The organism is Cryobacterium sp. TMT1-62, from assembly GCF_004403145.1.
Taxonomy (GTDB): domain Bacteria; phylum Actinomycetota; class Actinomycetes; order Actinomycetales; family Microbacteriaceae; genus Cryobacterium; species Cryobacterium sandaracinum.
This window is the reverse complement of sequence record NZ_SOGZ01000018.1, coordinates 1-44,351: the sequence shown is the minus strand read 5'-3', so window position 1 is coordinate 44,351 and position 44,351 is coordinate 1. Positions and strand designations below refer to the sequence as shown.

General features: G+C 67.1%; 38 protein-coding genes and 1 pseudogene. 11 read left to right on the top strand and 28 right to left on the bottom strand.

What is annotated here, in order from left to right:
• Positions 1–137 precede the first annotated feature (137 nt).
• The gene (locus tag E3T34_RS04415; RefSeq protein ID WP_134342282.1) at positions 138–794 is read right to left on the bottom strand and encodes a TrkA family potassium uptake protein; all 657 of its coding nucleotides are present in this window, start codon (positions 792–794) and stop codon (positions 138–140) included.
• Positions 795–828: 34 nt separating this feature from the next.
• Positions 829–2,196: a TrkH family potassium uptake protein gene (locus E3T34_RS04410; protein ID WP_241976768.1), complete on the bottom strand. Its 1,368-nt coding sequence runs from the start codon at positions 2,194–2,196 to the stop codon at positions 829–831.
• Between the two features lie 154 nt (positions 2,197–2,350).
• Here E3T34_RS04410 and E3T34_RS04405 point away from each other — a divergent pair, with 154 nt between their 5' ends.
• Positions 2,351–2,884 (top strand): hypothetical protein, encoded by a 534-nt coding sequence (locus E3T34_RS04405; protein WP_134401156.1) that lies wholly within the window; start codon positions 2,351–2,353, stop codon positions 2,882–2,884.
• 36 nt (positions 2,885–2,920) lie between these two features.
• Here the strand turns inward: E3T34_RS04405 and E3T34_RS04400 are convergent, their stop codons facing one another.
• Genes E3T34_RS04400 through E3T34_RS04390 form a run of 3 tightly spaced genes read right to left on the bottom strand, consistent with a single transcriptional unit; the run spans position 2,921 to position 4,684 of the window.
• Complete coding sequence (locus E3T34_RS04400) at positions 2,921–3,889, bottom strand: permease prefix domain 1-containing protein (RefSeq protein WP_134342281.1); 969 nt, start codon at positions 3,887–3,889, stop codon at positions 2,921–2,923.
• The gene (locus E3T34_RS04395) at positions 3,886–4,221 is read right to left on the bottom strand and encodes a PadR family transcriptional regulator (protein WP_104099223.1); all 336 of its coding nucleotides are present in this window, start codon (positions 4,219–4,221) and stop codon (positions 3,886–3,888) included. Before E3T34_RS04395 ends, E3T34_RS04400 begins: the two co-directional genes overlap by 4 nt.
• Before the next feature lie 19 nt (positions 4,222–4,240).
• Positions 4,241–4,684: a DUF6326 family protein gene (locus E3T34_RS04390; RefSeq protein WP_174720193.1), complete on the bottom strand. Its 444-nt coding sequence runs from the start codon at positions 4,682–4,684 to the stop codon at positions 4,241–4,243.
• Between the two features lie 117 nt (positions 4,685–4,801).
• On the opposite strand from E3T34_RS04390, the gene E3T34_RS04385 reads away from it, so the two are divergent.
• On the top strand, positions 4,802–5,797 hold the full coding sequence (locus tag E3T34_RS04385) for an NAD(P)-dependent alcohol dehydrogenase (RefSeq protein ID WP_134342280.1): 996 nt from the start codon (positions 4,802–4,804) through the stop codon (positions 5,795–5,797).
• Positions 5,798–6,054: 257 nt separating this feature from the next.
• On the opposite strand, the gene E3T34_RS04380 is transcribed toward E3T34_RS04385, so the two are convergent.
• From E3T34_RS04380 to E3T34_RS04310, 16 genes and pseudogenes are all read right to left on the bottom strand, one after another.
• Positions 6,055–6,858, bottom strand: coding sequence for a GNAT family N-acetyltransferase (locus E3T34_RS04380; RefSeq protein WP_104099225.1), 804 nt, complete (start codon positions 6,856–6,858; stop codon positions 6,055–6,057).
• A 190-nt stretch (positions 6,859–7,048) separates the two neighbouring features.
• Complete coding sequence (locus E3T34_RS04375; protein ID WP_134342279.1) at positions 7,049–8,422, bottom strand: FAD-binding oxidoreductase; 1,374 nt, start codon at positions 8,420–8,422, stop codon at positions 7,049–7,051.
• 181 nt (positions 8,423–8,603) lie between these two features.
• Positions 8,604–9,935 carry a saccharopine dehydrogenase NADP-binding domain-containing protein gene (locus tag E3T34_RS04370; protein ID WP_370327206.1) on the bottom strand — a complete coding sequence of 444 codons (1,332 nt, stop codon included), beginning with the start codon at positions 9,933–9,935 and terminating at the stop codon, positions 8,604–8,606.
• Positions 9,936–10,093: 158 nt separating this feature from the next.
• Complete coding sequence (locus E3T34_RS04365) at positions 10,094–10,807, bottom strand: phosphatase PAP2 family protein (RefSeq protein ID WP_233191097.1); 714 nt, start codon at positions 10,805–10,807, stop codon at positions 10,094–10,096.
• A 259-nt stretch (positions 10,808–11,066) separates the two neighbouring features.
• The gene (locus tag E3T34_RS04360; protein WP_241972961.1) at positions 11,067–12,344 is read right to left on the bottom strand and encodes a multidrug effflux MFS transporter; all 1,278 of its coding nucleotides are present in this window, start codon (positions 12,342–12,344) and stop codon (positions 11,067–11,069) included.
• A 236-nt stretch (positions 12,345–12,580) separates the two neighbouring features.
• Positions 12,581–13,753: an ROK family transcriptional regulator gene (locus tag E3T34_RS04355; protein ID WP_134342278.1), complete on the bottom strand. Its 1,173-nt coding sequence runs from the start codon at positions 13,751–13,753 to the stop codon at positions 12,581–12,583.
• Positions 13,754–13,819: 66 nt separating this feature from the next.
• Positions 13,820–14,464: a sugar O-acetyltransferase gene (locus tag E3T34_RS04350; RefSeq protein ID WP_198410547.1), complete on the bottom strand. Its 645-nt coding sequence runs from the start codon at positions 14,462–14,464 to the stop codon at positions 13,820–13,822.
• Between the two features lie 70 nt (positions 14,465–14,534).
• The gene (locus tag E3T34_RS16890; protein ID WP_370327202.1) at positions 14,535–14,837 is read right to left on the bottom strand and encodes a hypothetical protein; all 303 of its coding nucleotides are present in this window, start codon (positions 14,835–14,837) and stop codon (positions 14,535–14,537) included.
• Positions 14,830–15,642 carry a Gfo/Idh/MocA family protein gene (locus tag E3T34_RS04345; RefSeq protein ID WP_370327200.1) on the bottom strand — a complete coding sequence of 271 codons (813 nt, stop codon included), beginning with the start codon at positions 15,640–15,642 and terminating at the stop codon, positions 14,830–14,832. The genes E3T34_RS16890 and E3T34_RS04345 overlap by 8 nt, the downstream gene beginning before the upstream one ends.
• A pseudogene (locus E3T34_RS04340) lies at positions 15,627–16,345 on the bottom strand (ThuA domain-containing protein). The gene E3T34_RS04345 and the pseudogene E3T34_RS04340 overlap by 16 nt, the downstream one beginning before the upstream one ends.
• A gap of 17 nt (positions 16,346–16,362) precedes the next feature.
• The gene (locus E3T34_RS04335; RefSeq protein ID WP_134342277.1) at positions 16,363–17,421 is read right to left on the bottom strand and encodes an NAD-dependent epimerase/dehydratase family protein; all 1,059 of its coding nucleotides are present in this window, start codon (positions 17,419–17,421) and stop codon (positions 16,363–16,365) included.
• Positions 17,418–18,923 (bottom strand): alpha-N-arabinofuranosidase, encoded by a 1,506-nt coding sequence (locus E3T34_RS04330; protein WP_134342276.1) that lies wholly within the window; start codon positions 18,921–18,923, stop codon positions 17,418–17,420. Before E3T34_RS04330 ends, E3T34_RS04335 begins: the two co-directional genes overlap by 4 nt.
• A 72-nt stretch (positions 18,924–18,995) precedes the next feature.
• Positions 18,996–21,416 (bottom strand): glycoside hydrolase family 3 N-terminal domain-containing protein, encoded by a 2,421-nt coding sequence (locus E3T34_RS04325; RefSeq protein ID WP_134342284.1) that lies wholly within the window; start codon positions 21,414–21,416, stop codon positions 18,996–18,998.
• 108 nt (positions 21,417–21,524) lie between these two features.
• Positions 21,525–22,412, bottom strand: coding sequence for a carbohydrate ABC transporter permease (locus E3T34_RS04320; RefSeq protein WP_198411520.1), 888 nt, complete (start codon positions 22,410–22,412; stop codon positions 21,525–21,527).
• On the bottom strand, positions 22,412–23,440 hold the full coding sequence (locus E3T34_RS04315) for a carbohydrate ABC transporter permease (RefSeq protein WP_134342274.1): 1,029 nt from the start codon (positions 23,438–23,440) through the stop codon (positions 22,412–22,414). Before E3T34_RS04315 ends, E3T34_RS04320 begins: the two co-directional genes overlap by 1 nt.
• Positions 23,441–23,449: 9 nt before the next feature.
• Positions 23,450–24,742: an ABC transporter substrate-binding protein gene (locus E3T34_RS04310; RefSeq protein WP_134342273.1), complete on the bottom strand. Its 1,293-nt coding sequence runs from the start codon at positions 24,740–24,742 to the stop codon at positions 23,450–23,452.
• 198 nt (positions 24,743–24,940) lie between these two features.
• Between E3T34_RS04310 and E3T34_RS04305 the strand changes: the two genes are divergently transcribed.
• Complete coding sequence (locus E3T34_RS04305) at positions 24,941–25,936, top strand: LacI family DNA-binding transcriptional regulator (RefSeq protein ID WP_134342272.1); 996 nt, start codon at positions 24,941–24,943, stop codon at positions 25,934–25,936.
• Between the two features lie 68 nt (positions 25,937–26,004).
• Positions 26,005–27,279 (top strand): endo-1,4-beta-xylanase, encoded by a 1,275-nt coding sequence (locus E3T34_RS04300; protein ID WP_134342271.1) that lies wholly within the window; start codon positions 26,005–26,007, stop codon positions 27,277–27,279.
• Between the two features lie 28 nt (positions 27,280–27,307).
• Here the strand turns inward: E3T34_RS04300 and E3T34_RS04295 are convergent, their stop codons facing one another.
• From E3T34_RS04295 to E3T34_RS04280, 4 genes are all read right to left on the bottom strand, one after another.
• The gene (locus E3T34_RS04295) at positions 27,308–28,525 is read right to left on the bottom strand and encodes an ROK family transcriptional regulator (protein ID WP_241972960.1); all 1,218 of its coding nucleotides are present in this window, start codon (positions 28,523–28,525) and stop codon (positions 27,308–27,310) included.
• A gap of 59 nt (positions 28,526–28,584) precedes the next feature.
• Positions 28,585–29,772, bottom strand: a complete 1,188-nt coding sequence (mmsB, locus tag E3T34_RS04290; RefSeq protein WP_134342270.1) for a multiple monosaccharide ABC transporter permease — start codon at positions 29,770–29,772, stop codon at positions 28,585–28,587.
• Between the two features lie 5 nt (positions 29,773–29,777).
• Positions 29,778–31,286, bottom strand: a complete 1,509-nt coding sequence (gene mmsA / locus E3T34_RS04285; protein ID WP_104169414.1) for a multiple monosaccharide ABC transporter ATP-binding protein — start codon at positions 31,284–31,286, stop codon at positions 29,778–29,780.
• 127 nt (positions 31,287–31,413) lie between these two features.
• A complete protein-coding gene (locus tag E3T34_RS04280; RefSeq protein WP_134342269.1) occupies positions 31,414–32,532 on the bottom strand; it encodes a sugar-binding protein in 1,119 nt (372 codons plus the stop codon).
• A 491-nt stretch (positions 32,533–33,023) separates the two neighbouring features.
• On the opposite strand from E3T34_RS04280, the gene xylA reads away from it, so the two are divergent.
• The 4 genes from xylA (at position 33,024) to E3T34_RS04260 (ending at position 37,448) form a co-directional block, all read left to right on the top strand.
• Positions 33,024–34,229, top strand: a complete 1,206-nt coding sequence (gene xylA, locus E3T34_RS04275) for a xylose isomerase (RefSeq protein WP_134342268.1) — start codon at positions 33,024–33,026, stop codon at positions 34,227–34,229.
• Positions 34,230–34,548: 319 nt separating this feature from the next.
• Positions 34,549–35,973 carry a xylulokinase gene (gene xylB / locus E3T34_RS04270; protein ID WP_134342267.1) on the top strand — a complete coding sequence of 475 codons (1,425 nt, stop codon included), beginning with the start codon at positions 34,549–34,551 and terminating at the stop codon, positions 35,971–35,973.
• A gap of 187 nt (positions 35,974–36,160) precedes the next feature.
• A complete protein-coding gene (locus E3T34_RS04265; RefSeq protein WP_134342266.1) occupies positions 36,161–36,982 on the top strand; it encodes a thioredoxin domain-containing protein in 822 nt (273 codons plus the stop codon).
• 139 nt (positions 36,983–37,121) lie between these two features.
• Positions 37,122–37,448 carry a CHY zinc finger protein gene (locus E3T34_RS04260; RefSeq protein WP_134342265.1) on the top strand — a complete coding sequence of 109 codons (327 nt, stop codon included), beginning with the start codon at positions 37,122–37,124 and terminating at the stop codon, positions 37,446–37,448.
• 417 nt (positions 37,449–37,865) lie between these two features.
• Here E3T34_RS04260 and E3T34_RS04255 read toward each other — a convergent pair whose 3' ends face one another.
• Together E3T34_RS04255 and E3T34_RS04250 are read right to left on the bottom strand one after the other, a co-directional pair.
• The gene (locus tag E3T34_RS04255; RefSeq protein ID WP_241976766.1) at positions 37,866–38,705 is read right to left on the bottom strand and encodes a M23 family metallopeptidase; all 840 of its coding nucleotides are present in this window, start codon (positions 38,703–38,705) and stop codon (positions 37,866–37,868) included.
• A 513-nt stretch (positions 38,706–39,218) separates the two neighbouring features.
• Positions 39,219–39,596, bottom strand: coding sequence for a metalloregulator ArsR/SmtB family transcription factor (locus tag E3T34_RS04250; protein WP_233191100.1), 378 nt, complete (start codon positions 39,594–39,596; stop codon positions 39,219–39,221).
• A 180-nt stretch (positions 39,597–39,776) separates the two neighbouring features.
• On the opposite strand from E3T34_RS04250, the gene arsB reads away from it, so the two are divergent.
• Genes arsB through E3T34_RS16680 form a run of 3 tightly spaced genes read left to right on the top strand, consistent with a single transcriptional unit; the run spans position 39,777 to position 42,163 of the window.
• Positions 39,777–41,009: an ACR3 family arsenite efflux transporter gene (gene arsB / locus E3T34_RS04245; RefSeq protein ID WP_134342263.1), complete on the top strand. Its 1,233-nt coding sequence runs from the start codon at positions 39,777–39,779 to the stop codon at positions 41,007–41,009.
• A 56-nt stretch (positions 41,010–41,065) separates the two neighbouring features.
• The gene (locus E3T34_RS04240) at positions 41,066–41,476 is read left to right on the top strand and encodes an arsenate reductase ArsC (RefSeq protein ID WP_134342262.1); all 411 of its coding nucleotides are present in this window, start codon (positions 41,066–41,068) and stop codon (positions 41,474–41,476) included.
• A gap of 12 nt (positions 41,477–41,488) precedes the next feature.
• The gene (locus E3T34_RS16680) at positions 41,489–42,163 is read left to right on the top strand and encodes a three-helix bundle dimerization domain-containing protein (protein ID WP_134342261.1); all 675 of its coding nucleotides are present in this window, start codon (positions 41,489–41,491) and stop codon (positions 42,161–42,163) included.
• A 173-nt stretch (positions 42,164–42,336) separates the two neighbouring features.
• On the opposite strand, the gene E3T34_RS15715 is transcribed toward E3T34_RS16680, so the two are convergent.
• The coding region (locus tag E3T34_RS15715) for a hypothetical protein (protein WP_166785833.1) at positions 42,337–44,351 on the bottom strand (2,015 nt) is incomplete at its 5' end.

The window sequence follows — 44,351 nt, the reverse complement described above, 5'->3', positions numbered from 1 at the left end:
GCAGCCCGGCCCAGCCGCACCCAGCCGCGCCGCGCCGCACGCAGCCCGGCCCAGCCGCACCGCGCCGCACCCAACCCAACCCAACCCAGCCCCGCCGCACCCAGCTCCTCGCCGACCGGGAAGGCCGACGGCATCCGCTACCTGAGGCGGCTGAAGGACTCCACCTTGCGCACGTCGCCGGCGATCAGAATGACGTCGTCGGCCTCCAACGTCGTGTCAAGGGTCGTGTAGCTCCAGCCCTTGCCGGGGCGGTTGAATGCCGTGACGGTGACCCCGTGGATGGTGCGCACGCTCGATTTTCCGAGCGGCACGCCGATGATCTCCTGCGGCGGGTTCGTCTTCACGAGGGCGAAGTTCTCGTCGATCTCGATGTAGTCCTGCATCACCCCGCGCACGAGGTGGGCCACCCTTTTGCCCATGTCCTTCTCGGGGTAGATGACGTGCTTGACGCCGATCTGGCGCAGGATCTCACCGTGTGGGTCGCTGACCGCCTTGGCCCAGATATTCGGGATGCCCAGCTTGAGCAACAGGCTCGCGGTGAGGATGTTCGCCTGGATATCGCCGCCGATCGCGACGACCGCGCTGCTGAAGTCCGGCACCGAGAGTTGGCGGAGCGTCTCCTCTTTGGTCGAGTCGGCGCGCACGACGTGGGTGAGCAGGCCGTTGTGCGCCTGCACGATCTCCTCGTCTCCGTCGATGCCGAGCACCTCGCTGCCGCTGGCCATCAGCTCGAGTGCAAGGGCGCTGCCGAACCGACCCAGGCCGATCACGACGATCGCATCCTCTTCGGCCATACGCGCAGGCTGCTGGTGCCCGAACAGGGAAAATTTAGCCAATGATGGGCCTCTCTTTCGGTAATTCATACCCGGTGGGGCGGTCCCGCAGGGCGAGCGCCGAGGCGAAGGCGATGGGACCCAGACGACCGATGAACATGAGCAGCATCAGGATGATATGACCGGCCGGGGGCAGACCCGCGGTGATCCCGGTGGAGAGCCCCACCGTGCCGAACGCGGAGATCGCTTCGAACAGAAGGGCATCGAGGCCGATATCGGTGATCAGCATCAGGGCGACCGTGGAGACCGTGATCACCGCAACCGCCAGGAGCACGATGGTGATCGCCTGACGGTGCACGGCCCGGGAGAGGCGCTTGCCGAAGACGTTCACGGCCACCTCGCCACGGATTTCGGTCAGCAGGATGAAGAACAGCACAGCGAAGGTGGTGATCTTGATGCCGCCGGCGGTGCCGGCCGGGCCTCCGCCGATCAGCATGAGCACGTCCATGCCGAGCAGGCTCGCGGAATCCATCGCCCCGATGTCGAGGCTGTTGAACCCGGCTGTGCGCGTCTGCACCGATTGGAAGAATCCCACCAGGAGTTTGCTCGGCCAGTCCAGCGGTCCGAGCGTGCCCGGGTTGTTCCACTCCACGCTGGTGATGTAGACAGTGCCCGCGACCAGAAGTGTGATCGTTCCGGCCAGCACGATGCGGGTGTTCATCGACCACTTCAGCGGGTTCCGGAGGTGCTTGCGCAGCTGCATGATCACCGGGAAGCCCAGGCCGCCGAGGATCACGGCGGCGGCGATGGGCAGGCAGATGAACGGGTCCGTCGCATAGGAGATGAGGTTGTCGCTGAACAGGGCGAAGCCCGCGTTGTTGAACGAGGACACGGAGTGGAACACGCCGAGCCAGATGGCCCTGCCCGGCGCTTCGCCGTACCCGATCCAAAACCGCAGGCTCAGCAGCACCGCCACGATGGACTCCACGATCAGGGAGATGCGCACGACGCCGAGAACCAGCCCGCGGACATCCTCGAGCCCGAAGCTCTTAACCTCGGCGGCCGCCGTCATGCGGGACCGAAGGGACATCTTGCGGATCACGGCGAGCCCGATGACCGAGGCGAACGTCATGATCCCGAAGCCGCCGACCTGGATCAGGGCCAGGATGATGACCTGGCCGAACGGCGTCCAGAACGTCGCGGTATCGACGACGGTCAGCCCGGTCACGCAAACGGCCGACGTGGCCGTGAAAGCCGCGATCAGGAGCGGGGTGCCGCCGGGGCCGGGCGTCGCGATCGGGATCATCAGCAGCACCGTGCCGATCAGGATGGCGGCGGCGAATCCGGCGACCACGACTTGCGCCGGATGCAGCCGGGCGCGCGGCACGCGCGGACCGCTTCTTCGGAGAGACAAGGATGGCACCCGCTCACTATACGGTTCACGGGCATCCGTCGTCTGTTCCGGTTTCGACACGGCACCCCCCCTATCGGTGACTGCCGCACTCACGCAAAATCCGAGATAATCTGTGTACACCGGCGAGGGGGAACCAAGGGTGAGATTCAACGGGGGTGTGCGTATGCACACGCACGCATTGCGGCCCCACGGCCGGTTGCTGGTGCAGTCGGGGCTTTCCGTCCTGGCCCTTGTCGCACCCATCTCCGCCGTGCTCTTCTGGCTCAGCATCCCCAACGGCACCTGGCGTCCGGTTGCCATCGCCCAGGTTGTGCTCCTGAGCATCTGCGGCCTTGCCTATCTCGCCTACACTCGCACCATCATCCGTGTCGATGCCGAGGGTATCTCGGAGCGCGGCTTCATGGGCCTGGTCAAGGACTTCTCCTCGGACGAGATCGGCAGTGTCGTGCTGCTCGACCTCTACCGGAGCGGGGCGCTCGACACGCAGCCGCAGCTCTTCGTCACCGGCACCGACGGCCGACTGCTGGTGCGCATGCGCGGGCAGTACTACTCGCGCGGCGCCATGGACACGGTGGTCGATCAGCTCGGCGTACCCATGGTGCGGGTGCCCGAACCGATGACCCTGCAGGACCTGAACCGGGTGCGCCCCGAACTGCTCTACTGGTTCGAGCGACGCTTCACCCGGCGCGGGGAGTAGCGCGGCATCCGTTCTTCGCGCTCTGCGAATCACGGCTCAGCGAGTGCGCCGTTTCCGGGTCGCGCGCACGATTGCGTCAATGGAGTCCAGGGCGGAGAACAGCAGCACGACGACCACCACGATGGCCGTGACGACCCCGACGCCCTGCGGCCAGCCGACGGCATCGAAATAGTCCGGGTTGAGCAGCCGGCCGCTCGCCGTGAGCCAGACCGCTGGAACGACGAAGAGAACGTCCAGCACGATGGTCGCCATCGCATTCGACACCGACCATCCCGTGTAATACGCGAACAGGTGAAAACTGATGCTGACCGCGGCATAGAAAAGCGCGATATAGAACGCCCCGGATGTCCACAATTCCGTCGCAATCGGACCGATGAGTGCGCTGTCCCGCCCCTCGACCGCACCCACCGTCTGCAGCCAGATCAGCACGCTGGCGATGATCACGAGAAAACTGATTCCGCCGACGAGCTCCGTGAAATAGCCGCGCTTGTCCAGGACCTCGGGCAGGGATGCCGGATCCCAGACCACTGTGCGCCTTGACCGCATCGCCGATGTGCGCTCGATGATCGCGAAGATCACCGTCGTGAAGAACGCGATCGACATGGCCGTCTCGATTGCGCCGGTGACGGCGACGCCCACCGTTTCACCAGCCGACGAGCCGGCGACAAAAGTGACGATGCCGCTGAACAGAAACCAGATCGGCACCACGGTCGAGAGCAGCACCGTGAGCACGCGCACGTAGTCGAAGTAGAGATCCGGTCCCACGAGGTAGGTGGGCTTCTCCGAGTACCGGGCGGCCAGCCGGCGCGGTGCGCCCAACTCGGCGAGCACGGTGTGTTCGGCGGCCACGGCATCCGTTCCCGCCTCCAGGCGATCCTCGATTGCGTCGGCGATCAGGGTGCGCAGTTCGGCTTCAATGTCAGCACGCTGCCGCGCAGGCAGGCCGCGCAGCGCTTCGGTGACGAAGCGGTCGGTGAGGGTGGACGGGGTGAACGGGGTGGTCATGATGTCTCCGTGAGGGATCGGAATGCCATGTTCAATTCGTTCCAGTCGGTGGTGAGGGTGGCGGCGAGACCCACCCCCTCCTCACTCGTGACGTAGAACTTGCGCGGTCGGGACTCGTCGGTGTTCCACTCGCTCGTGAGGAGACCCTGCTTCTCCAGGCGCCGCAGCAGAGGGTACAGGGTGTTGGCATCCACCGCGAACCCCTGGGATTCGAGGGCCGTAAGCAGGGCGTAGCCGTAGTTGGGCTGCATGAGCAGCACCAGGCAGGCGAGCACGATGGTGCCGCGCCGCAACTCCTGCCGGTGGGTGGCGAGTTCTTCTTCGTTGAGCACTTGTACACATTAGTGTGCGTCACACACCCGCAAGGGCCCGGTCGTGCGCCGCCCGCTCCCTGGAGCGTCTCCAGGATGCCGCGAGGACGACAATGGCCAGCAGCAGCGTGATCTCGATCGCGGAGAAGAACAGGTAGACCGGCGTGGGCGGTGTGCCGAGGAACAGCGTGGAGACCTGAACCGCGGCCATAACAGATGCGGCGCCCACATTGATCCAGCGGTTCAGTCCGTGCCGCACCACGCGAGCGAGAAGAACCATCGCGATGGGGATCTGCATCAGCACCCCGGCCGCGACCAGCTTGCCGGGTGTGAAGGGCCCGCCGCCGAGGGTGCCGGTCTCGAGGTCGACGAGGTGTGCCGGGTCGTAGAGCCCGAGCACGTCGCAGTAGAGGTAGTTGAACAGCAGAACGATCCAGAGCGTGGAGAGCAGCACGGGCCGCGGGAGTGGAGTGAGCAGCATCATGGGATCGGATCCTTTCCGAGGGTTGGTGTGTGGGGATTTGGTGTTGTCGGGTTTCGGTTTTGCGGGTCGCACTGTACTGTGTATCACACACTATAGTGTTACACCAGAAAGGGTGCCATGAAAGCGATCATCCAGCGGGCCTACGGCGGGCCCGAGACCCTCGAGTACACCGATGTCCCCATGCCGGTGCCCCGTGCCGACGAAGTGCTGATCCGCGTCCACGCGGCATCCGTGAATGCGGCCGACTGGCTGCTGATGCACGGCGAGCCCTATCTCGTGCGGCTCGCGTTCGGTTTGCGGGCACCCCGCATCGCGGTCCGGGGACGGGATGCCGCGGGAGTGGTCGTGGCCGTCGGCAGCGCCGTGCGACGCGTCGCCGTGAATGATGAGGTCTACGCGGAGGTCAATGCGGGCAGCTTCGCGGAATTCACGGTGGCGACCGAGAAGGTGGTTGCCCACAAGCCTGCCACGCTCACCTTCGAGCAGGCGGCGACGGTGCCGATCGCCGCGACCACGGCGCTGCAGGGACTCCGCGATGCCGCGAACCTGCAGCCGCGCGATCGGATTCTGGTCAACGGCGCATCCGGCGGGGTCGGATCGTTTGCCGTGCAGCTTGCGAAAGCCTTCGGGGCTGAGGTGACGGCCGTCTGCAGCACTCGGAACGCCGAGCTGGCCCGCGGCCTGGGCGCCGACCACGTGATCGACTACACCTCCGAGGATTTCACGGCCAAGGGTCGGCAGTACGAGGTGATTTTCGATCTCATCGGCAATCGCTCCCTGTCCGACTGCCGCCGCGCGCTCACCCCACGCGGAACGCTGGTGCTGTCCTCCGCCGCCGGCGGTCGTCTGCTCGGCCCGATCGGGCGCATCCTCGCCGCATCGGCCCTGGGAATCTTTTCGCGCCAGAGCCTCCGCCCGCTCGTGGCGTCGGCCAGCGCCACCGATCTCGATGTGATTCGCGAGCTGATCGACTCGGACAAGGTCGCCCCCCGGATCGAGACGACCTACCCACTGAGCCGGACCGCCGACGCCCTGCACCACTTCGGCGAGGAACACACCCGAGGCAAGATCGCCATCTCGATCTGGGACGGAGTGACGGCTGGCACGGGGTGACGGCTGGCGCGGAGTGCGCCGCCTCGTCTGGCCCGGAGTGACGGCTGGCGCGGAGTGCGCCGCCTCGTCTGGCGCGGAGTGACGGCTGGCGCGGAGTGCGCCGCCTTGTCTGGCGCGGGGGCTGCGCTCCCGAACCAATTCGACGGAGATTTTGGCCGAAACGGATGTTTTGGGTCGGAAAACCGGGTTTACGGGCAAAATCTCCGTCGAATTCGCACGGCGCGCAGGGCGGGCAGGGCGGGCAGGGCCGACGAGGCTCAGTCGGGGGCCGGCCGGCGATCGGGGACATCCGGTGTGAAGATGTAATCGTTGTTCTCAGTGAGCTCGGGGCGCATCCCGCGAGACAGGTTGTTCTGGAACAGTGTCCGGGACTCGTCCCGGCGCCGGACGGCCTCGGCCGGGTCGTCGGCGCGCAGCCGCTCGAAGTCCACGTCAAGAGACAGCGAGTCGCTGCCCGACCAGACTGGGGGGAGTTCGCCGGCCAGTGCCCGGAGGGTGCGCGGAGAATCGAGTCGCCACCGCACCTCGAACCGGTCACTCCGGTCGCTGCCGGTGATGACGTCGTCGAGCCGGCCGTAGAAATCCGGCAGGAAGCGCACCACCTCGGCGCCCAGCTTGACCAGGTTGAAGTGCGCGTTGCGGCGGATCAGCGGGTCGAAAGTCCAGCGCATGTCTGCGACGCCGTGCTGCAGACAGAGTGCCCGCTGGAACAATTTGAGCGCGTAGCCGACCCCACTGCCGCGCTGCCACGGCACGACCGCTGCCATGTGCGAGTGCAGGTGGATGCCGTCGGTCCAGCCGAGGAAGCCGAGCGTAGCGCCGACCGGTTTGCCGGCCTTGGTCGCCACCATCACGGTGTTGCCGGCGAAGTCGAGCGCCAGGAGCATCGACCTGTCGGGGCTGTGGCCCACGCCCCAGGTGCGCTCGAACAGGCCGATCACCGCGGCCAGGTCGCGGGGTTCAGCCTGCCGCACGGTCACCCCGGCAGCCTCGGCGGCTGCATCCGCGGCGGCCTCCGCCTGCCGCACGGCTTGCTGCGAAACCCCCGGCTCAACGCTCATGCGTCGAGTAGACCACACCAGGCCCGGTCCCCGGCAGCCGGCCACCGTGCTAATTCGACGGAGATTTTGCCCGGAAGACAGGTTTTCGGCCCCAAACCAGCTGTTATCGGCAAAATCTCCGTCGAATCGGTTCACGCACCGGGCACGCACCGGGCCGCACCGAGACAGCCGCGCGGCACGAGCGCCCGCGCTAGTGTCCTCGACCCGAGACCACGTCCGCGACCGACGCGATCGGCGATGTCGTCCGCCGCCGGGTCAGCTCGGCATGGTCGGCCAGCGAGTAGGCGCGGTAGAGCGCGTGCACGGCGAGCCAGCGCAGCGGCTCCGGCTCCCAGTTACGCACCCGGTGGTTCACCCACGGCAGCCGGGTGCGGCCTGTGTCGTTGCCGAGGATCAGGTCGGTCAGCGTGCGCCCGGCGAGGTTCGTCGTCGCCACCCCGGTGCCCACATAGCCACCGGCCCAGGCCAGCCCGGTCGCCGGGTCCAGCCCCACGGTCGCCGCCCAGTCGCGCGGCACGCCGAGCACCCCCGACCAGGCGTGGTCGATCTGCGCGCCAGCCGTCACTGGGAAGAACCGGGTCAGGATGCCTCGCAGCGCCTCCACCGTGCTCGCCGGAGTCCGCCCGTCGGAATCCGTCTGCGACCCGAACCGGTACGGCACGCCCCTACCGCCGATCGCGATGCGGTCGTCAATGGTGCGCTGCGCGTACATATAGGCGTGCGCCATGTCACCGAGGGTCTCCCGGCCCGCCCAGCCGATGCTCTGCCAGACGTCCGAGCTGAGCGGCGCGGTCGCGATCAGCGACGAGTTCATCGGCAGCCACGCCCGGTGCAGTCCCTTCAGGCCCGCCGTGAACCCCTCCGTCGCGCGCACCACGAACTCCGCCTCCACGGCGCCGCGGTCGGTGATCGCTCGGTGCGGCGTGATCTCGCTGACCCGGGTATTCTCGAAGATCTCCACGCCGAGGCCCTCCACCACCCGGGCAAGCCCGGCCGCGAGTTTGGCGGGGTTGATGCGCGCGCAGTGCGGGTGCCACATCGCCCCGGTGGCACCGGCCACGTCGATACGGGCGCGCGCAGCCGCCGGGGAGAGGAGTTCGACATCCGTCATGTCCCAGGCCTGCTCCGACCGAGCGGATGCCTCCAGCCTTCGTTGCTGCGGCTGGTCGTAGGCCACGGTGAACTCGCCGCCCTTGACGATGTCGGCGTCGACGCCCTCGTCCTTGGCGACCCGAATCACCTCGTCCACGGTCTCGTTCATGCCGGTCTGGAACCGGGCCGCCGCGTCCCGGCCGTGCGACTTCACGTACTGCTCGCGGCCGCCGGTGACCGAGTTGGTCAGCCAGCCGCCGTTCCGCCCTGACGCTCCGTAGCCGGCGAAGCGCTGCTCCACAATCACGATCCGAAGCGCCGGGGCCGCCTTCTTCAGGTAATAGGCCGTCCACAGCCCGGTATAGCCGGCACCCACGATGCACACATCGGCCGTCGTCGGCCCGGGCAGCGGGTCGCGGTTGGCCGGCCGGCCGAGCTGGTTCCACCAGAAGGAGACATCACCATTGATCATTCCCGCACCGCTTTCGTTCCGACGGATGTTTCGCGCTCAGTCACAGCATCATCTCGCATCCGGCTCGATCGGGCGGCAATCCTGATCCCCCCTGCCGGGATTCGCGTCGCGAGGATGGTACGCCGTTGCGCGGATGGCACGCCACGCGCGTAGCGGCGCACCACCCGCGCCGCGGCCGCAGCTATGCGCTCGGGCATCCGCCTGGCACGTCGGAAGGTCGAGTGCTTCTCAGGACGCCAGCCGGTCCTCCATCCCCCAGGGCTGGCCGTAGCCGCCCTCGGTTTCGGGCGCGCTCATCAGGTCGAGGAACACCTTCGCATCGAAGGCCTCCGGGCCGAGCACGCCGATGCCGGTCCAGGTGCCAGCGGCCAGCGGCCAGCAGTTCCAGGGCGATCACCGGGTTCAGGGCGGTCTGCCAAACCACGCACTGGGTGTCGTATTCGCGCATCGTCCACTCGTTTTCGGCGACGTGGTAGAGGTAGACCTCGCGCGGCAGGCCGCCCGGACCCGTGCCGGTGACCCACACTCCCGCGCAGGTTTTGCCGGTCATCCGCGGGCCGATCGTGGCCGGGTCAGGCAGGCAGGCGGCCACCACATCGCGTGGGGCGACCAGCGCCGGGCCGGACGCGCTGCGCACCCGCACCGGGTCGACCCGGTCGAGGCCGAGCAGGTGCAGGGTCTTCAACACGCCGATGAATTCCTCACCGAGGCCGTACTTGAAGGTGACCCGATTCGCATCGAGCCAGCGCGGCATCAGCACCACCTCCTCGTGCTCCACGTTCACGCATTCGACCCGGCCGATGCCCTCCGGAAAGTCGAACATCTCCGGTTCACTGAACGGCTCGGTGGTGAACCAGCCGCGGTCCTTCTCGAAGATCAACGGCGGGTTCAGGCACTCCTCGATCGTGGTCCAGATGCTGAATGATGGCGCGAAGATCTCGTTACCGGCGTCGTCGTGCACGACCAGGTTGGCACCGTCGCGCGTGCCGAGCTCCTCGATCTGCCGAAACAGGTGGTCCGAGGCGTAGCGGGCGAAGACATCCGAGAGCCCCGGCTCGACGCCCATGCCCACCAGGGCAAGGCGGCCGGCGGTCTCCCAGTCGGCGGCCTGCGCGAACTGGTCGTCGCCGAGCATGACCCCGGTCTGGCGGTAGGGGTCCGTGGGGTGCGGTTCGGACAGGCTCACGGCCATGTCGAGGTAGTCACAGCCGGCAGCGAGCGCCCCGGCGAACACCGTGGGCACGAACTTCGGCTCGACCGCGTTCATCACGTGGGTGGCGCCGTGCCTGAGCGCAACGGCGGCGACCATGTCCGGGTCGCCGGCGTCGATCTGCTCGGCGGAGAACCGGGCTGCCGCCGCGTGCCCGTGCTTCAGGCCGATTGCGACGATGGTGCGTTCCGCCCGGGCCAGGTCGTAGTCGCACACGATGACGTGCTCGAAGAACGTGCGCCTGGCGATGATCTTCGCGAACGCGTCTCCTACGCCGCCCGCCCCGACAAGGAGGATTCTCATGCGTCGACGCTACTCCGGGGCATCCGTTACCGATGCGGCTGCCGATGCGGCTGCCGACGCGCCCGTGCGCACGCGCGTCCGTGCGCCCGTGCGCTCCGCCCGAACCAATTCGACGGAGATTTTGCCCAAAACGCGCGATTTTGCCCCGATTAAGGGCTCTACGCGGAATTTCTCCGTCGAATTCGCAAGGGCGACGGATGCTGCGCCGCCAACTCGCGCTCTCCCTGGAGCTTCGCGGCGACCGGGGCCCAGAGCAGCACGGCGACGGACGCACCGAGCAGCAGCCCGCCGATCGTATCCGTGAGCCAGTGTGCGCCCAGATAGGTGCGGCTGACCATCATCAGAACCGTGTAGAGGGTGCCGGCCAGCCAAACCCAGACGCGCGGGAAGAGGATGCCGAGACAAACCGCCATGGTCGCCGCATTGGCGACATGGCCGGACGGAAAGGATCCGAAATCTGACATGACCAGCATGTCTTCCGGCCTATCCCGACCGAACAGTGATTTGAGTACCTGCACCAGTCCCGAGCTCACGATCGTGGCAACCACGAAGTAGCCGGCCGCCCACGGCCGTTTGAGCAGCAGCAGCGCCACCAGAATCAGCACCGGGATCACGATCACGCCGGCGATTCCGGCACCGAGGTAGTTCATCGTGAGCGAGAGATACTCCCAGACGGGCGCCCGGTGCTCGAGGATCTCATCCATCCACTCGGCGTCGATCTCCAGCGGGCGGCCGTTGCCGCGCAGCACGATCAGGGCGCCGAGCCCCACGGCCAGCAACAGCGCTGCGGACCCGCTGACCAGAGGCCACCGGCGGGCGATGCGTCGGGTGGCGGAGGTGGCTGCGGTCTCGGGGGCGCGCTCGCTCATCATCTGTCCATGCTAGATCGGTGCGGGCGTGCGGCTTCCCGCCCTGGCCATTTGCCGCGCATCTCCGGGGGCTTACTCAGGAGATCTGCGAAGCCGGTGGCGACGGATGCCGGAATCATGCGGCATCCGTCGCCACCTCGGCCACACCATCGGAAATCTCCTGAGTTAGCCACCGGCGGCAACTGACGACTGACGACTAACCACTGACCACTGACCACTGACCGGAGGCTGGAGGATGCCGTTACCCGGCGCCCATCTGGCCTCAATGCTCCAGCGCGGGCACCGACCGGGGGCGCACGATGAGCCACAGGGCGAAGATCGACACGATGGCGGTGACGCCCATCACGGCGCCCATCGGAACCGCTGTCCCGACGCCGAGCACGCCGACGATCGGGGAGATCAGTCCGGCGACGCCGAAGTTCGCGGCGCCGAGCAGCGACGCGGCGGTTCCGGCCTCATGCGCGTGCGCGTTCAGGGCGATGACCTGCACGCTGGGGAGGGTGAAACCGCAAGCCGCGATGAAGAACCACAGCGGCACCAGGGTGCCCCAGAGTCCCGCGCCGGCGAGGTCGAGCAGCACGATGGCCGCGGCCGTGATCAGGAGCACCACGGTGGACACCGAGATGATCCACTGCGGGCCGATGTTGAAGCGGTGCATGAGTCGGGAGCTGAGCTGCACACCCATCACGATGCCGAGCGAGTTGACGGCGAAGAGCACGCCGTACTGCTGCGGGCTGAAATCGTAGACCTGCTGGAACAGGAACGACGACGCCGAGAGGTAGGAGAAAAGACCCGTAAAGGTCATCGCCCCGATGATCGCGACGCCGACGAAGATCCGGTCGCTGAGCACCGCACGGTAGCGCTGACCGAGGGAACTGTGCCCCTTGGTGTGGCGCTCAGCATCCGGCAGAGTCTCGACGATCCAGAACGCGACGGCCAGGATCACGACCGCACCGTAGGCGGCGAGCACCCAGAAGATGCCGCGCCAGCTCATCACCAGCAGCAGCTGCGAGCCGATGACCGGGGCCAGCACGGGGGCCAGGCCGCTGATCAGCGCGAGGCGGGAAAGCATCTTCACGAGCGGCTTGCCGCCGAACAGGTCGCGCACCATCGCCAGGGCGACGACCGCGCCGGCCGCGGCGCCGAAGCCCTGCAGCAGACGGAAGACCCCGAGCCAGACGATGTCCTGGGAGAGGGCGGCGCCGACACTCGCCAGAATGTGGAAGCCGGTCGCGAGCATCAGCGGCAGTCGGCGCCCGACCTTGTCACTCCACGGGCCGACCACAAGCTGGCCGAACCCGAACCCGATCATGGTGCCGGTGAGGGTCAGCTGGATGGCGGCCGCCGAGACACCGAACTCACCCTCCAGGGTGGGGAACGCGGGCAGGTACAGGTCGATCGTGAACGGGCCGAGAGCGGTGAGCGCACCGAGCACGAGGATGTAGACCAAGCGCTGGCCGCGGGAGAGAGCGTCGCCGGGATGCTTCGCGGCCGACCTCAGGTCGGCGGCGGTGATGACGGTGATGGCGGCGGTAGTCACGTGGTGTTGATCCTCGTATCGATGGGGCCGGCCCGATGGGGCGCAGGCGTGCTGGTCTGAAAAGGTGTTCGAGGCACCGCATCACGGGCGTCAGTACCAGCAGCGGAATACGGAACCGCTCTTGGAGACAAGGCAACCACGCCGGCGCCTATTCCCCCATTCGGGGAACACCGCGGAAGTTGCAGATATCGGCCCGATCGTGCACCGGGTGCCCGCCGCTTCGGCGCCCTCGGCGTTCAGCCCACGGCGGGCAATCCGCTCGGGTCGTCGAGCAGCTGCTCGAAGGCAAGCTCGGCAGCGCCGATCATCAGCAGGTTCGAGCCGAGTTCGGCCGCGCTGACCCGCACGAGGTCGAAGGAGGAGCTCAGGGTCATCGAGGCCACGGCTAGCCTCAGGCGCTCCGGGTCGACCGAGAACAGGGCCGCCAGGAATCCGCCGAGCACGACCAGCTGCGGGTTCAGGATGTTGATCGCCCCGGCCAGGGCCACCGCCAGGAAGTCGACCTGACGGTTGACCTCGGCCCGCACGGCGGGCGCGTCGGAGGCGAGCAGTGCCTGCTCGAGTTCGTCGGCATCCGCGCCGGCCAGGCCGAGGGGTTCGAGGAGTTCCTCGCGGGTGACCTCGGCTTCGAGGGTTCCGGCGATCCCGGCCGTGTCCGTGCGGGCGCTGTCGCTGACCCGGATGTGGCCGAACTCCCCCGCGTAGCCGGCGATGCCGTCCACCACGGTGCCGCCGATGATCATGCCGCCGCCGATGCCGCTGGCGCCGCCGTTGAGGTAGATCAGGTCGGTGAAGCCCTTCCCCGCACCGAAATGGTGCTCGGCCATCGCGCCGAGGATCGCATCGTTGGCGGCGGCCACGGGATAGCCCGTGGCCTGCTCGAGCATGTCCTTGAACGGCTCGTCAACCCAGCCGAGGTGGGGGGCCTGGCGCACCAGGCCGTCGGGGGCGCGCACGAGTCCCGGAACAGCGACGCCGATTCCGACCACGCGGAAGCGGGTCTCGAGTTCGCCTCGCATCCCCTCGATCACGGCGGCGGAGATGTTCACGGCCTCGCTGGCGGTCGGCGGCCGTTCGGTCGGGTAACGGATGCGGCGGTGCACGGTGCCGTCGAGCCCGACGATCCCGATCGTGACGGCGTCGATCTCGGGGTTCACCGCGAGGGCGACCACCCGTTCGGAGCAGAAGACGACCGGACTGGGCCGGCCCACCTGGTTGGTGGATTCCGGGTCGCGTTCCCCGACGAGCCCGAGCGACTCGAGTTCGGCGACGAGAGCGGCGATGGTCGACCGGTTCAGGCCGGTCCGACGCGTCAGCGCCGCGCGCGGCGTCGGTCCGTCCCGGTGCACCAGGCGGAGGACGACCGACAGGTTGTGCCGTCGCACGTCGTCGTTGTTGGTTCCCTGCATCAGTGCCTTCCCATCAGGTAATCAATCCAAGGCTACCGCCGCCCGGCTGTGCCCGTTCCGGACGTGCTACAGCGACGGGCCGGTCGGTGACGACTGGCCCTCGGCCGCGGTCTCACCCTCGTCGAGCGTGCGGACGACGCGAGCCGGGTTGCCGACGGCGATCACTCCCGGCGGCACATCGCGGGTGACGACGGAGCCGGCGCCGATCACGCTGCCAGCACCGATCGTGACGCCGGGGCAGACCACGACGTTGCCGCCGAGCCACACATCGTCGCCGATGTTGATCGGCGACACCCTCTCGTAGCCGGCCCGTCGCTCGTCGATGTCGAGGGCGTGGACCGGTGTGTACAGTCGAACGCTCGGGCCGATCAGGACGTTCCGCCCGATCGTGATCTCCCCGCCGCCGAGGGCCAGGAGGTCGGCATTGATGAAGGTGTGGGCACCCACGTGCAGCCTTGAACCGTAGTCCAGGTACAGGGGCGGCCGGAAGTCCAGGCCCTCTCCGGCCGTGCCGAGCATGCCGACGAACAGCTCCTGGGCTGCGTCCCGGTCCTCATCGAAGAGAGCGGTGATGCGCCGGCAGGTGCGTTGGGTGGCGATCGTCATCTCGGCGAGCTCTGGGCCGGAGCGGTATCGGTACCAGTCCCCGGCGACCATCTTGTCGTACTCCGTGGGCTCGGGATCCGGTAACGGGCTATTTGTTTGAAGCATAAACATAATCCTATTCCCTAGTCGGCCTGTGACCCTGCAGCACTGCGACCGGCCCTGCGGGACCTTCCTGCTACCAGCGGCTCGGCAGGGCGCCCTCGGGCACGATGGCCGGCCGTTCCACGGTGCTGGTCAGTTCCATGACAGAGCGATCATGGGCGGCGCGCAGGATGGCGTCCATGATCTCCAACACGTGGAAGGCCAATTCTGCGGAGGCCCGGTGCGGGCGATCGGTTTCAATGGCCCTCGCCATGTCGGCCAGGCCGTAGCCGCGCCCGGCATCCGCATACCCGGCCTCGGGCTCCACCTCGCGCCAACGACGGTCGTCACTCGTGTAGAGCTCAGTCGCATCGCTGAAACGGTTCGGGTCAGGCACCGCGATCGTTCCGAGAGTGCCGTAGATCTCGATGCGCGGCAACCGGGCCGCCCACACATCGAAGCTCATCATGACCGTCGAGGTGACGCCCGATGCATGCTCCAGCAAAGCGGAAACGTGTGTGTCGATCTCGACCCTGAGGCTCGTTCCCTCGAGCGGCCCGGTCGCCACCGTGCGCTCCCGTGCGCTCCCGCCCCGAGCGTCCGACGCTGCCCGATACGCGCACGACCGGTCCGAGCAGCGTGACGAGGGCGCTCAGGTAGTACGGGCCCATGTCGAACAGCGGCCCGCCACCCTCCGAATAGTAGAGCTGCGGGGCAGGGTGCCAGAGTTCGTGCCCCGGCGCCGTCCAGAAAGCGGATGCCGCCACCGGCGTTCCGATGCGGCCGTCATCGAGCAGCGCACGGGCAGTCTGCACCCCCGTACCCAGCACAGTGTCCGGAGCGGACCCCACCCGCAGACCGCAATCGACGGCCAACCTGAGAACAGGTGTCGCCTCGTCCGGATTCAATGCGAGGGGCTTCTCCCCGTAAACGTGTTTACCGGCTGCCAGCGCGCGCAGCGCCACCTCGGCGTGGGCTGCCGGAATGGTGAGATTCAGCACCGCGTCCACGTCGGGCGAGGCGATCAGCTCGTCGACGGTCAGTGCCGGCACACCCTGCTCCGCCGCCACGGCGACCGCGCGAGAAGCATCCAGATCGGCGACCGCCACGAGCTTGAGTCCGGGGAGCTTGGGAAACTCGGCGAAATACTGCTCGCTGATCTTTCCGACGCCGACTACTCCTATTCTCAACGGGCTGCCCATAGCAGTCCCCTTTCGATCATGGTGCGCACGCTGGCGTTCTGCAGAATGTCGACCCGATGCCCGGGGGTGGACACGAAGATGCGCCCCTGTCCCCACTGCCGGGTCCAGATGGCCGGCGAGGTGACCGGGCGGTGCCACGGGTCCCAGGGGCGAACAGCCTGTGTGGTCGTGGCCAGCACATCGTTGTAGTCGTCGTGGAGCACCCAGTACTGCTCGCTGACCAGATCGAAATCGTCGATGCCCCGGGTGATCGGGTGATCCGCGGCGGCGGGAAGCATGTTGATGCGGTGGGGAACGTAGTTGTCAGATTGTTCCCCGGTGTGGTCGGCGGGTTCCTTGCCGGGGTGAGCCGCGAATTGACCACCGATGAGTTGCAGGTAGTCAACGTTGGTGCGGTACGAATCGGCGATGCCGCCGTGCCAGCCGCCGAGCCCCGTGCCGCTTTCGATGGCCGCCTTCAGCCCCGTGAATTCGTCCTTTTCGATCGAGGCCATGGTGTTGGTCTGCAGGACGAGATCGACCAGGGCCATGTACTCGGAATCGGCATACGGCGCCGGTGAGCCATGATGCGCACCGTGAAACCGTTCTCCTCCAGAAATGGAATGAACAGATCCGTCGTCTCGACAAGCTGGTGGCCGTCCCATCCGCCACGCACGACGAGTGCGTGACGGGGGGCGGATGCCTGGGGTGGTGCGGTGGTCATGAATAACCCTTCGAAACTCAAATAGGGACCTGAATGTCAGGCGCGAGTCGTTCGAAGATCGTCCGCGCTTCGTGATACCCCAGCGCCATGCGGTCGATCACGGCTTCGGCAGTCGGATCCCCTGCCGCTTCAGCCGGATGCCCGCTTCGCCAGCGCGCCATCTCCACGACCGTTTCGACGAACGTCCGGCTGGGCGCATATCCCGGAACATACCGGCGAATCTTGGAAGTATCGAAGATCGCACTGTGGCCCAGGTCTCCGACGAACAATTCGGACCAGCCCCAATCGGGTGCAGCAACGGGGAAGAACTCCGACGGAACATGGACCAGTTTCGCCGGCACGCCCAGCGAGGCACCGACGAGCGAGTAGATCTGATCCCAGGTGTAGACGTCATCTGACGTGATGTGGAACGCCTCGCCGATCGCCCGCTGATTCCCGAGCAGCCCCACCAGGCCCTGCGCCAGGTCGGCCGCGTGGGTCAGAGTCCACAACGACGTGCCGTCACCGTGGACGACGATTTCGGCTCCACGCTCGATTCGATCGAAGACCGTCCAACCGCCGGCGAGAGGTGGGTTCGCCTCGTCGTAGGTGTGAGACGGTCGCACGATGGTGACCGGGAACCCGTCATCCACATGCGCACGCATCAGGGTGTCCTCGGCGGCGATCTTCTCCCGCGCGTACCGCAGAAAGCCATTCTGACGCAGGTTCGATTCCACGATCGGAACCTGAAGGATCGGCTTGCGATACATCGAGGCGGTGCTGATGTGGACGTAGTGGCGGGTGCGATCGCGGAATATCTCGATCGCCTGTGCCGCGTCGGCGGCGTTGAAACAGAGAAAATTGACGACAACGTCGAACCGCAAGTCGCCGAGCGCCGCAGTGACGGAATCACGATCCGTGATGTCACCGGTCAACCAGGTGACCGAGCCGGGCAGCTGTCGCCCCCTGGCGTTGTGTCCACGGTTGAGCACGAACACCTGCATACCCTGGGCGACAGACAAATGAACGGACGACGTGCTGATCGTGCCGGTACCACCGATGTACAGAACTTTTCGCGGCGTGGCAGTCATCGTCATCGCAGGGCAATCGCTGACCAGGAGACCGGAGGCAGCGTCACGGTGAGCACGCCGTCGGTGAGCACTGCGTGGGCGAGCGACTTCAATGCCACCCGCGTCTGATCTGCCAGCGTGTTCTGCGCGTAGACATCGGAATCGTGCACGCTGACAGCCTCGTCGATGACGGATGCGCCCAGATCGGCCACATCGATGGTCACGTCCAACGACTCGGTTTGGCTGCGGTTCACCAGGAACACCGCAGACACTCGGCTCTCCGGGTCGTGGGTCGCCACCGAATCCACCAGAGGCGCGGCGCCGTAGACGGCCGTCTCATAGGTGCCGACGTCGATTCGCGGTCGCAACACCTCGCCGCGAGCTAGCCGCGATGTCACCGAGAACGGGAAGAATGTCGTCTGACGCCAGGACGCCTCACCCGGCTCCGTCATGATGGGCGCGATCACATTCACCAGCTGGGCCAGTGACGCCGACCCCACCCGGTCGTGATTCTTCAACAGGGTGATCAGCAGATTGCCCAGCACCACGGCATCCGCCACAGAATAGGTGTCCTCCAGCTGACGCGGTGCCACGCACCACTGCTCATTGACCTCCTCTGACGCCCGGTGCTCGTCGAGGTACCAGATGTTCCACTCGTCGAACGAGATCTTGATCGTCTTCTTGCTGTGCAATTTGTTCTTCACGTGATCGGCCGTCGAGACGACGGTGTCGATGAAGTACTGCATGTCCAGCGACGACGCGAGATACGATCCCAAATCCCCTTTGCGCTCCTGGTAGTACGCGTGGGCGGAAATGTAGTCGACGTGCTCATAGCTGTGCTCGAGGACGGTGCGCTCCCAATCGCCGAACGTCGGCATCGACGAACCCGAGGACCCGCAGACGACCAGCTCCAGATTCTTGTCGGCGGCCTTCAACGCCTGCGCCGTTCGAGCGGCCAGCTTGCCGTAATCATCGGCCGACATGTAGCCGGTCTGCCACGGACCATCCATCTCATTGCCCAGGCACCACATCCGAATGTCGTGAGGTGCGGCCGTGCCGTTGGCAATGCGTTGGTCGCTGAGCGCCGTGCCAGACGGGTGATTGGCATACTCCAGCAGATCGAGAGCGTTTTCGATGCCCCGCGTGCCGAGATTCACCGCCATCATCAATTCGGAGCCCGTCAGATCACACCACCGCGCGAACTCGTCCAGGCCGATCTGATTGGTCTCGAGTGAATGCCACGCCAGGTCGCGGCGCACCGGGCGTTGCTCCTTGGGACCGACCCCGTCTTCCCAGCGATATCCGGAGACGAAATTGCCGCCGGAATAGCGGATGGTCGACGAGCCCAATTCCCTGACCAGGTCGACGACATCCAGCCGAAAACCGTCCTCGTCGGCCGTCGCGTGTCCCGGCTCGTAGATGCCGTCGTAGACACACCGACCCAGATGTTCCACGAAGGAGCCGAAGATACGACGGTTGACGGGGGCAACGACCGCCGTGCGGTCGATGGCAATGCACGCGTTTGTCACTGGTGCGTATTCCTTTGGTTCTTGATGTGCAGGGAAGCGGGAGGGAGGCTGTTCGGCTTAGGTGTGGCGCGTTCAGGCGGACACCTGTGCCCGGACCAGCGCGTCCTGTCGAACGGCCACCGTGCGAAGATCCGCCGCGGTGATTTCATGGACGTCGCCGGTGATCGAAACGATTGCGCGGGCGGTCGACACACCGGATATCCGTCTCACCGGTATGAGCTTCTCGCTGACGATGGCACTGATGGCGGCCTCCTCGGCAGGCACGCCGTCTGAGACGGCCACGTGGGAGGCGAACCACACCTCGACGTTGCCGGGCTCGACGATCTTGACCATGCGTCGGTCGCTGAAGGCGAATCGGCTCGCCGGCACCGAGAAGGTCAGCCGGCGGGACTCGCCCGCATCGAGTTCGACCCGGGAATAGCCGAGCAGTTGCGCCACCGGCCGGGCTACCGTGCCGTGCACGTCGTGGCCGTAGAGCTGCACGATGTCGGTTCCGCGAACGGCGCCCGTGTTGGTCACCGTCACCGTGGCGGTGAAGCCGCCAGTGGCAGGCGCGGCGGGATCGACTACGTAGTCGGAGTAGTCGAAGGAGGTGTAGGACAGACCGAACCCGAAGGGGAACACCGGTGTCGAATCGGTGGCGGTGACGTCGGACGGCCCGCCGAGAACCGGGTGCAGGTACGAATACGGCTGCGCACCGGCCGACCGCGGCATGGAGACGGGAAGGCGTCCGGATGGATTGACCCGGCCCGTGAGGATGTCGGCAATCGCGAGGCCGCCGCCCTCTCCGGGAAAGAATGCCAAGAGTACGGCAGCCGGGGCTGCGCTCCCGCCCTCGACGGCCCACCCGATCGAGTACGGCCGCCCGGTCAACAGCACCATGATGACGGGCGTTCCGGTCGCGATCACGGCCTTGACGAGTCGGCGTTGCAGACCTGGCAGCTCAAGAGATTCGGAGTCATTGCCCTCGCCGACGGTGCCGCGACCGAAGAGGCCCGCTTGGTCGCCCACGACGACAATAGCCAGTTCGCTCGCCGACGCAGCGTCCACGGCGGCGGCGAAGCCGGACTCGTCGTCGCCTTCGACGGCGCACCCCTCGGCGTACACGAACGCCGGCATGGCGAGACCGGCCGTGTGGAAGGCACCGGGGAGCGACTCGAGTACCGTCGGGATCTCGAAGCCGAGCGTGAGATCGGGATAGCCGGCGAGAACATGGTTCGCGAAGGAGTAGCACCCCTGAAGCGCCGTGGCACGGTGAGCGTTGGGGCCGATGACCGCCACCGTCGAGAGCGGCCGCGCCCTTCGCTCCAGCGGCAGCACCCCGTCATTCGACAACAGCACGATGGATTCCTCGGCCAGTCGGCGGGCCAGCTCCCGGTGGCGCGGCGAGTCGAGGTCGATGTCCGTCGGCGGCTCATCCTCGTAGGCGTCCTCGTCGAGAAGCCCCAGCTCCTCCTTCTGCGCGAGAGCGCGCAAGACCGCACGGTCGACATAGGCCTCGTCGAACAGACCGGCGCGGATGCGGTCGGCCAGGGGCTGCAGGTAGGCGTCGCCGGTGGGCAGTTCGATGTCGATGCCCGCTTCCAGCGCGAGCGCCGCCGCCTCGCCCCGGTCGGCCGCGACGGCGTGCATGACTTCGAGGAACGCCACAGCGAAGTAGTCGGCGACGACGACACCGTCGAAGCCGAGTTTCTGCCGCAGGACACCGGTCAGGTAGTCGGCGTTGGCGGCCATCGGGATTCCGTCGATGTCGGTGTACGAGTTCATCACTGACTTCGCACCGCCGTCGAGGATCGCCATCTCGAACGGTGGCAGGAAGACATCGGCCATCTCCCTCGGACCCGCGTGCACCGGTGCGTGGTTGCGTCCGGCGCGCGACGCGGAGTATCCGAGGAAGTGTTTCAGCGTCGCGTGCACCCCCGCGCCCTGGAGCCCGCGCACGTAGGCCGTGCCGACGGTGGCGACCAGATAGGGGTCCTCGCCGATGCACTCATCCACCCGGCCCCAGCGCGGGTCCCGGATGACGTCGAGCACCGGGGCGAGCCCCTGGTGGATGCCCAGCTGCTTCATCGAGTCGCCGATGACGCCGGCCATCTCCTCGACCAGCACCGGGTCGAAGGAGGCGCCCCACGCGAGCGGAGTCGGGAACGCGGCCGCCTTCCAGGCGGCGAGTCCGGTCAGGCACTCTTCGTGCACGAGCGCGGGGATTCCGAGGCGCGTCTCCCGCTTGAGGCGGCGCTGCTCGCCCCACAGCCACGCGGCGCGTTCCGCCGGATCCACCGGCCGCGTGCCGTAGACACGGGTGTAGTGCCCGAGGCCGTGGCGGGTCACCTCGGACAGGTCGCCAGGAGCCTTCTGACCTGCCGCCATCTCGCCCTGCATGGGCGCGACGACGCCGCTCTGATCGAGCCAGTAGCCGACAATCTGGGCGAGCTTCTCCTCGAGGGTCATTCGGGCATGGAGCGCCAGTACGCGCTCCGAGACCTCCGGCATGGCTGAGATGGCATGGGTCACGGGTTCAACACTTTCCTTCAGAGGATCAGATATGCAGTTGGGACAGCGCGCGGTGCGACGGCTCACGGCCGCGCACCGCGTGAACGCCTATCCCTTGACGGCGCCGGTCAATCCGCCGACGATGCGGCGCTCGAACAGCGTGAAGAAGATGAGCGCCGGAATCATCGACAGGGAGGTGAAGGCCAGAACCTGTGCCGTGTCCACCGAATACTGCGACGCGAATGCCTGCACGCCCAGTGGCAGCGTGTACATCGCCTGATCGCTCAGGATGAACAGCGGCAGCAGGTAGCTGTTCCAGCTGGCGACGAAGGCCAGGATGCCGGTGGTCACCACGCCAGGAACCGACAACGGCACCACCATGCGGAAGAAGAACCCGAGTCGGCTCGCCCCGTCGATCGACGCGGCTTCCTCGATCTCCTTGGGAATCGCCTTGAGGAACGGCACCAGGATGATGACGGTCACCGGCAGGCCGAAGGCGATCTGCGGCAGGATCACGCCCGCCAGGCTGTTCATCAGGCCCAGTTGCTTGACCAGGATGTAGAGCGGCGTGATCGCAACGGTCATCGGGAACATGAGTCCGGCTGCGAACAGGGCATACATCAGCCCCCGCCCGTGGAAGTCATAGCGGGCCAGGACGAAGCTCACCATCACCCCGAGCACGACGACACCGATCGTGGTGAAGCCGCTGACGATTGCCGAGTTGCCGATCTGCTGCCAGAAAGTCGGAGCGGTCAGGACGTCGAGATAGTTGTCGAAGCGCCACGGACCCGGGAGCCCGGCAGGCGACGAGGTGATCTGGGAATTGTCGCGGAAGCCCCCGACGATGATGTAGAGGACCGGACCGAGGCACAGGGCGATGAACAGGAATGCGATGAAGTACGTGACGGGGCTGCCCCACTTGTCACGACCTTTCGAGCCACGCTGAACCCGTGGGGCCTCCGTGCGTGAGGCCCTCTCACTGGTCAGAACCGACATCATTTCTTCCCCTCTGTGAGCGCGCCGGCCGTGTCGCGTCGCAAGACGAAGCGCTGGTAGGTCAGCGCGATGACAAGCGAGATCAGGAACATGACAACCGCGACGGCGCTGCCGTAGCCGAAGTTGCCCGAGGTGCGCCCGTTCGCGACCATGTAGGTCGCCATGGTCGAGGTACCCGCCGTCGAGGCGACGTACTGGCCCCAGATGATGAAGACAAGGTCGAACAATTGAAGTGACCCGATGATGGACAGGAACGCCCAGGTGCGCAGGGTCGGGCCGAGCAGCGGCAGCGTGATGCTGCGCTGCACCTGCCAGTAACTCGCGCCGTCGATCGACGCCGCCTCGAAGAGCTCCTCCGGGATTCCCTGAAGCCCGGCGAGGAAGAGGATGACGGCGAAGCCGATGTACTTCCAGGAGATGATCAGCATCAGCGACCAGATGGCGATCTTGGGATCTGAGAGCCAGTCGGCCTGGAACGCGCCCAGACCGACACTCTCCAGCAGGTCGTTCACCGCGCCATTGGTCTGGAGCATCAGACCCCAGCCGATGCCGACGATGACCTCGGAAATGATGTACGGAACGAAAATCAGAACGCGGATGAGGGAGCGTCCCCGGATCTTCTGGTTGATGAGCAGAGCCAGAATGAGTGCGATCGGCAGCTGGATGACCAGCGACAGCACGAGGATGATGCCGTTGTGCATCAGCACCTCGTGGAACGCGCTGTCCGCGAAGATGATCACGTAGTTGCCCCAGCCGACGAAATCGGTTGCCGGCCCGTAACCCTTCCAACGGAAGAAGCCGTAGTAGGCGGCCAGAATGACCGGGAGGATCACGAAGCCGACGAAGACAAGGATCGCCGGTCCGGAGAGGACCGCTATCTCCAGGCGCTTCCGCCAGTCTGCAGTTCTCCGGGTGGGGCGCGCCCTGGCCGGGGACGATGCACGAGGTGCACCGTCCCCAGCTTTCTGCGTGCCCGGCAGCGGCCGCGCGTCGGTCAACGACGTAGCGCCTGCGGACTCTTTTCTCATGGTTGCGAGCTAACCCTTAGCCGCTGCCGCGTTGACGCCCGCGACGAGGTCCGCTGCGCCGCTCTTGCCGGCCAGCATGTCGACGACGCCGGTGTTCAGCGCGTTGCCGACGTTCTGGCCGAATAGGGTGTCCAGCCAGACGGTCACGTACGGTGCCTCGTTGTAGGCCTCCAGGATGGATTTCAGTGCATCATCGGTCACGACGTCCTGAGCCTCCGTATTGGCCGGAAGCGTGTGGAACGCGTTCGCGTACCCTTCCTGCTGCTCCTTCTGCATGAAGAAGTTGAGGAAGTCGGTGCACTCCTCCTGCGGCGCCTGAGCCGAGCAGGTGAAGCCGTCCACGCCGCCCATCATTGCGCCGGCCGCACCTTCGCCGCCGTCGATCTCCGGGAAGGGGAACCAGCCGAGGTCAGCCAGCGGCTTCTCGTCGGGGGTCAGCGATGCGATCACGCCGGGGTTCCACGCACCCATGAGTTCCATGGCCGCCTGGTGGTTCGCCAGAAGGCCGGCCGAACTGCCTGCTCCCTGCTGTGCGGACGTGGTGAGGAAGCCATCGTTGAACGGCTCGGTCTCAATGAACTCTTCCATCTGCTCGCTCGCGTTCAGCCAGCAGGCGTCGTCGAACGTCTTGGACTCGGCTGCCTTGTCCATGGCGTCCTGCGAGCAGGCCCGCTGAGCGAAGAAGTAGTACCAGTGCGCGGCGGGCCAGGCATCCTTGGCACCCACGGCGATCGGCGCGATACCGGCGGCCTTGAGCTTGTCCACCGCGGTGCCCAGCTCGGCCATCGTCGCCGGCACGGTGTCGATGCCGGCCTCCGCGAAGAGGTCCTTGCTGTAGTAGATGCCGCCAGGAAGCACTGCGGTCGGCATTCCGTAGATCTTGCCCTCGACCGCGAAGGCACTGAGCACGCCCTTGGGCACCGCCGCACTCGTAGCCTCGTCGATGAAGTCTGTGATGTCCATGGCCTGTCCGGCCGCCACGACATCCACCAGCTTGCCGCCGCCCCGTGCCATGAAGATGTCTGGTGCATCGCCGGAGTTCAGCGCGGTCTGAAGCTTTCCGTCCATCTCCTCGTTCTGGATGGACTGCATTTCGATTGTGACCTTCGGGTTGGCCGCCTCGAACTCGGCGACCGTCTTCTCCCAGTAGGCCTTGCCTTCTCCTGTCGTTGAGTTCTGCCAGAAGGTCAGGGCGACCGTGTCGCTCGAACCGCTGTCGCCGCCACTGGCGCACCCGGAGACGAGCATGGCGGTGCTAACGGCCAGCGCGAGAATTCCCGCGGTTCGGTTTTTCCTCTTCATTGTGGAAGCTCCTTGGTAGTCATCGGTGACACACGACATTCGTCCGCCACAGCCAGAGCTTCCCAGCACGGCATCCATCTTGTCAATCGATATCGATAACGATTTCTAACGGGGTGATTCGGCTCTTGATCTGTCGCCCGGCGCTGTACTGTGAGCAGTGTGACCCCTGATGTCAACCCATCCCCCCCGCTTGGGCGAGTGACGATCGCCGACGTCGCGCGCGAAGCCGGCGTTTCAGTGCCGACGGTGTCGAAGGTCGTCAATCTGCGTTACGGCGTCGCTCCGGCGACCTTCAAGCGAGTGACGGAAGTCGTCGCCGCACTCGGCTATGAGCCCTCGCTTGTGGCTTCGAGTCTGCGTCGACAGCGCAGCAATGTGATCGGCATCCTCGTCTCTGAATTCGAGTCGTTCTCGGTCGAGCTGCTCAAGGGCATATCCACCGCTGCCACCGGAACCGGTTATGAGTTGCTCGCGTATTCGGCCCTCGCGCCGGGCGGCATCAGCGCGGGCTGGGAACGCCGATCCCTCTCGCGCCTGGCCGGCACGCTCATCGACGGCGCCATCATCGTCACGCCCACGTTGCTCATGCCGACGACTTCGATCCCCGTCGTCGCGATCGACCCGCACACGGGGCCGGGCGGACCCGCGACAATCGACTCGGACAACATCGGCGGCGCCCGGGTGGCGACCCGGCACCTCATCGAACTGGGACACTGCCGCATCGCACATATCCGTGGGCGCAGCGACCTGGCTTCGGCCCAGTTGCGTGAGGCCGGTTACCGTGAATCGCTCGAGAACGCCGGCATCCCATTCGACCCGACCCTCGTTCGCGACGGTGGATACCAGGCCGCCCTGACGGCCGACGCGGCTCGTGAACTGCTGACGCGGCCGGATCGACCGACCGCGGTGTTCGCCGCAAACGACATGTCCGCGCTCGGCGTCCTGAAAGTCGCCCGCGAACTCGGACTGCGGGTGCCGGAAGACGTTTCCGTCATCGGATTCGACGACATCCCCGAGGCCGCGAGCTCGACACCGCCGTTGACGACCATGGCCCAGCCACTGCACGACCTGGGGGCACAGGCCCTGCAGATGCTGGTGAAGCTGCTCGACGGGGAAGACGTCCCTCACCATGTCCAACTCCCTGCCAAGCTCGTGGTCCGGGCGAGCACCGGCCCCGTGCCGGTCGAATCCTGACTTCCCATTCGCCCAGCACCCCGATTCGTCGGCTGGATCAACACTCCAGTCTGGAAAGTGACTCTGCAATGATGCACTCCGCGGCCCTCTCCTCCGCCTCGGCACCCGCCCATCGGCTCTGTACCACCGTCGTGACCGTGACGGATGCGTCCGGTGAGGTCCTGCCAAACACGGAGATCGTCGTCGCCCAGCTGGACCACGCCTTCGGCTTCGGCAACATCGGCTTCGATTTCCTCGGCCTCGCGAACGGCGAGCCTGTCGAGATCGGCACCGAGAGCCTCGCCACGCTCTACGCTGACGTCTTCAACACGGCAACGCTGCCGTTCTATTGGGGCCGCTTCGAGCCCACCCGCGGCGCACCGGACACGGCCCGGCTGCAACAGGCCGCAAGGTGGTTCCGCGGCCGCGGCGTGAAGCTTAAGGGTCATCCGCTCGTCTGGCACACCGTGCAGCCCGATTGGCTGCTCGGCCTGCCCGTCGACGAGGTCGAACGGCTGCAGCGCGAACGGATCCGCCGCGACGTTGCCGACTTTGAGGGGCTCGTCGACACCTGGGACGCCATCAACGAAGCCGTCATCATGCCGGTATTCGAAAACGGGGACAACGGCATCACCCCGCTGGCTCGCGCCAGGGGGCGCATCCCGATGATCCGCCTGGCGTTCGAAGAGGCCCGCGCGGTGAATCCTCGCGCCACGTTGCTGCTCAATGACTTCGATCTCTCGAGCGCCTTCGAGTGCCTCATCGAAGGGGTCCTCGAGTCCGGCGTCGAGATCGATGCCCTCGGGCTGCAAACCCACATGCACCAGGGGTACTGGGGTGAGGACGCCATGCTCGGGATGGTCGACCGGTTCGCCCGATACGGCCTGCCGTTGCACCTGACCGAGTCATCTCTCGTTTCCGGCGACCTCATGCCGGCCGACATCGTGGACCTGAACGACTTCCGCGTCTCCGAGTGGCCGTCGACTCCGGAAGGAGAGGCCCGCCAGGCGGACGACCTCGAGCGACACTACCGCTCACTCATGGCGCATCCCTCGGTCGAGGCCGTCACCTACTGGGGCATCACCGACGCACGCGCCTGGCTCGGCGCACCGATCGGGCTGGTGCGCGCCGACGGCACTCCGAAGCCGTCCTACGACGCGTTGCGCGGGCTCGTGAAGGGCGAATGGTGGCTTGCACCGACGACCGTGCTCACCGACGCGCGGGGCAGGGTCTCGGTCGAAGGATTCGCCGGCGAATACCAGCTCGGCACCAGCGCCAGGTTCGCCGCGAGTGAACAGTCAACCCGATTCACGCTGAGTCCTGAGGATCGGCACGCTCGCGTCACCCTCCCATCGATCACCTGACCCGGCAGACGCGAAGTCCGGTCACGCGTCAGACACCGATGCGTCCGCGCACAAACCCGGCAGGGTCGTCGAGCAGCCCGGCGAAGGCCAGCTCGGCCGCCCCGACAATCATCAGCCGGGAGCGCAGCTGCGCCCGTTCGATTAGCACGGCGTGCCCGAGGCTTCCGATTGAACTCACGCTCACCGCCTCGGCCAGGCGCTCTCGGCCCACCGACAGCAGCGAACCGAGAAATCCGCCGAGCACCACCATCTTCGGGTCGAACATGTTCACGAAGTCTGAGATCGCCACCGAGAGAAAGTCGATCTGCCTCATTACCTCCCGGAGCACCTGAGGGTCGCGCGAGACGCCGAGGGCGATGTCGAGGTCGTCCAGATCCGCGCGCGGCAGGCCCAGCACCCGGAGCAGGCGCGACATGCTCACCTCGGTCTCCAGGCATCCGATGCGGCCGCAGTGGCATCGCACCCCGTTCGAGTTGACCAGTGTGTGTCCGAGCTCACCCGCGTAGCCACTCGTACCGCGCAACGGGCTGCCGCCGATGATGAGGCCGCCCCCGATGCCGCTCGCACTGCCGTTGAGGTAGACGAGGTCCTTCGCGCCACAGGCCGCTCCGAACAGACTCTCGGCGATGGCGGCCAGGCTTGCGTCGTTGCCGGCGTACACCGGGAAGTGCAGCACCCTGGCGAGGGTGCTGGTGAGGGCGCAGTCCCGCCAGCCGAGGTGCGGGGCGATCAGCACGCGGCCGTCGACCGTGTCGACCAGGCCGGGAACGGCCACGCCGACCCCGGCGATGCGATAGTTCTGCTCGATCTCGCCGCGCATACCGTCGACGATGGCCTTGACCGCGTTCACGGTTTCGGACACGGTGGGAATACGGGTCGTGTCGAAGCGGATGCGGCGAATCACCTCGCCGCCGAGCCCCACCAGCCCCACGGTGATCGCATCGACATCGGGGCTCACGGCGATCGCGGCGATCTTCGGGCTCGGAAACACCTGCAGGCTCGGGCGCCCCACCCGGCCGGGCACATCTTCGGGCTCGCCCTCGAACGCCATTCCGAGCTCGACCAGTTCGGCCACGAGCGCCGAAATGGTGGACCGGTTCAGGCCGGTGCGTCTGGTCAGTTCAGCCCGAGAGCATCCGCTCGAATGATGAATCATGGTGAGAATCATCGACAGGTTGAACCGGCGCAACTGGTCGTTGCTCGAACCACCGCGTGCGGAGAGGGTGGTCGTGGTCAGCCGGGTCACGACACACCACCTCTACGGTTGGAAGACACCTGACAGGGCCCTGCAGGCGCGGGGCGAAGCTAGCGGCCGCCGCGGCTCTTGTTGAAGATGTCGAACGCGACCGCGAGCAGGAGCACGACGCCCTTGATGGTCATCTGCCAGGCCGCGTCGACCGTGAGGATGGACAGGCCCATGTTGAGCACGCCCATCACCAATGCGCCGATGACGGCGCCGATGACCGTGCCGACGCCACCCGTCACGGCCGCGCCACCGATGAAGACGGCCGCGATGGCATCGAGCTCGTAGTTCTGGCCGGCCGAGGCGACGGCGCCCCCGGCCCGAGCCGTGGAGACCACGCCGGCCAGGCCGGCGAGCACTCCCATGTTGACGAAGATGAAGAAGTCGACCCAGCGGGTCTTGACGCCGCTCATCTTGGCGGCGAACAGGTTGCCACCCATCGCGTACACGTGGCGGCCGAACACGGTCTGGTTGAGCAGGAAGGTGTAGCCGAGAATGAGGGCGGCGAGCACGATCAGGATGAGCGGTGTGCCGCTGTAGCCGGAGAGCAACCAGGCGAAGGCGATGATGGCCACGCCGGCGATGCCGCTCTTGATCCACAGGGTGGCGATCGGCTCGCGGGGCAGGTCGAGCTTGCGCAGGGTGGCGCGGGTACGCAGCTGCTGCACGATCAGGGCGAGCGCGGTGAGCACACCGAGGGCGATGGTGAGCACGTCCCGGCCGCCGACCTCGCCGAGCCAGGCGGGCAGCCAGCCCGCACCGATGGCGGTGAACTCGGACGGCAGGCCGCCAATGGTGCCGCCGGTGAGCAGCACCAGGGTGAGCCCGCGGAAGATCAGCATGCCGGCCAGGGTGACGATGAATGCCGGGATGCCGACGAAGGCCACCCAGTAGCCCTGCCACGCGCCGACGACGGCGCCGACCACCAGGGCGAGAATGACGGCGGCCCACCAGGAGAAGCCCCAGGAATTCATACTGATCGCGGCGACGGCACCGACCATGGCCACCACGGACCCGGCCGAGAGGTCGATGTGGCCCGCGATGATGACGATCACCATGCCGATGGCGAGGATCAGAACATAGGCGTTCTGCTGGATCAGGTTGTTGACGTTGCCGGGAAGAAGCAGGCGACCGTCGGTGAGAATCTGGAACAGCATGATGATGATCACCAGTGCGGCGAGGATTCCATACTGTCTGAGGCTGACAGCGAACTTGGGTTTCGTGCGCCTCATAGGGGTGGTGGTGCTCATCGGGGTCAGTCCTTTCCCGCGGTCATGTAGTGCATGAGTGTTTCCTGGGAGGCTTCCGCCGCGGTGACTTCACCGGTGAGCTTGCCCTCGGAGATGACGTAGATCCGGTCGGAGAGCCCGATGAGTTCGGGCAGCTCCGAGGAGATCACCACAACGGCTTTGCCCTGGGCGGCGAGCTCGTTGATGATTCCGTAGATCTCATACTTGGCGCCCACGTCGATGCCGCGGGTCGGTTCGTCGAGAATGAGAATGTCGGGGCCGGCGAAGATCCACTTCGAGAGCACGACCTTCTGCTGGTTGCCGCCGGAGAGCTTGCCGGTGATCGATGTGACGCTCGGCGCCTTGATGTTCATCTTCTCGCGATAGGAGTTGGCGACCTTGTATTCGCGGTGCCGGTCGATGACGCCCCACTTGGCGAGTTTGCCGAGGGCCGCCGCCGAAACGTTCACCGTGATGTCACCGATGAGGTTGAGGCCGTAGAGCTTCCGGTCTTCGGTGGCGTAGGCGAAGCCGTGGCGGATTGCCTCGTCGACGGTGCGCATCTGAATCTCGTCGCCGTTCTTGAAGACGCTGCCGGTAATCTTGGTACCGTACGAGCGGCCGAAGATGCTCATGGCCAGTTCGGTTCGGCCGGCGCCCATCAGCCCGGCGAACCCGACGATCTCGCCGGCGCGCACGCTGAAGGACGCCCCGTCGACGACCTTGCGCGCGGTATCGACCGGGTGGTACACGGTCCAGTCTTCGACGCGCAGCAGTTCGGCGCCGATCTTGGGTTCACGCGGCGGAAACAGGTTGTTGAGTTCCCGGCCGACCATCGAACGGATGATGCGCGCCTCGGTGGCGTCCGGTCCGTCCATCGAGATGGTTTCGATGGTCTTGCCGTCCCGGATGACGGTGACCTTGTCGGCGATCCGCTTGATCTCTTTGAGCTTGTGGCTGATGATGATGCAGGTGATGCCCTGCCCGCGCAGGTGTTCGATCAGGCCGAGCAGGTGCGCCGAGTCCTCATCGTTGAGGGCGGCGGTCGGCTCATCGAGGATGAGCAGTTTCACCTGTTTGGAGAGCGCCTTGGCGATCTCCACGAGCTGCTGCTTGCCGACGCCGAGTTCGAGCACCCGGGTGGCCGGGCTTTCAGCGAGGCCGACCCGGCTGAGCAGCAGGGACGCTTCGCGGTTGGTCTTGTTCCAGTCGATGATGCCCCGGTTGGAATTCTCGTTTCCGAGGAAGATGTTCTCGGCGATCGACAGGTAGGGGCTGAGGGCCAGTTCCTGGTGGATGATGACGATGCCGTCGGCTTCGCTGTCATTGATCGTCTTGTAGGAGACCGGCTTGTTCTCGAACTCGATGGTGCCCTCGAAACTGCCGGCGGGATACACACCGCTGAGCACCTTCATGAGCGTTGACTTGCCGGCGCCGTTCTCGCCGCAGATCGCGTGCACCTCCCCGCGAACGACGTCGATGGACACCCCGTCGAGTGCCTTCACTCCGCTGAAATCCTTCACGATGTTGTGCATCCTGAGGATGGTCGTGTGCTCCAAGGGCAGCCTCCTGATCGATAGCGCGTGTGTAGATCTGCCGGCCCCGGTGAGGGCCGAGGTGGTCGGCCCCGCTCGCGCGGGGCCGACCGGGGTGTGGGACCGGTTACAGTCCTACGTCGGATGCCTTGATGAAGCCGGAGTCGATCAGCTTGACCTGGATGTCCTCCTTGACGACGACCTCGGGGTCGAGCAGGAACGACGGCACGATCTTCTTGCCGTTGTCGTAGGTCTCGGTGTCGTTGACGGTCACTTCTTCGTTCGCGGCGATCTGCAGAACCATGTTGTAGACCTGCTCGCCGAGCGTGCGGGTGTCCTTCCACACGCTCATGGACTGCTCGTCTTTGAGAATCGCCTTGATGTTGGCCTTGTCGGCGTCCTGCCCGCTGATGATCGGGTAGTCCTCACCGGGTGCGTAGCCCGCCGACTTCAGGGACGCCAGGATGCCGATGGCGAGGCTGTCATTGGGCGAGAGCACAACGTCGACCTTCTCGGATCCGGAGTAGAAGGACGACAGGCGGTTGTCCATCTCGGCCTGGGAGAGGGTGGAAGCCCAGCCCTGGATGCCGATCGAGGCCCAGTCCGCGTTGGACTCGGGCGAGCGACCGCTGGGAACGATGAGCTGACCGTTCTCGACGTAGGGCAGCAGAACGTCCCAGGCGCCGGAGAAGAAGAATTTCGCGTTGTTGTCGTCGGGGCTGCCGGCGAAGGGCTCGAGGTTGAACGGGCCGGCGCCGTCGGCCAGGCCGAGCTGGTCGACGATGTACTCCCCCTGCAGGGTACCGACCTCGTAGTTGTCGAAGGTCGCGTAGTAATCGACGTTTTCGGTGCCGACGATCAGGCGGTCGTAGGCGATGACCGTGGCGTCCTGCGTCTTGGCCTCTTCCAGCGCCGGGCCCAGCAGGAGGCCGTCGATGGCAGCGACGACGAGGATGTTGGCCCCGCCGGCAATCTGGTTCTGGATCTGGCTGATCTGCTGGTCGGTCTTGTTGTCGGCGTATTGCAGGTCGGCGGTGCAGCCGGCCTTTTCGAGCAGCGTCTTGAGCTGCTCACCATCGTTGATCCAGCGCTCAAGGGCGCGGGTCGGCATGGAAATGCCGACGTTGCAGTCGGCAATGGCCTCCACGCCGTCGCCGGCCGGTGCGCCCGTGCCGGAACATGCCGCGAGCGACAAGGCCACGGCTACGGTCGCCGCTACGGCGATGATCCTCTTGGTCAGGGACATTGGTGCTTTCCTCTCTGAATGCTGCCAGGCGCAGGGGCGGAGATTCCGACTTCTGCTGCAACGAGGTGCACTTCGACCGACCATTTTGCGTAACGCGAAACGGGGACGAACGGTTACCTCGTTGTAAAGCGTGATGCGATGTGGACTCACACGGTCAGGTGTGAAATCCGGTGCAGGGCCAAGCTGTGCGGACCACTCTGCGGGTGAGCCTGCACTCAGTCGCGGACGACTTTGTTTGTGAACAGAACATATCTAATTTGAGAGCCAATTGCCAACTGTCGTCCCGAGATTCCGCTGTTTGTCCGCAATCGAGGTGGATTCACTATCCAGGCCACACCCTTCTGCCCGGATCGAGCGCCGCGATACAGGCTAATAGTTCCCGCCGGAGGCAAATTCGGATCATTTCCGGCAAACCGTCCCGTTCTGGTCACGATTGATATATGTTTGGGTAATCAACAAATCATCGACGCAGCTGAATCGGAAGTAGTGAAATGACATTGAGTGATGTGAGCCTGACCCCCACCCGCGACGACAAGTTCTCCTTCGGGCTCTGGACCGTCGGCTACAACGGCAGCGACCCGTTCGGCGGCCCCACCCGGCCGCCACTCGACGTCGTCGACGCGGTCGAGAACCTCGCCCGTCTCGGCGCATACGGCCTGACCTTCCACGATGACGACCTGTTCGCCTTTGGCTCCACGGATGCCGAGCGCCAGTCCCAGATCGACCGGGTCAAGCAGGTCTGCGCCGACACCGGCCTGATCATCCCGATGATCACCACCAATCTTTTCAGCGCCCCGGTCTTCAAGGACGGCGGCTTCACCTCGAACGACCGCAGCGTGCGCCGCTTCGCGCTGCGCAAGGTGTTGCGCAACATCGACCTCGCCGCCGAGCTCGGCGCGAAGACGTTCGTGATGTGGGGCGGCCGCGAGGGCGCCGAGTACGACTCGGCCAAGGACATCCGTGCGGCCCTGGATCGCTACCGCGAGGCCGTCAACCTGCTCGGCGACTACGTCACCGACAAGGGCTACGACATCCGTTTCGCGATCGAGCCGAAGCCGAACGAACCGCGTGGCGACATCCTGCTGCCCACGGTCGGTCACGCGATGGCATTCATCACCACTCTCGACCGGCCCGAGCTGGTCGGCGTGAACCCCGAGGTCGGCCACGAGCAGATGGCCGGGCTCAACTTCGCCGCCGGCATCGCCCAGGCGCTGTACCAGGGCAAGCTGTTCCACATCGACCTGAACGGCCAGCGCGGCATCAAGTACGACCAGGACCTGGTCTTCGGCCACGGCGACCTGCACAACGCGTTCGCGCTCGTCGACCTGCTCGAGAACGGCGGCCTGAACGGCGGCCCGTCCTACGAAGGCCCCCGCCACTTCGACTACAAGCCCAGCCGCACCGAGGACATCACCGGCGTGTGGGACTCGGCCGCCGCGAACATGCGCACCTACCTCCTGCTCAAGGAGCGCACCCAGGCCTTCCGCGCCGACCCCGAGGTGCAGCAGATGCTCGAAGCGGCACGCGTGCCGGAGCTCTCCGCGCCCACCCTGGCAGCCGGCGAAAGCTACGACGACCTGCTCGCCGACCGCGCCTCCTACGAGGACTTCGACACGGATGCCTACTTCGGCGGCAAGGGCTTCGGCTTCGTACGGCTGCAGCAGCTGGCGCTGGAGCACCTGCTCGGCGCCCGCTAACCGGGATCCCGATGCGCGGGGCCGGCCACGGTGGCCGGCCCTGTGCCGGGCTCCGGCTGGTCCCATGGCTCACTCAGGAGTCCGATCCTGTAGCTGACGCGGGAGATCCTCCGGATGCGGCGGCCGGGCCCGCGGATCCCGCACCGTGCCCGCGGTACCCAGGCCCGCGGCATCCGTTTCTCCTGAGTTGCCCACTCGTCGCACCTCCTCGTCGCACCCCCTCGTCGCACCCCCTCCTCACGCCCAATCTCCACGCCCAATCTCCACGACCCACGACCCATGCCCCACGACGCACGACCCCCGAGCGGAGAATGAAGCCATGACACTGGTTGCCGGAATAGATTCCTCGACCCAGAGCTGCAAGATCGTGATCAGGGATGCCGACACCGGCGCCCTGGTGCGCAGCGGTCGTGCGTCGCATCCGAACAGCACCGAGGTCGACCCCGAGCGCTGGTGGGAGGCGCTGCACGCCGCCCTCGCCGACGCCGGCGGGCTCGCGAATGTCGCCGCGATCTCCGTCGCCGCCCAGCAGCACGGCATGGTCGCGCTCGACGCCGAAGGCCGCGTGATCCGCCCGGCACTGCTCTGGAACGACACCCGCAGCGCCGGTGCCGCGTCCGACCTGATCGCCGAGATCGGCGCCGACGAGTACGCCCGGCGCACGGGCCTCGTGCCGGTGGCCTCGTTCACCGCCACGAAGCTGCGCTGGCTCCGCGACGCCGAACCGCTCAACGCCGCCCGCGTCGCCGCGGTCGCCCTCCCCCACGACTGGCTCACCTGGCGGCTGCGCGGCTACGGCCCGGCCGACGCGAGCCCCCTCGGGCCGCAACTGGACGAGCTGACCACCGACCGTTCCGACGCGAGCGGGACCGGCTACTGGTCACCCACCACGGGCACCTACGACCTCGACCTCTTCGAACGCGCCCTCGGGCACCGCGCCATCCTCCCCCGCGTACTCGGTCCCGGCGACACCGCCGGCACCACGGCCCCTCTGTCGGATTCGTTCCCAGCGGGAGTCGTGATCGGCGTCGGCGCGGGCGACAACGCCGGCGCCGCACTGGGACTCGGCGCGGGCGACGGGGACGTCATCGTCTCCGTCGGCACCAGCGGCACGGTCTTCGCCGTCACCAATCAGCCGACGACGGATGCCACGGGCACCGTCGCCGGCTTCGCCGACGCCAGCGGACTGTCCCTGCCTCTCGTGGCCACGCTCAACGCCGCCCGGGTGCTCGACGCGGTGCGGCTGCTCCTCGGGGTTGAGCACGACGAGCTCGGGAGCCTCGCGCTCAGCGCGGAACCCGGCGCCCAAGGGCTCGTCCTCCAGCCCTACTTCGAAGGCGAACGCACGCCCAACCTGCCGGACGCGACGGCCAGCCTCTTCGGACTCACCCTCACCTCGAGCACCCGGCCCAACCTCGCACGCGCAGCCATCGAGGGGATGCTCTGCGGCCTCGCCGACGGCCTCGACGCCGTACGGGCGCAGGGGGTGGTGGCCGACCGGGTGCTGCTGATCGGCGGCGCCGCGCAGAGCCCGGTCGTCGCGGCCATCGCGGCGCAGGTCTTCGACTGCCCGGTCGTGGTTCCGACCCCGGGCGAGTACGTTGCCGACGGCGCCGCCGTCCAGGCCGCGTGGGCGCTGACCGGCAGCCGCCCGGTTTGGCCGATATCCCTCGCCGCCGCGCCGGAACCGGACTGCCGCCCGCTCATCCGGGCCCAGTACGAAGTCCACCGCGCCCAGGCCTGAGCCGGCTCCGCCCACGGCGCCCGAAGCTGGGGCTCAGCGCTCACAGCCCCCTCACAGCCCCGCTGCACCTCCCCCGGAGACGGACCCTCTAACCTTGGAGCTACCTGCCAGTCGCAACGAAACGGTGCATTAGTTCATGAGCAATGTCTACGGCAAACCTGTCCCCCCCAAGAAGGATCGCCGCGAGATGGCGCGTGAAAGCGCCCGCCAGCTCCGCGAGGAGCAGCAGAAAAAGGAGAAGCGCAACCGCTGGCTTCTGCGCGGCGGCATCAGCGCCGGCCTGATCGCGGCTGCCGTGGTCGTGGCCCTCGTCGTGGTCGGCAGCCAGGGACCTGCGGCGCCGGGCCCGCTCAACATGGCCAGCGACGGCGTGCTGCTCGGCGGCGACGGCACCAACATCGTCCCGGTCGAGACCGTCTCCGTGGCCGCCGACGAGGACCCCATCGCAACCGACCCGACAACCCTCGGCGACACCGCCAACATCGTGGTCTACGCGGACTATCTCTGCCCCTTCTGCGGCCAGTTCGAAACCACGAACGGCGAGCAGATCGCCGGCTGGGTCGCCGCGGGCACCGCCACCCTCGAGCTGCACCCGATCTCGATCCTCGATCCGGTTTCGGCCGGTAGCAAGTACCCGACCCGGGCCGCGGCCGCCGTCGCGTGCGTCGCCAACCATGAGCCCGAGAACGTGCTCGCCCTGAACGCGGCCCTGTTCGCGAACCAGCCGGCGGAGAACACCGAGGGCCTGACCGACGAAGACCTGGTCAGCCTGGCCACGAGTTCGGGCGTCACCGACGAGAAGGTCGCCACCTGCATCACGGAGAACACCTTCGCCGCCTGGGTCGGCACCGCCACTAAACGCGCCCTCGACGGCCCTCTTCCCAACGCCGACATCGAGCAGGTCAAGGGCACGCCCACCGTGCTCGTCAACGGCGTCTCCTACCCCGGCGCCCTCGACGACCCGGCCGCCTTCGAGGCCTTCGTCACAGCGCAGGCCACCGCCGAGTAGCGCCTGGGGTTCGGGGCACCGCGAGGTGCCCCAGCCTCACTCCCGACGCCCCGGCCTCACCCCCGACGCCCCGGCCTCACCCCCGGCGCCGCCCCGCCCCCACGTGCAGTCGCGATCGTCTCTCGCACGAAGGACCACCATGCAGATCCACGGACAGACCGTCGACGCCCAGACCCGCTGCGTGCACTACCGTTCCGCGCTCGACGTCGTGGCGATCAGATTCTTCTGCTGCGGGCGCTTCTACCCGTGCTACCAGTGCCACTCCGCCGGTGAGACCCATGTCGCCCGGCTCTGGCCGGCCGACCTCTGGGCCGAGCACGCCATCCTCTGCGGAGTCTGCCGCGGCACACTCTCGATCGCCGACTACCGGGCAACCACCGCGTGCCCTGCGTGCGGCGCCGCCTTCAACGACGGATGCCGCGCTCACGCCCATCTCTACTTCGACCTCCCGGCAACGCCGGCCTGAGTCGCTGCCACACGAGCCCACAACCCACGGCAACCCCCACCATCGCAACCGCCACCGCTACCGCCACCCACTTCGGCACCCAGGATCCCGGGTGGGAACCAATTCGACGGAGATTTTGCTGCCCGTAGGCCGGTTTCGACGATTTCGGGGGTGAATCGGCAAAATCTCCGTCGAATTCGTTCGGGGCAAATGCTGCGGGCCAAGCAGGACAATGCCGCAGAACTGAACCGGCGAGGCGGCCTGAGCCGGGCACTTGCCGGCCTGAGCCGGGCACTTGCCGGCTTGAGCCGGGCACTGGCCGGCCTGAGCCAGGCCTTCCACCCCCGCACGGGCTCCAGCCGGCACGCAGCGACCCCCGCGCAGACCGCGCGAACCGCGCAACCCGAGCATTCCGAGGAACTTGCGCGCCCCTCGCGACTACATCGGGCCGGCGCGCTCCGACAGCCAGGCGTACGGATCCGTCGGGGTGATCCCGTCGATCAGGATCTCGAAATGCAGGTGCGGGCCGGTGCTCTCGCCGGTGCTGCCCACGTTGCCCAGGTGCGTGCCCACGCCCACGGACTGTCCCGCGGAGACCTGCAGCGAGCCGGCCTGGAAGTGCGCATAGACGCTGCTGACGAGCTGTCCATCGACGGTGTGGTCGACGATCGCGTAGACGCCGAAGCCGCCGTTGTCCGTGGCGGAGACTTCACGCACGACGCCGTCCGCAACCGCCTGGGCAGGTGCACCCTCGCCGGGAAGCATATCGAGCCCCTTATGGAACGTCGAGCAGCCCCCGCAGGGTGCATCGCGCGCACCATAGGGATCGGAGAGGCGAACCGAGCCCGGAAAGGGCCACTGCACGGCTGCACCAGCGGCGGCCGGAGCGGCCGCATCGTCGGCACTCGGAACCGCAGCAGGGGCGGCAGGTATGGGTTCGGGCTTCGGCGCATCAGTGACCGTGAAACCGTCGCGCTGCACGGTGGCGGTGGCCGCCGCACTCGGCATCAGGCTCTGTAGCGACGCTTCGGCGGCGGAGGCATCAGGGGCGGCGGCGGCACGCGCGGCGGGATCGGACTCGGCGGCACGCGCTGAGCCATCCGCGAAGGCCCGCACCGAATCTTCCACGGCGGCCGGCGGCAGCCAGCCGTAGACATCGAGTTCCGAGGCCTGTGCGGGAATGCCGAGGACCACCGTGAGCAGTCCGGCGAAAAGCATCGCGAATCCGCCGGCGGCGGCCTGACGCGGGATCAGGGTGAATCTGGTGAGCCTGGGCAACCTGTTGAGCCTAGGCGTCTGCATAGGCACCTTCCGCCGAAACGCGGCGGGCAGGGAACAGGAGAAAAATGGGCATGGTGAGAGCTCTCGTCGGCGCGGTTACGCGGTTCGGGTGTGGGGGGCCGGAACCTCACTCAGACGGAGAATGCGCTCACAGCGCAGAGCAATCCCACGGGGAACGACGCTCCCTCGGAGGAAGTGTCCAAGTGCGCCGCACGACGTGGGGCTTCGCGCACAAGTGTTGAGGATATCTCGGTATCCTGATAAAGCAATGGGCTTGCGCAGTTCGGTCACGGATGTTCCGGCCGGCGGCCCAGGATCGACGCCACGCGCAATCGCCCGAAAGCTCAACCATTTAGTCTAGCCCGCACGCGCAGCACCGCAAACTCAGCACAGCAACCTCGGAGCCGCAAACTCTGCTCCGCAACCGCAGAGCAGCACCCGCAGAGCCACAAACGCAGAGCCACAAACGCACAGCAGCACCCGCAGAGCTACAAACGCAGAGCCGCAAATTCAGAGCCCGAGCACCCGATCCGCCAGCGTGCCGAGCGCGCCCGGCACGAGCCGGTAGTACGCCCAGGTGCCACGCTTGTCGCGGGTCAGGATACCGGCATCCACCAGCACTTTGAGGTGGTGTGACACGGTGGGCTGACTGAGCCCGAGGGGTTCGGTGAGGTCGCAGACGCAGGCCTCCATATCGTCGTGCGCGGCCACCAGCGAGACCAGACGCAATCGGGCCGGGTCGGCCACGGCCTTCAGCAACCGGGCGAGCCGCTCCGCCTCATCGGCGCCGATCGCTTCGCGCGCGGCAGGGGCGCAGCAGGCAGCGGCCGCGCCAGCGGCATCCGTCGTGCCATCTGCGACATCCGAAGCAACCGCGCCATCCGTCACGAGATCCACGGCGACCGCAGCGGTCGACGCCTCAGGCACGGCACGGGTCTCGGTGAACGACATCTGAACAGTATCTCCCATAAATTGACATCCATCGATGCATTGGGGAAGACTCCCTATCGACACCTCTGATTTTATGTCCCACCCGCCGATTTTTGTCTTACCTGCTCACGGAGCCACATGCCCTTCCCCGAATCGACCACCTCCCGGCCCACCGCCCCGCCCACCGTGCAGCCGGCTGCCGCGCAAAACGCCATCGCCCCGGCGCGGCTCGGGGCCGTCGACCGTCTCCTGCCGGTCTGGATCCTCGCGGCAATGGCCCTGGGCCTGCTACTGGCGGTCGTCGCACCCGGCGTCGGCGACCTGCTCGCTGCGTTCACGATCGGCTCGGTCAGCGTGCCCATCGCGATCGGGCTGCTCGTGATGATGTACCCGGTGCTGGCCAAGGTTCGCTACACGGATGCCCGCGCAGTCGCCCGCGACCGCCGCCTCCTGGTCTCCTCGCTGGTGCTGAACTGGCTGCTGGGGCCCGCCCTGATGTTCGCCCTTGCCTGGATCTTCCTGCCGGACCTGCCCGAATACCGCACCGGCCTGATTATCGTGGGCCTTGCCCGCTGCATCGCCATGGTGCTGATCTGGAACGATCTGGCCTGCGGCGACCGCGAGGCCGCCGCCTTCCTGGTGGCCCTCAACTCCGTCTTCCAGGTCATCGCGTTCGCCGCGCTGGGCTGGTTCTACCTCCAGGTGCTCCCCGCCTGGCTCGGCCTGTCTACCACGAGCGCGGAGTTCTCGATCCGGGCGATCACCGTCAGCGTGCTCGTCTTCCTCGGCATTCCCCTGCTGGCCGGCTACCTGTCCCGCCGGGTCGGCGAGGCCACCCGCGGCCGCGACTGGTACGAGAGCCGGTTCCTGCCGAAAATCAGCCCGTTCGCCCTCTACGGGCTGCTGTTCACGATCGCGCTGCTCTTCGCCCTGCAGGGCCGCCAGGTGATCGACCGCCCGTTCGACGTGGCCCTGATCGCCCTGCCGCTGCTGGTCTACTTCGCTGTCATGTTCGCCGCCGGATTCGCCACCGGCAAGCTCACCGGGCTCTCCTACGAGCGCACCACGACCTTGGCGTTCACCGCCGCCGGCAACAACTTCGAGCTGGCGATCGCGGTGGCCATCGGCACCTTCGGCGCCACCAGCGGCCAGGCCCTGGCGGGCATCGTGGGCCCCTTGATCGAGGTGCCGGCGCTCGTCGCCCTCGTCTATGTGGCGCTGTGGCTGCGGCCGCGGCTGTTCTCAGGGGCCGCGGCGCAGGCAACCGCCGCAGCCGACACCACCGTCACCGACACCGCCGTCACCGACACCGACGTCACCGACATCGACGTCACCGCCGTCACCGCCGACCCGCTTCCCGACCGGGTCTGATCTCTGTACACCGCCCCGCCGTCCACCCCCCGAAAATCAAGAAGGAACCACCGATCATGACCGCTAAGCCCACCGTTCTCTTCGTCTGTGTGCACAACGCGGGCCGCTCTCAGATGGCCGCCGGCTACATGACCGCCCTGTCCGAGGGCCGTGTCGAGGTGCTCTCTGCCGGCTCCGCGCCCAAGGACCAGATCAACCCCGTCGCGATCGAGGCCATGGCCGAGGAAGGCATCGACATCGCCAACAATGTGCCGAAGGTCCTCACCACCGAGGCCGTGAAGGAGTCGGACGTCGTCATCACCATGGGCTGCGGCGACACCTGCCCGATCTTCCCCGGCAAGCGCTACGAGGACTGGGAACTCGCCGACCCGGCCGGCCAGGGCATCAAGTCCGTGCGTCCGATCCGCGACGAGATCAAGGCCCGCATCCAGGGCCTGCTCGCCGAAATCCTCCCCGCCCAGGTCTAGGTCCGACCCGCCATGAGCGATCTGAGCGCGCGTCGGTCACTGCCCGGACTGGCCTTCCCCGAGGAGTCGTTGCGACGGCTGGCCGCGCACCTCACCGACCGGTTCTCGGGCGTGTTCGGCGCCGAGACGATCGAACGGTACGTGCTCGAGTCGTACACGTCGCTCCTGCGCACGTCGACGGTCACGGCGTTCCTCGTGACCAACACGGGGCGCTACGCCGCCGACCGCCTGACCGCTCTGGCCCAGGCAAAAGGCGCGATCGCGAAGGACGTCCCCGAGGTCCTGTTCGTCTGCGAGCAGAACGCGGGGCGGTCCCAGATGGCGGCGGTGCTGACCCAGGCCCTGTCTGGCGGTCGGGTGCACGTGCGTTCGGCCGGTTCAGCGCCGGCAAAGGGACTGAACCCCACGGTGATGGCGGTGATGACCGAACTCGGCCTCAACCTGGACGAAGAGTTCCCGAAACCGCTGACGGATGACGTCGTGCAGGCCGCCGACGTCGTCGTCACCATGGGCTGCGGCGACGCCTGCCCGGTCTATCCGGGCAAGCTCTACCAGGACTGGGAGCTGGCCGACCCGACCGATCAGCCGACCCCAGAGGTGCGTCGCATCCGGGACCAGATCCGGCATCAGGTCGAGGCCATGCTCACGACCCTCGGTGTCGACCCCGAGCCACTGCCGCTCCCCTAGCCCCTGCCCCTGCCACCTGCCCCTGCCACCCCACCACCACCGCCACCGCCACCGCCACCGCCGCGAGTCGCCGTTTCTGCCGACAGTCGCCCCTGCAACGGGGACTCTCGGCATCAACGGCGACTCTCGTCGCGCGGGCACGGGCGCGCAGGCAAGCCCGAGGGCGCCGGCCCCTACTTGCGCACCAGCTTCGCCACCGTGAACCCGCCGGCGGCGACCGTCACGGTTCCCTTCTTCGGCGCCTTCTTGTCGACGGATGCGACGAGCTGGCCGGTCGCATCGAACGCCTCCTGTGCCAGCCGGTAGCCACGTGGCACGCCGACCGTGCGCACGCTGGTCTCGGTCGCCGCGCTGACGTACACCGTGGACTCCCCCGCCGACCCGGTCACCGTGATCGTCGAGATCAGCGGCTGGATCAGCAGCGCGTCAACGGATGCCGCCCCGTCGGCCATGCCGACGACCGCGGTGTCCGCCCCCGGCAGAGCCAGCTCGAGCGTGAGCGGGAACAGGCGTCCGGGGGCATCCGTGATGCCCTGAGCACCCGCGCCGCCGTTGCTCGTGCTGCCCAGCGTCGACGTCGCCGACGCCCAGGTTGTGGCCCCGGAGTCCGCCTCGGCCTGATTCACGATCGGGAAGACATTGCGAGCCTGGTCGGCAGCGGGAACCGGGATGCTCAGCGAGTCGCCCGCGCCCAGCGCCACGTAGGCGCCGCCGGAGAGGTTGGCCTCGCCGGTCCAGGACGACGGCGGCGTGACCACTGACCCGCCGCCCGTGATGGTGCCGGACTCGGCCTCGACGACACTGAGCCCGACGGTGGAGACGGTTTCGTCGATGCCGAGGGCCTTGACCTTCAGCGACGGATTCGCGTCCAGGGTGAGCATGGTCATCAGGGCATGGATGGTGGATTCGGCACCCGAATTGGGGTTGATCCGGCCGTCGGTTTCGATGCCGTCGATGGCCGTACCGGTTGCCGGGTTGTAGGCCGGAGCGCCGTTCGGGTTGGCGCCGAAGAACCAGGCGGCGGTCACTGCGGCGAGGTCCAGCAGCCCCGGGGCGTTCGCGGCCGCGGCGGTGGCGACGAGCCCCTGCACCCGGGAGTCGACGCCGTAGGCGATCTGGGCCTCACCGGGGGTGGGGCTCCAGGCATTGTCCGGTCCGCCGGCGGCCAGCAGCTGCGGGGTGAACTGGGCGGCGTCCTTGACGGCGGCGCCGAGCAGGTCGGAGCGTCCGAGCACCGTGGACGCGGTGGCGACGGCAGCCGGGGCCAGTCCGCCCCAGGCGTGCCAGAGGGTCTGCGACTTGTTCCACGGCATGATCGCGCCGAAGGGCCACTCGGTGGCGGAGCCGGAGGACATCGCGGCGACACCCTCGGCGAGCCGGGTCAGCGCGGTGCGCGCGGTGTCGTCGTCCGGGACGGCCGTGACGTAGGCGGCGAGACCGAGCGCGGCCTCGGCGGAGGCATCCGCCCCGCCCGCGGTGAGCCAGGCCGGCACGTTCACGCCGTCGGCCACGTCGAAGGTGCCGTATTTTGCGAGCGACTGGCGCTCGAGGGAGTCGAGCGAGAGGTGCAGGCGGTCCTGCAGGAACGCGGCGAAGTCGGGGTCGGCAGCCTGGAACGCGGCGTAGCCCTCGCCGAGGGCCCACACGGTGCGGGCCACCCAATAGGACTCGGCCGAGTCGCTCGGGTCGGGCAGTTCCACCGGGCTGGCGCTGGGGGTGAGGGTGCCGTCGGGCTGCTGCCAGAGCACGACGTTTCCGGCGTTCGGACCGGTCGTGGTCTGCAGGTAGGTGAGGGAGCGCAGCGTCTGCACGGCGTGCTCGCGACTGGTCTCGTCACCGGTCTGCTGCCAGTGGCGCAGGTAGACGACCGCGGTGCGGGCGATGTCGTCGGCGTTGTACGCGCCCTGGCTCCAGTGCCCGGTCGAGGGGTCGAGCGACCCGCCGCCGACCCTGCCGTAACTGCCGTCGGCCTGCTTATCGGCGTAAGTCCACGGCGCCTGGGCGGTGGGCTGCGCGTCGATTTCGTAGGTGGTGTGCCCCTCCACCGTGGCCAGCGGCACGGTGTCGAGCAGGAACGTGAGGTGGGACAGGTTGGTCAGCGGCGCGGACGCCGCGGCGGCGGGCCGGGTGGCGGCGACTCCGGCCGGTGCGCCGGATGCGCCGGCTGCACCGGATGGCGGTGCCGCGG

Excerpts from the sequence above, each read along its gene's own strand:
- E3T34_RS04415 (WP_134342282.1), bottom strand. The coding sequence starts at position 794 with ATGGCCGAAGAGGATGCGATCGTCGTGATCGGCCTGGGTCGGTTCGGC.
- E3T34_RS04405 (WP_134401156.1), top strand. The coding sequence starts at position 2,351 with ATGCACACGCACGCATTGCGGCCCCACGGCCGGTTGCTGGTGCAGTCG.
- E3T34_RS04400 (WP_134342281.1), bottom strand. The coding sequence starts at position 3,889 with ATGACCACCCCGTTCACCCCGTCCACCCTCACCGACCGCTTCGTCACC.
- E3T34_RS04390 (WP_174720193.1), bottom strand. The coding sequence starts at position 4,684 with ATGATGCTGCTCACTCCACTCCCGCGGCCCGTGCTGCTCTCCACGCTC.
- E3T34_RS04385 (WP_134342280.1), top strand. The coding sequence starts at position 4,802 with ATGAAAGCGATCATCCAGCGGGCCTACGGCGGGCCCGAGACCCTCGAG.
- E3T34_RS04380 (WP_104099225.1), bottom strand. The coding sequence starts at position 6,858 with ATGAGCGTTGAGCCGGGGGTTTCGCAGCAAGCCGTGCGGCAGGCGGAG.
- E3T34_RS04375 (WP_134342279.1), bottom strand. The coding sequence starts at position 8,422 with ATGATCAATGGTGATGTCTCCTTCTGGTGGAACCAGCTCGGCCGGCCG.
- E3T34_RS04370 (WP_370327206.1), bottom strand. The coding sequence starts at position 9,935 with ATGAGAATCCTCCTTGTCGGGGCGGGCGGCGTAGGAGACGCGTTCGCG.
- E3T34_RS04365 (WP_233191097.1), bottom strand. The coding sequence starts at position 10,807 with ATGATGAGCGAGCGCGCCCCCGAGACCGCAGCCACCTCCGCCACCCGA.
- E3T34_RS04355 (WP_134342278.1), bottom strand. The coding sequence starts at position 13,753 with ATGCAGGGAACCAACAACGACGACGTGCGACGGCACAACCTGTCGGTC.
- E3T34_RS04350 (WP_198410547.1), bottom strand. The coding sequence starts at position 14,464 with ATGCTTCAAACAAATAGCCCGTTACCGGATCCCGAGCCCACGGAGTAC.
- E3T34_RS04345 (WP_370327200.1), bottom strand. The coding sequence starts at position 15,642 with ATGGGCAGCCCGTTGAGAATAGGAGTAGTCGGCGTCGGAAAGATCAGC.
- E3T34_RS04335 (WP_134342277.1), bottom strand. The coding sequence starts at position 17,421 with ATGACGATGACTGCCACGCCGCGAAAAGTTCTGTACATCGGTGGTACC.
- E3T34_RS04325 (WP_134342284.1), bottom strand. The coding sequence starts at position 21,416 with ATGCCGGAGGTCTCGGAGCGCGTACTGGCGCTCCATGCCCGAATGACC.
- E3T34_RS04320 (WP_198411520.1), bottom strand. The coding sequence starts at position 22,412 with ATGTCGGTTCTGACCAGTGAGAGGGCCTCACGCACGGAGGCCCCACGG.
- E3T34_RS04315 (WP_134342274.1), bottom strand. The coding sequence starts at position 23,440 with ATGAGAAAAGAGTCCGCAGGCGCTACGTCGTTGACCGACGCGCGGCCG.
- E3T34_RS04310 (WP_134342273.1), bottom strand. The coding sequence starts at position 24,742 with ATGAAGAGGAAAAACCGAACCGCGGGAATTCTCGCGCTGGCCGTTAGC.
- E3T34_RS04300 (WP_134342271.1), top strand. The coding sequence starts at position 26,005 with ATGATGCACTCCGCGGCCCTCTCCTCCGCCTCGGCACCCGCCCATCGG.
- mmsB (WP_134342270.1), bottom strand. The coding sequence starts at position 29,772 with ATGAGCACCACCACCCCTATGAGGCGCACGAAACCCAAGTTCGCTGTC.
- mmsA (WP_104169414.1), bottom strand. The coding sequence starts at position 31,286 with ATGCACAACATCGTGAAGGATTTCAGCGGAGTGAAGGCACTCGACGGG.
- E3T34_RS04280 (WP_134342269.1), bottom strand. The coding sequence starts at position 32,532 with ATGTCCCTGACCAAGAGGATCATCGCCGTAGCGGCGACCGTAGCCGTG.
- xylA (WP_134342268.1), top strand. The coding sequence starts at position 33,024 with ATGACATTGAGTGATGTGAGCCTGACCCCCACCCGCGACGACAAGTTC.
- xylB (WP_134342267.1), top strand. The coding sequence starts at position 34,549 with ATGACACTGGTTGCCGGAATAGATTCCTCGACCCAGAGCTGCAAGATC.
- E3T34_RS04265 (WP_134342266.1), top strand. The coding sequence starts at position 36,161 with ATGGCGCGTGAAAGCGCCCGCCAGCTCCGCGAGGAGCAGCAGAAAAAG.
- E3T34_RS04260 (WP_134342265.1), top strand. The coding sequence starts at position 37,122 with ATGCAGATCCACGGACAGACCGTCGACGCCCAGACCCGCTGCGTGCAC.
- arsB (WP_134342263.1), top strand. The coding sequence starts at position 39,777 with ATGCCCTTCCCCGAATCGACCACCTCCCGGCCCACCGCCCCGCCCACC.
- E3T34_RS04240 (WP_134342262.1), top strand. The coding sequence starts at position 41,066 with ATGACCGCTAAGCCCACCGTTCTCTTCGTCTGTGTGCACAACGCGGGC.
- E3T34_RS16680 (WP_134342261.1), top strand. The coding sequence starts at position 41,489 with ATGAGCGATCTGAGCGCGCGTCGGTCACTGCCCGGACTGGCCTTCCCC.